General features: G+C 59.6%; 54 protein-coding genes, 1 pseudogene and 2 riboswitches (1 of these 57 cut by a window edge). Of the genes and pseudogenes, 37 read left to right on the forward strand and 18 right to left on the reverse strand.

The genetic code is table 11. The annotated features are described in order from the left end of the window. Positions 1-189 precede the first annotated feature (189 nt). Positions 190-456 (forward strand): DUF7218 family protein, encoded by a 267-nt coding sequence (locus tag HED64_RS13730; protein ID WP_168152610.1) that lies wholly within the window; start codon positions 190-192, stop codon positions 454-456. 549 nt (positions 457-1,005) lie between these two features. On the opposite strand, the gene HED64_RS13735 is transcribed toward HED64_RS13730, so the two are convergent. Continuing rightward, a complete protein-coding gene (locus HED64_RS13735; RefSeq protein ID WP_168152611.1) occupies positions 1,006-1,266 on the reverse strand; it encodes a GlsB/YeaQ/YmgE family stress response membrane protein in 261 nt (86 codons plus the stop codon). Positions 1,267-1,518: 252 nt separating this feature from the next. Between HED64_RS13735 and HED64_RS13740 the strand changes: the two genes are divergently transcribed. The 5 genes from HED64_RS13740 to HED64_RS13760 all read left to right on the forward strand — a co-directional run bounded on the left by HED64_RS13740 (position 1,519) and on the right by HED64_RS13760 (position 4,441). After that, positions 1,519-2,196 carry a DUF6766 family protein gene (locus HED64_RS13740; protein WP_168152612.1) on the forward strand — a complete coding sequence of 226 codons (678 nt, stop codon included), beginning with the start codon at positions 1,519-1,521 and terminating at the stop codon, positions 2,194-2,196. Between the two features lie 339 nt (positions 2,197-2,535). Continuing rightward, positions 2,536-2,718, forward strand: coding sequence for a hypothetical protein (locus HED64_RS13745; RefSeq protein ID WP_168152607.1), 183 nt, complete (start codon positions 2,536-2,538; stop codon positions 2,716-2,718). 87 nt (positions 2,719-2,805) lie between these two features. Further along, positions 2,806-3,732: an SDR family oxidoreductase gene (locus tag HED64_RS13750; protein ID WP_168152613.1), complete on the forward strand. Its 927-nt coding sequence runs from the start codon at positions 2,806-2,808 to the stop codon at positions 3,730-3,732. Between the two features lie 47 nt (positions 3,733-3,779). Then, on the forward strand, positions 3,780-4,037 hold the full coding sequence (locus HED64_RS13755; protein ID WP_168152614.1) for a DUF4235 domain-containing protein: 258 nt from the start codon (positions 3,780-3,782) through the stop codon (positions 4,035-4,037). 137 nt (positions 4,038-4,174) lie between these two features. After that, entirely contained in the window at positions 4,175-4,441 is a 267-nt protein-coding gene (locus HED64_RS13760; RefSeq protein ID WP_168152615.1) for a hypothetical protein, read from the forward strand. 146 nt (positions 4,442-4,587) lie between these two features. Here the strand turns inward: HED64_RS13760 and HED64_RS13765 are convergent, their stop codons facing one another. From HED64_RS13765 to HED64_RS13785, 5 genes are all read right to left on the reverse strand, one after another. Then, positions 4,588-4,890, reverse strand: coding sequence for a hypothetical protein (locus HED64_RS13765; protein WP_168152616.1), 303 nt, complete (start codon positions 4,888-4,890; stop codon positions 4,588-4,590). Between the two features lie 876 nt (positions 4,891-5,766). Then, on the reverse strand, positions 5,767-6,003 hold the full coding sequence (locus HED64_RS13770; RefSeq protein ID WP_168152617.1) for a hypothetical protein: 237 nt from the start codon (positions 6,001-6,003) through the stop codon (positions 5,767-5,769). Positions 6,004-6,291: 288 nt separating this feature from the next. Next, positions 6,292-6,723, reverse strand: coding sequence for a DUF2177 family protein (locus HED64_RS13775; protein ID WP_342590729.1), 432 nt, complete (start codon positions 6,721-6,723; stop codon positions 6,292-6,294). An 8-nt stretch (positions 6,724-6,731) separates the two neighbouring features. After that, positions 6,732-8,534: an AMP-dependent synthetase/ligase gene (locus HED64_RS13780; protein WP_245326004.1), complete on the reverse strand. Its 1,803-nt coding sequence runs from the start codon at positions 8,532-8,534 to the stop codon at positions 6,732-6,734. Between the two features lie 62 nt (positions 8,535-8,596). Continuing rightward, positions 8,597-9,058: a MarR family winged helix-turn-helix transcriptional regulator gene (locus tag HED64_RS13785; RefSeq protein WP_168152620.1), complete on the reverse strand. Its 462-nt coding sequence runs from the start codon at positions 9,056-9,058 to the stop codon at positions 8,597-8,599. Positions 9,059-9,200: 142 nt separating this feature from the next. Here HED64_RS13785 and HED64_RS13790 point away from each other — a divergent pair, with 142 nt between their 5' ends. The 3 genes from HED64_RS13790 to HED64_RS13800 all read left to right on the forward strand — a co-directional run bounded on the left by HED64_RS13790 (position 9,201) and on the right by HED64_RS13800 (position 12,636). Continuing rightward, positions 9,201-10,121, forward strand: coding sequence for a DUF1295 domain-containing protein (locus HED64_RS13790; protein WP_168152621.1), 921 nt, complete (start codon positions 9,201-9,203; stop codon positions 10,119-10,121). Further along, positions 10,118-11,749 (forward strand): NAD(P)/FAD-dependent oxidoreductase, encoded by a 1,632-nt coding sequence (locus tag HED64_RS13795; RefSeq protein ID WP_168152622.1) that lies wholly within the window; start codon positions 10,118-10,120, stop codon positions 11,747-11,749. Before HED64_RS13790 ends, HED64_RS13795 begins: the two co-directional genes overlap by 4 nt. A 347-nt stretch (positions 11,750-12,096) precedes the next feature. Next, positions 12,097-12,636 carry a VanZ family protein gene (locus HED64_RS13800; protein WP_168152623.1) on the forward strand — a complete coding sequence of 180 codons (540 nt, stop codon included), beginning with the start codon at positions 12,097-12,099 and terminating at the stop codon, positions 12,634-12,636. Between the two features lie 214 nt (positions 12,637-12,850). Here the strand turns inward: HED64_RS13800 and HED64_RS13805 are convergent, their stop codons facing one another. Further along, positions 12,851-13,207 carry a VOC family protein gene (locus tag HED64_RS13805; protein WP_168152624.1) on the reverse strand — a complete coding sequence of 119 codons (357 nt, stop codon included), beginning with the start codon at positions 13,205-13,207 and terminating at the stop codon, positions 12,851-12,853. A gap of 264 nt (positions 13,208-13,471) precedes the next feature. Between HED64_RS13805 and HED64_RS13810 the strand changes: the two genes are divergently transcribed. Both HED64_RS13810 and HED64_RS13815 read left to right on the forward strand, forming a co-directional pair. Next, positions 13,472-13,660 (forward strand): hypothetical protein, encoded by a 189-nt coding sequence (locus HED64_RS13810; RefSeq protein ID WP_168152625.1) that lies wholly within the window; start codon positions 13,472-13,474, stop codon positions 13,658-13,660. A 427-nt stretch (positions 13,661-14,087) separates the two neighbouring features. Then, positions 14,088-14,702 (forward strand): CPBP family intramembrane glutamic endopeptidase, encoded by a 615-nt coding sequence (locus tag HED64_RS13815; protein ID WP_210149730.1) that lies wholly within the window; start codon positions 14,088-14,090, stop codon positions 14,700-14,702. 1,382 nt (positions 14,703-16,084) lie between these two features. Here HED64_RS13815 and HED64_RS20280 read toward each other — a convergent pair. Next, positions 16,085-16,336: pseudogene (locus tag HED64_RS20280) on the reverse strand (type II toxin-antitoxin system HipA family toxin); the annotation flags it as partial. A 206-nt stretch (positions 16,337-16,542) separates the two neighbouring features. On the opposite strand from HED64_RS20280, the gene HED64_RS13820 reads away from it, so the two are divergent. Then, entirely contained in the window at positions 16,543-16,728 is a 186-nt protein-coding gene (locus tag HED64_RS13820; protein ID WP_168152626.1) for a CsbD family protein, read from the forward strand. A gap of 82 nt (positions 16,729-16,810) precedes the next feature. Next, positions 16,811-17,071 (forward strand): GlsB/YeaQ/YmgE family stress response membrane protein, encoded by a 261-nt coding sequence (locus HED64_RS13825; protein WP_168152627.1) that lies wholly within the window; start codon positions 16,811-16,813, stop codon positions 17,069-17,071. 177 nt (positions 17,072-17,248) lie between these two features. Here HED64_RS13825 and HED64_RS13830 read toward each other — a convergent pair whose 3' ends face one another. Continuing rightward, positions 17,249-17,941 carry a sigma-70 family RNA polymerase sigma factor gene (locus HED64_RS13830; protein ID WP_168152628.1) on the reverse strand — a complete coding sequence of 231 codons (693 nt, stop codon included), beginning with the start codon at positions 17,939-17,941 and terminating at the stop codon, positions 17,249-17,251. Positions 17,942-18,147: 206 nt separating this feature from the next. Further along, complete coding sequence (locus HED64_RS13835; protein ID WP_168152629.1) at positions 18,148-18,447, reverse strand: hypothetical protein; 300 nt, start codon at positions 18,445-18,447, stop codon at positions 18,148-18,150. A 363-nt stretch (positions 18,448-18,810) separates the two neighbouring features. Here HED64_RS13835 and HED64_RS13840 point away from each other — a divergent pair, with 363 nt between their 5' ends. Beyond that, entirely contained in the window at positions 18,811-19,455 is a 645-nt protein-coding gene (locus tag HED64_RS13840; RefSeq protein WP_168152630.1) for a response regulator transcription factor, read from the forward strand. Positions 19,456-20,111: 656 nt separating this feature from the next. On the opposite strand, the gene HED64_RS13845 is transcribed toward HED64_RS13840, so the two are convergent. Then, on the reverse strand, positions 20,112-21,326 hold the full coding sequence (locus tag HED64_RS13845; RefSeq protein WP_168152631.1) for a glycosyltransferase: 1,215 nt from the start codon (positions 21,324-21,326) through the stop codon (positions 20,112-20,114). Positions 21,327-21,429: 103 nt separating this feature from the next. Between HED64_RS13845 and HED64_RS19910 the strand changes: the two genes are divergently transcribed. Further along, entirely contained in the window at positions 21,430-22,197 is a 768-nt protein-coding gene (locus HED64_RS19910) for a TetR/AcrR family transcriptional regulator (protein ID WP_168152632.1), read from the forward strand. Positions 22,198-22,362: 165 nt separating this feature from the next. On the opposite strand, the gene HED64_RS13855 is transcribed toward HED64_RS19910, so the two are convergent. After that, entirely contained in the window at positions 22,363-23,532 is a 1,170-nt protein-coding gene (locus HED64_RS13855) for an IS30 family transposase (protein WP_425351803.1), read from the reverse strand. 167 nt (positions 23,533-23,699) lie between these two features. Here HED64_RS13855 and HED64_RS13860 point away from each other — a divergent pair, with 167 nt between their 5' ends. The 14 genes from HED64_RS13860 (at position 23,700) to HED64_RS13925 (ending at position 42,378) form a co-directional block, all read left to right on the forward strand. After that, the gene (locus HED64_RS13860) at positions 23,700-24,272 is read left to right on the forward strand and encodes a recombinase family protein (RefSeq protein ID WP_168152633.1); all 573 of its coding nucleotides are present in this window, start codon (positions 23,700-23,702) and stop codon (positions 24,270-24,272) included. A 111-nt stretch (positions 24,273-24,383) separates the two neighbouring features. Then, positions 24,384-25,523 (forward strand): hypothetical protein, encoded by a 1,140-nt coding sequence (locus HED64_RS13865; RefSeq protein ID WP_168152634.1) that lies wholly within the window; start codon positions 24,384-24,386, stop codon positions 25,521-25,523. Between the two features lie 327 nt (positions 25,524-25,850). After that, the gene (locus HED64_RS13870; RefSeq protein ID WP_168152635.1) at positions 25,851-28,280 is read left to right on the forward strand and encodes a DUF4143 domain-containing protein; all 2,430 of its coding nucleotides are present in this window, start codon (positions 25,851-25,853) and stop codon (positions 28,278-28,280) included. A gap of 312 nt (positions 28,281-28,592) precedes the next feature. Further along, positions 28,593-29,525, forward strand: coding sequence for a 5'-nucleotidase (locus tag HED64_RS13875; RefSeq protein ID WP_342590730.1), 933 nt, complete (start codon positions 28,593-28,595; stop codon positions 29,523-29,525). Between the two features lie 1,100 nt (positions 29,526-30,625). Beyond that, a riboswitch (cyclic di-AMP (ydaO/yuaA leader) is annotated at positions 30,626-30,800 on the forward strand. Between the two features lie 3 nt (positions 30,801-30,803). Continuing rightward, positions 30,804-31,811 carry a M23 family metallopeptidase gene (locus tag HED64_RS13880; RefSeq protein WP_245326007.1) on the forward strand — a complete coding sequence of 336 codons (1,008 nt, stop codon included), beginning with the start codon at positions 30,804-30,806 and terminating at the stop codon, positions 31,809-31,811. Between the two features lie 115 nt (positions 31,812-31,926). Then, positions 31,927-32,091, forward strand: a riboswitch (cyclic di-AMP (ydaO/yuaA leader). Positions 32,092-32,096: 5 nt separating this feature from the next. Then, positions 32,097-33,005 (forward strand): NlpC/P60 family protein, encoded by a 909-nt coding sequence (locus tag HED64_RS13885; RefSeq protein WP_168152636.1) that lies wholly within the window; start codon positions 32,097-32,099, stop codon positions 33,003-33,005. Between the two features lie 439 nt (positions 33,006-33,444). Then, complete coding sequence (locus HED64_RS13890) at positions 33,445-33,891, forward strand: DUF6153 family protein (protein WP_168152637.1); 447 nt, start codon at positions 33,445-33,447, stop codon at positions 33,889-33,891. A gap of 357 nt (positions 33,892-34,248) precedes the next feature. Continuing rightward, positions 34,249-35,121: a F510_1955 family glycosylhydrolase gene (locus tag HED64_RS13895; RefSeq protein WP_132365155.1), complete on the forward strand. Its 873-nt coding sequence runs from the start codon at positions 34,249-34,251 to the stop codon at positions 35,119-35,121. Continuing rightward, positions 35,118-35,801: a GNAT family N-acetyltransferase gene (locus HED64_RS13900; protein WP_132365156.1), complete on the forward strand. Its 684-nt coding sequence runs from the start codon at positions 35,118-35,120 to the stop codon at positions 35,799-35,801. The genes HED64_RS13895 and HED64_RS13900 overlap by 4 nt, the downstream gene beginning before the upstream one ends. A 155-nt stretch (positions 35,802-35,956) precedes the next feature. Beyond that, the gene (locus HED64_RS13905) at positions 35,957-38,053 is read left to right on the forward strand and encodes a copper-translocating P-type ATPase (protein ID WP_132365157.1); all 2,097 of its coding nucleotides are present in this window, start codon (positions 35,957-35,959) and stop codon (positions 38,051-38,053) included. A gap of 86 nt (positions 38,054-38,139) precedes the next feature. Further along, entirely contained in the window at positions 38,140-38,625 is a 486-nt protein-coding gene (locus HED64_RS13910) for a DUF6153 family protein (RefSeq protein ID WP_132365158.1), read from the forward strand. A gap of 94 nt (positions 38,626-38,719) precedes the next feature. Beyond that, positions 38,720-39,328 carry a DUF305 domain-containing protein gene (locus tag HED64_RS13915; protein WP_168152638.1) on the forward strand — a complete coding sequence of 203 codons (609 nt, stop codon included), beginning with the start codon at positions 38,720-38,722 and terminating at the stop codon, positions 39,326-39,328. A 157-nt stretch (positions 39,329-39,485) separates the two neighbouring features. After that, positions 39,486-41,012 carry a multicopper oxidase family protein gene (locus tag HED64_RS13920; RefSeq protein ID WP_168152639.1) on the forward strand — a complete coding sequence of 509 codons (1,527 nt, stop codon included), beginning with the start codon at positions 39,486-39,488 and terminating at the stop codon, positions 41,010-41,012. A gap of 85 nt (positions 41,013-41,097) precedes the next feature. Then, positions 41,098-42,378 (forward strand): YibE/F family protein, encoded by a 1,281-nt coding sequence (locus HED64_RS13925; RefSeq protein ID WP_168152640.1) that lies wholly within the window; start codon positions 41,098-41,100, stop codon positions 42,376-42,378. A 58-nt stretch (positions 42,379-42,436) separates the two neighbouring features. Here HED64_RS13925 and HED64_RS13930 read toward each other — a convergent pair whose 3' ends face one another. The 4 genes from HED64_RS13930 to HED64_RS13945 all read right to left on the reverse strand — a co-directional run bounded on the left by HED64_RS13930 (position 42,437) and on the right by HED64_RS13945 (position 44,872). Then, on the reverse strand, positions 42,437-42,841 hold the full coding sequence (locus HED64_RS13930; protein WP_168152641.1) for a hypothetical protein: 405 nt from the start codon (positions 42,839-42,841) through the stop codon (positions 42,437-42,439). A 56-nt stretch (positions 42,842-42,897) separates the two neighbouring features. Further along, positions 42,898-43,269: a hypothetical protein gene (locus HED64_RS13935; protein WP_168152642.1), complete on the reverse strand. Its 372-nt coding sequence runs from the start codon at positions 43,267-43,269 to the stop codon at positions 42,898-42,900. Between the two features lie 90 nt (positions 43,270-43,359). After that, positions 43,360-44,241 carry a DUF4192 family protein gene (locus HED64_RS13940; RefSeq protein WP_168152643.1) on the reverse strand — a complete coding sequence of 294 codons (882 nt, stop codon included), beginning with the start codon at positions 44,239-44,241 and terminating at the stop codon, positions 43,360-43,362. Between the two features lie 19 nt (positions 44,242-44,260). After that, complete coding sequence (locus tag HED64_RS13945) at positions 44,261-44,872, reverse strand: recombinase family protein (protein WP_168152644.1); 612 nt, start codon at positions 44,870-44,872, stop codon at positions 44,261-44,263. Between the two features lie 282 nt (positions 44,873-45,154). On the opposite strand from HED64_RS13945, the gene HED64_RS13950 reads away from it, so the two are divergent. The 5 genes from HED64_RS13950 to HED64_RS13970 all read left to right on the forward strand — a co-directional run bounded on the left by HED64_RS13950 (position 45,155) and on the right by HED64_RS13970 (position 49,579). Then, positions 45,155-45,541: an ArsR/SmtB family transcription factor gene (locus tag HED64_RS13950; protein WP_086996191.1), complete on the forward strand. Its 387-nt coding sequence runs from the start codon at positions 45,155-45,157 to the stop codon at positions 45,539-45,541. Next, the gene (locus HED64_RS13955) at positions 45,538-47,484 is read left to right on the forward strand and encodes a heavy metal translocating P-type ATPase (RefSeq protein ID WP_086996194.1); all 1,947 of its coding nucleotides are present in this window, start codon (positions 45,538-45,540) and stop codon (positions 47,482-47,484) included. The genes HED64_RS13950 and HED64_RS13955 overlap by 4 nt, the downstream gene beginning before the upstream one ends. A gap of 47 nt (positions 47,485-47,531) precedes the next feature. Next, complete coding sequence (gene lspA / locus HED64_RS13960) at positions 47,532-47,990, forward strand: signal peptidase II (protein WP_241895392.1); 459 nt, start codon at positions 47,532-47,534, stop codon at positions 47,988-47,990. Between the two features lie 231 nt (positions 47,991-48,221). Continuing rightward, positions 48,222-48,908: a DsbA family protein gene (locus tag HED64_RS13965; protein WP_168152645.1), complete on the forward strand. Its 687-nt coding sequence runs from the start codon at positions 48,222-48,224 to the stop codon at positions 48,906-48,908. Positions 48,909-48,937: 29 nt separating this feature from the next. Further along, complete coding sequence (locus tag HED64_RS13970) at positions 48,938-49,579, forward strand: vitamin K epoxide reductase family protein (protein ID WP_086996203.1); 642 nt, start codon at positions 48,938-48,940, stop codon at positions 49,577-49,579. Positions 49,580-49,924: 345 nt separating this feature from the next. Here HED64_RS13970 and merB read toward each other — a convergent pair whose 3' ends face one another. Further along, entirely contained in the window at positions 49,925-50,386 is a 462-nt protein-coding gene (merB, locus tag HED64_RS13975; RefSeq protein ID WP_245326008.1) for an organomercurial lyase, read from the reverse strand. A gap of 96 nt (positions 50,387-50,482) precedes the next feature. On the opposite strand from merB, the gene HED64_RS13980 reads away from it, so the two are divergent. Then, positions 50,483-53,620, forward strand: a complete 3,138-nt coding sequence (locus HED64_RS13980) for a Tn3 family transposase (RefSeq protein ID WP_168152646.1) — start codon at positions 50,483-50,485, stop codon at positions 53,618-53,620. A gap of 358 nt (positions 53,621-53,978) precedes the next feature. Here the strand turns inward: HED64_RS13980 and HED64_RS13985 are convergent, their stop codons facing one another. Beyond that, on the reverse strand, positions 53,979-54,236 hold the full coding sequence (locus tag HED64_RS13985; protein ID WP_007273064.1) for a metal-sensitive transcriptional regulator: 258 nt from the start codon (positions 54,234-54,236) through the stop codon (positions 53,979-53,981). Between the two features lie 547 nt (positions 54,237-54,783). Between HED64_RS13985 and HED64_RS13990 the strand changes: the two genes are divergently transcribed. Next, positions 54,784-56,181 (forward strand): MBL fold metallo-hydrolase, encoded by a 1,398-nt coding sequence (locus tag HED64_RS13990; RefSeq protein ID WP_149619624.1) that lies wholly within the window; start codon positions 54,784-54,786, stop codon positions 56,179-56,181. A gap of 106 nt (positions 56,182-56,287) precedes the next feature. After that, positions 56,288-56,563, forward strand: partial view of a rhodanese-like domain-containing protein gene (locus tag HED64_RS13995; RefSeq protein ID WP_007273061.1) — the beginning only. The gene runs 324 nt beyond the window's last position; 276 of the gene's 600 nt are visible here — the first part of the coding sequence; it begins with the start codon at positions 56,288-56,290; its stop codon lies off the right edge, out of view.

Here is a 56,563-nt window from a genome sequence, read left to right on the forward strand (position 1 = left end):
CCCGTAGAAACGGCCTTGGATATGCGCTTTACTGGTCCCATCTAGGCGTCAACGCAACTGGAGACCAAGATCCCGGATCCCAGCTTTCTTTCCGATGGAACGATGGGGTTGTAGGTACTAGGCCGCGTCTTCGTTGACACCACGCGATGGATTTGCGGTCGAAGGTAGCGTCAAAATTGGAGGTCATGAATGCCCAAGCAAGATAATCAGCAGATCAAGGATGAAGAGCTTTACGAGAAATTGCGGGAGGAAGGAAACTCCAAGCAGAAATCGGCCCGTATCGCCAACGCGGCGGCGCGTGACGGGCGCAAAAAAGTGGCACAGCGAGGGGGAGAATCAGGAGATTACGAGGATTGGACCGTCCCTCAGCTCAGGACTAGGGCACGGGAGATTGGACTAAGGGGATATTCAAAACAGCGTAAGAGCCAATTGATTAATTCACTTCGAAATTCGTAGTGTGGTGCCGACGCTAGGAGGCCTTGCTAGCAACGCACCTGCCTGTGGTTGAATCTGAACCCGACGATGAACCCATTGATGAGCCCCTTGACGGACGGGATAGTCAAACGGTAGCCGAGGGAGCGTCCGATGGTCCGCGCACGATGGAATATCTGAATCCGTTTCAGGATGCTGAGCTGTTGGCGGGTGATCCCGTGGGTCATGAAGCCAGAGCGGAAGCGGATAAACTCCTGCACACACCACTGAAGGACCCGAACACTATCAAAACATCGAACGGTTCCCCAGCGACGCTGATTGAAATCTCCGGACGAATCGATCACCTATCCAAGCGGCCCGCGTGAAGGGGGATCTCTATGCTCGCTGCTCGACGATGACGGACACGCCGAGAGGAAATCAAGCAGTGATTGCGAGCTTCCTTCACCATGGCTGTAGTGCACGACGGGCGAGTCCTCCTGAAGACCACTGGATACAACGGGGGGACCGTGTGATGTCACTCGTAAGTGCAATGCCGGCTCCTACCTGAAGGGCCGGAGCCGGCACCTGCGCAATCTAGGCCCTTTTGCGCGTCACCAATCCCCAAATAACGAGGACGATCAACGAACCACCGATAGCTAGCAGCCACGTCGACAGTGACCAGAATTCGCTGATATTAACGTGGAACAGTGCGGAGCCAATCCAGCCACCAACCACTGCACCAACAACACCGAGTAATAGGGTAGCCAACCATCCGCCACCTTGTTCCCCTGGCTTGATTGCTTTCGCAATCGCACCGGCAATCAGGCCCAAAACAATCCAACCAATGAATCCCATGACTTTTCTCCGTTCGGATGAAGTGACGTCGTTCAGCATCTGGATGCGGATGCACGCAAAATATCATACAGCTCCGTGTCAGTTTTGAATCGTTTCCCGCCGGTCAACCTGACCTGCCCCAGGTGCCTTTACGCAGAGGGCGTCGGCCTTTATGCTCGCCCTATGAAGACTCAATTTGTCCTGTGGCTAGGAATAATTATCTTCGGTCTGACGTACATGACGATCGTGAGTTTCTCTGGGAGGTAATCGGCGATGAGGAAAGTGTTGCGCGAGCAAGGACTTAGCATCGTTTTTGCCCTGTTATTCGTATTCGCACTCCTTGGCCAATCATTTGCTGGGTTGGGTGTTCACAACGAGAATCAGCGTGCTCACGGCGCTTCCCCCATCGGCTACTGGGAGTTCGTGACCTCAAGCAATTTCGTGGTCGATGTGGCAGAAAACTGGCAGTCCGAATTTCTGCAGTTTTTCGTCTTTATTTTGGCAACCATATGGCTGATTCAGCGGGGTTCACCAGAATCAAAAAAGCCAGGGGACCAGGGTCCCGGTTCGGACCAGGACCAACTTGTCGGCAGATTTGCCCGCAGTCGCTCACCCGCCTGGGCGAAAGTCTCCGGTTGGCGCCGGGTCCTCTATTCCAATTCCCTGCTTTTAGTGATGGGAGGCGTTTTCGTGGTGTCTTGGTGGTTGCAATCTGTGTCCGGGGTTGTCGTCTACAACGCCGACCAGCTCGCACATGGTCAGAAAAGTGTCACGTGGCTGGGGTACGTAACCTCAGCGGACTTCTGGGATCGCACTCTGCAGAATTGGCAATCTGAATTCTTGGCAGTGGGCAGCATGGTCACGCTCTCCATTTTTTTGAGACAACGTGGATCAGCCGAATCCAAGCCCGTGGGAACGCCTCATGCCGAGACTTCCACCGAAGGCGAATAAAGAGTTCGGAGGGCAGAAGGCAACCGCTGTCGGAGGCGAAGCAAAATGATAGAGAGAAGCATCAAGGCCTTGCACACTGGCGCAGGGAACATTCTTTTGGTGTCTGAAGCAGGAATGCAGAATACCTGTTGCTTTAAGTCAATAACTCCGGGAACACCAGAATCTTGACCTGAGGCGCATTTCGCGACATGGTGGATATCAGGTGGTTTTGCTTCAAGATAATCGAAGCAACGCGAAATTCCGGACCTCGAGGTGGAAACCTCGCAGGGTTTCTTACCTCTCCCACCGCTCTTGTCCGACCTGTAAATCCGGATTTCCGGACGATGAAAGGAAGACATCATGACTGAATCAACGCATGAGGAAATCTCTGCTGAGAAGACTGCTGAAAAGCAGAAAGCCCAAGAAACAGACAAAATTTCTGATCCCGCCCTGAGTACCCAGAAGGGTCATGATTGGAGCGATGAAGGTGGAGCCACCGAGGATGGCCCCGCCATGGGAAACGAAGCTGCACCGGGTCGGTAGTTCCGGCGTTTCGGGAGCCTTCGGACTCCCTGTCAGCAAAAATCGCTGATCTGAGATTCACTGTTTCGCCTAGTAAAGGAGCCGCAGATGAGTACTGACAGTTCATTCGACAAAACCCCTTCCGAGGGGAACCAGGGGCCAGCTGACCCGACCACCCGGTATCCCAGAATTAGCCCACCGCAACAGCACCAGGCGCAACCTGGACTCGATTCGAAGCTCGAACCGTTAGCCGACCTAGGTGAGGACTCCTATGCAGGTTCCGGGAAACTTGCTGGTCGACGAGCCCTCATCACAGGAGCCGACTCGGGCATCGGCGCGGCCGTCGCCATTGCTTTTGCCCGCGAAGGAGCCGATATTGCCATGGCCTATCTTCCGAGTGAGGAATCCGATGCGCAGCGAGTTGCCGGGATCCTCAGGGCAGCGGGAAGAACTGTGCACCTCCTCCCGGGAGACTTGCTTGAGGTGAACTACCGCAATGGCCTAGTTCGTGACGCCGCCAAGGCCTTAGGCGGGCTGGACATCCTGGTCAACAATGCTGGCAAGCAAGTGAGTGTCGAGAGCCTCGAAGAGCTGAGCGACGAACAACTCCTAACTACCTATCAGGTGAACATCTTGTCGATGTTTACGCTGAGCAGGGAAGCTCTGAGCTACCTCCAACCAGGGTCGAGCATCATCAACACAACCTCGATTCAGGCCTATGATCCCTCACCCCACCTGCTTGACTATGCGTCCACGAAGGCTGCAATCAACAACTTCACTAAGGGGCTCGCTGCCCAAGTAGCCCCGCGTGGCATTCGGGTCAATGCTGTGGCACCGGGCCCGATTTGGACTCCTCTTCAGCCCAGCAGTGGTCAACCTATCGAAGCATTGCCGGAGTTTGGGCATGACACGCCCTTGGGTCGTGCCGGCCAACCAGCCGAACTCGCTCCCGCCTATGTATTCCTGGCCTCAGCCGAGTCAAGTTACGTTGTCGGGGAAACGCTCAATGTCAATGGTGGAAAGGCCAGCCCCTAGACGGGTTTATCAACGCACATGCCGCAAAAGACCAGGAGTTGAGAAACATGAACTTGATTGCGAAAGCAGTAGGAACCCTCGCTTCATTACTCGCGGGACTCCTGGGAGCCAAGATCGTTGGCTCCCTGTGGAAAAGAACCACGGGCGAAGAACCCCCCACGCTGGCAAACCCCGAAGTGCAACAGCGGGCCAACATCGGCAAAGTTTTAGCCTTTGCCGTGATCTCCGGTGCCAGCGCGTCGGTCATCCAGGCAGTCACCAAGCGATGGACCAAGAGAATCGGCCAATCTTCCACAGGTTCCTGAAACCTTCCAGAACAGAACCGGTTCTGGAGTCACGAGGGAAGACCTGCCGAAGGCAAGAAGCGCGCCGGAGGTAGCCTGGCCCAGCCTCAATCTCTGGATTCGGCCCGAGACGGAAATTTCCTATTGAGGAGCAACGAATGGATGACAAAGAAACACCCAGAAGTGGCAAACGTTTCCTGGCCCGCCGAGGAGTCGGCCTCGCCATCTCCGGAGCGCTGATCGCTGCCCTGTTCGGGATTTTTATGAGCATTGACCAAATGACCGGTGAAGGATGGAAGAGCCCCATGCTGGTCGGAGTTCTTCTCGGACTGATCATGCTGGTATTCGGGATCTATCGTCTGGTCAAGGGCAACAGCAGCCTGGACTATCCCCAGGGAGGAACCAACAACGAACCAGAGACCTAGCATCTCGTGGTGTCCTATGTGCTCGATGTCCCTTGGCGCCCTTTTGGTCGGGGAGTAGAGGTTCTTGAAGTTCGCGTACCGAACTGCAAAACGTCCTAGATCTCGATTGGGAAGCGAAAGTGCGCCCGACTGCCAACGCCGTGTGGTCACGATGGCCGAGCGTGCTGGGATGGTTCTATTGACCATTCAGCATGTTGAAGCTTTTTGGCAGTCGCCCGCGCTTTGAGTAAATGGAGATCGTCCATGGTGGCGGCGCCGGCCGCAAGCCGCCGATCAACGAAGTCAGCCGCCGAGGTTTCTAGGTTCGTCTCAAAATCGAACAACGTAGCTCTAAATCCATGAAGAAGAGCGATGTCGTCGGAAACCGTTGAGCAGCTCACGAGGTTCGAATGTTGTTGTGCCTGATCAAGTTGGACCTTGTCTTCACCCATGATCTTTTCATCAAACACGACGATTCCGCGTGCGGGTTTTTCGATGCATCATCTTGCACCTTGAAATATCAGATTGCACTACCTTTCCGACGGGTGGCGCTTCGAGCTGAACGCTCTGCGGAACGCCTTAGTTAATCAATCACCGTGCCGTCGTCTGGTGGAACAGCGGCACTCAGGGTGTCGTGGATATCCAAGACGAGAGAACCGATTAGAAGATGGCCGAGGTTCCGGCCGAAGGGCCGCCGAGTATGTTGGACATAAGCGCTAGCGACAGGAGCAGCCCAGCGAACCCATATTGGACCGGGATGAAGCCACTTGCCCACCGCGCCGACTGCATTAGTGTCCACGGAACAAAAGTGGAGCAGATCGCCACGACGAACGTGTCGATCTGCCTGGGGGTCCTTCAAAACCGGAGTACGAATTGAACACTGTGTCCAGGATCGCGATTAGAAGAACGGTCATGGCACGGGCTGCGAGGACCACCAACAACTGAACTAAAGAATAAGATCTCGTGGCGGCCCACTTGAGTTCGGGGAGACATAAAATTGATCCAGCAAGTAGCCCTCTCACCGAACCGCCGAGTTCCGTGGATGCGGTTTCGCCCAGAGATTCAGCCCAACCCATCGCGTTCCCTTGGAACGCAGATCCAAAGACGTATGTGGATTCCTCTTGTGGCTACTTTCTACCGTTGGAATGTTCGTCATGGTCACGATATTTGCCACTGAGGTAAATACCAGATTGAAAGTTCTTGGGACTGTCGATCAGTTGGTGAAAACAATACCGGTATCGTTTTAGTCAATCTTCTGCACCGACAGGGTTCGTTCATTGCTGGGAGGCACTGTGGGCGATACATTTTCATGAAGCCAGGCTGCGAGCGGTCCCGATACCGTTTAGCTAGTCGTCCCCAGAGCCCTCACCGTTCGCAGCTTCCTCTATCCAATCAACGGCCTGATCCGAGAGCATAAATTCCTCAGCAATATTGCCCGCGACCCATGATGCTTCTGACGTGAGGGGCCCCGCCACAGCCGCGATCTGATCGAGAATGTTTGGCGGCACAAGGTCTCCGTTATTGTCAATTAACCACTGCCGAGTCGAAGAGTTCAGAAGTGGCCACCAGCTCTCAATATTCATGCCTTCATTCTGACAGCTGAGGGGTCGGTCGGAGTTCCAGAACAGGTGTTTTTCTGCTTCAAGAAGCTGCAGCCCCGAAAGGAGGTACTCGGAAGACGTCCTTTGCTGTGTTTCGATTGGCTGTGGACCGCAGAGGTAGCCTAGCCGTGCCCGGGACTCACTCCAAGAACTCTGGCCGGACGCTTGGTGTCAACCACTCATCTCGGGGTTAAAAACCGGGATGCAGGTGAACGACAAACCAATGACAAGACCGGGCCGAAGCGAGAATTTGTCCTGTCGTTCGGATCACTAGTTTGTCATTTGTGAACGGTGTCTTTTCTTGTTTAGGTGCCCGGACAGCACAAGCGCAAGCCAAGTGACGAAGCCGGAAATAGAAGTACCCCAAAGAATATCCGTGATGGCAATTATCGTGGGAAAGTCTCTGAATATCGTGAGCGCGGTTAGCGCCCATGTCGCATAGGTGAATAGGCCGAACAGCGCTGCGCTAGCCACCTTCTTGCGCAGCGATAGCTCTGGGTTATTGGGCCGGATGCCGTAGTGAACGATTCCGGCGATATAGATGAAATAGAAAGCTATGGCTCCCGAAAAGTTGGGTTCAGGTGCGAGTAAGTGCCCCAGGTGGTTTTCGTATTGGTGCCTCGCCACGGAAATAATCCAAAGTCCGTCGAATAGCGCGAAAATTAATCCGGCGAATGCGTAGTACAGCAGCCATTTCTTCACCCTTATACTCACATTTGCTTCCCAGTATCGGCGTATATCTTTTCCACAAAGAACCGGGATCGTTCGATGAATTTGTCGCGCTTGAGTTTCATGGTCGGTGTGACGATTTCGTTCGATTCGCTCAGGTCGCTAAGCAGTACGACAAATTTTCGAACTTGCTCGCTACGTGCAATCTTTGCGTTGGCAGCGCCGACTGTCTTGAGGATGACTTTAATCAGTCGTTCATCATCGATCTCAACGGCTCCACCGTCCTCCGGAATTCGCAATCGGGCTATGTCGGTGATGCCTTCGCGCGTCGCCCACTCTTGAACAGATTCTGGGTCGAGTAGTACTAAGCCACCAAGGAACGGCTTTCCTTCGCCGACCATGACTGCATGTGCAATGAGCGGATCGCTTTCGACGTAGCCTTCCCAAATGGTGGGGGAGACCGTCTTGCCGCCTGCAGTGACGATGACGTCCTTGATTCTTCCCTTGAGGGTAAGACGGCCAACTTCATCGAACTCGCCGAGGTCGCCAGTGCGAAAAAATCCATCGATGAAGGCATTCGCGTTGTCCGTGGTGTTGGAGTATCCGGCAAATACACCAACGCCACGAGCAAGAACTTCTCCCTCGTCCGACAATCGGACGGTAGTTCCGGGCATCGGGACTCCAACGGATCCTGATCTAATTGACCCGGGCATATTTCCGGTCAGCGGAGCTGTTGTTTCCGTGAGTCCGTATCCCTCTATCACGGGCAGGCCGATGCCGCGGAAGAAGAGAGAAAGTTCGGCATCCAATGCCGCAGCCCCGGATAGTAGGTAGTCCAGGCTCCCGCCGACTAATTTTCTCAGTCTCGTATAGAAAAGGCGGTCAAAAATGGCATAGCGTATCCGAAGACCGAGTGTGGCCTTGGCCTCGGGATTGGTCTCGAGGGTCTCGGCCAGCCTTCCCCACTCGATTGCGGTGTCCTGTGCCAAATGCCAGATCGGCCCGAGATGTTTCTGGGCAGCAGCTGCCGCTGCTGAAGCCTGGATTTTCTGCAAGACACGGGGAACTACCACCAAGAAAGTGGGCTTTAGGGCCGCTAAGGATGGCACTACTTCCCGAGTGTCGGCTAGATGCGCGATCCGCATACCGTTCGCCAGACAGGTCAGCTGAAGGCCGCGTGCCAGGACGTGCGCCATCGGGAGGAAGATTATGGTGTTCCCCGATTCCTTGACCACCTCCTTGTAAGCGGCAGCGACGTTCAGAACCTGACCTACAAAGTTGCCGTGCGTGATGAGCGCTCCCTTGGGTGCTGCTGTTGTCCCGGATGTGTAGACAATGGTTGCCGTCGATTCGAGGGTTGCCATGAGCCGTCGTTCCTCCACGACGCTGTCGGCTACGCTTTTGCCGTCGTCAACGAGATCTTCCAGATCCGGTTCGGCCCGGGCGTCCATAGTCCAGATCTTTGAGACGGTGATTCCGGCCTGCTCAAATCCCCGTTTCAATGTCGAGGCTTGTTCACGGGTGCCTGCAATCGCGCTACTCACTGACGCATCGAGTAGGATCGCCGCCACTTGCTCGACTGCCGAAGTTTCGTAAATTGGAACAACAACGGCGCCGGCGAACCACGCAGCCATGTCCGCCAAGGCCCATTCATACCGAGTGGGCGACATGATGGCCAACGATTCTCCGGGCTGAAGACCTGAGGCAATGAACCCCTTGGCCAAGGCCCGTACCTCTTTGACGAACTCACTAGTGCTCACCTGGCGCCATGGGTCAGTGACGGCACCGTCGGGGGAGCGGATCTCGAAGGCTATATGTTCGGGCGAAGTCTTCAGGCGCTGCATGAGCAAATCCGTCGCGTTCTGGTGAATGGACGGTACAACCAAGAGCGGCGTAGTGAACTCTCTCATAGGGCTTCCTTCTGTGAAAGGGTCTGCAGGTGGTCACGCATCAGTTCTTGGGTAACGCCTAGAAAGCTGGTTATGCCTACCCTCTGGTCTGGGGCTAACTCCTGCAGGTACCCATCAATTGCGGTTGCAAGTGGGAAAATTAGGTCCAGAATCTTTTGAGACGACGCCGGTACCGCGCTGACAAGGACCTGACGACGGTTCACTACGTTCCGCTCTCGTATTGCGTGGCCGTGCAACTCGAGTCGGTTGGTTATAGCAGTGGTGGTGGCAGCGGTGGAACCCAGCTCCTCCGCGAGTTTCCCTGCTGTCATCGGCCCGAACTGCGCTAGTACCGAAAAAGCGCGGTAATCGGTGAGAGTCAGGCCCAAACTCGCGGCGATTTCTCGTTCGCTCTCACGGACGAGGGCGTACAGGCCCTGCAGGGTCTCAATAACAGAAGGCGAAGGCGCAGCGCACATATGGTTTCCTAAAATTCGCTAACTAGGTTTATAGTCAATACTAATTGATCATCAAACACAATTGAACAAGCTGGCCTGCAGGAAAGAACCGTCGCGGAAGCCCGTGCCGGTATCTGGACTGCATGCCTGAAGGGAACGCCAGATGAAGGACAAAAAGCTTAGGACGCTCATCGCCCTACCCGTGGTGGTGCTTGTCGGCGCCCTGCTTGCACTTGCCGGCAGTGACGGTGGTGCATTAATGGGACCAATTCCCGTCTTCACTCTTGCCGTTGCCGCGGCCTTTCTGATCCAATGGATCGCCTTCATTCCGTCGTTCCTGAATCAAACGGAAAAATACTACGACCTAACCGGCACCCTGACCTATACGGCAATCACTTTGCTGGTTCTCTTTGCCGTTCCCGAGATTCATGGCAGGTCTCTGCTGCTCGCATTCATGGTCCTGGCGTGGACTCTAAGGCTGGGAAGCTTTTTGTTCCGGCGCATCAGCAGAGCAGGCAAGGATGATCGTTTCGACGAGATTAAGCCGTCCTTTGTCAGGTTCTTAGGTGTCTGGACCATTCAGGGACTCTGGGTTACCTTCACGGCTGCCGCCGCCTGGGTCGCGATGACGTCAAATAACCCTGGTGCTCTGGATGGTTTCGCACTCGTCGGATTCATCATTTGGGGCGTGGGTTTCAGTTTGGAAATAGTAGCCGATCAGCAGAAGGCACGTTTCAACCGCGAGCCCTCCAACAAGGGACAATTTATCGCCACAGGCCTATGGTCCAAGTCGCGCCACCCAAACTACTTCGGTGAGATTCTGCTGTGGGTCGGCGTCGCCATCGTTGCCTTGCCCGCATTGCAAGGATGGCAGTGGGTCGTGGTGATTTCACCGGTGTTCGTTGCCCTGTTGCTCATCAAGATTAGTGGTATTCCACTCTTGGAAAAGAAGGCCGATTCGAAATGGGGCGGCCAGGTTGATTACGAGGCTTACAAAGAAAACACCCCCGTGTTGATCCCCAAAATTCTAGTTGGGACACGAAATTCGAGGATGGTTCCCAACCGAAAAAGGAACATGCCGTGAAAGTCATTGTTATTGGCGCTGGAATAGCTGGACTCCGCGCCGCAGGATTGGCCTCCGAACAAGGGCACGATGTCACGGTCCTGGAAACTTCACAGAGAGTCGGTGGCCGCGTCGATACCGAACTGGTTGACGGATTCCGGTGCGACAGGGGGTTTCAACTTATAAATCCCGGCTACCCGGATGCCCGGCGAGCCCTTAACCTTCAGGACTTGGACCTCCATGCGTCAGGACGCGGTGTCGCGGTTCGGCATGAGTCTGGTGTTCAGATCTTAGCGGACCCTTTCAGGCACCCTTCGTACCTCAAAGGGCTGTTCAGCGGCACGTTGAAACTAGCCGACCTTCCTGCAGTACTTCGGTGGAACCGCATTGCACGCGTCGAATCGATGACACTGCACCAAGCCATCGAAGACGCTGGTTTCTCTGCGCCCTTACGCAAGGTCATCGAGAGATTCTTATCGGGCGTGGTGGCAGATTCGGATCTTAAAACCGCGGCCCCCTCCGCTCGAACATTGGCCTGGTATTTCGCCAAGGGGATCCCGTCATTGCCGGCGCAAGGGATGTCGGCCGTGGCACATCAGCTGGCCGAACCTCTGATGGAAAACATCCGATTCTCCATGACTGCGCAATCTCTCACGATCCACAACGGCCAAGTGACAGTGGTCTGTACCTCGGGCGAAGAGCTGAAAGCGGATCGGGTGGTGGTGGCCACAGGTCCCCGGGCCAGCGCCCGGCTCACTGAGCAGCCTGAGCCGACCATGAATTCCTTGACCACGTGGTGGTTCGATGCACCTCGTCGACCCAGTAAGTTGCCATTTCTCTACCTTGATGTCCGAGAGGGTTCCAAGCTGAGTCATACTTCAGTGATCTCCAATGTGTGCCCGTCGTACGCACCTGCCGGACGTCATCTCGTACAAGCCACTGTTGTCGGTGCGCATGACTTAACTGACAGCGAAGCCATGGCCCAATCGGCCAGCATCATGGGGGTTCAGGATCCCGACTGGAAATTGCTCGTGCGCCACGAAGTTCTCGATGCATTGCCCTCTATAGAGCCCGGGCATCGTCCGCTGACTAGCAGGATCCCTGGCGTGATCATAGCTGGCGACACTTCAGAAGCATCCATTCAAGGCGCATTGGCCAGCGGAGTTACCGCCGCACACGCACTTCCCAATACCCGAGTATCCATCAATGCGCGTGATTCCTTCAACGATACGTTCACCCTTCAGATTCGCTGTAAAGGCGACGCCAAGGAGGTATGGGATAAGGTCACCGACTTGGATAGTCATACGAGAGCCATTCCCCTCACCACGGTGACACCAGCACAAGGGCGGATGACCGATGGCCTGCAATTCGTCGCACTCACGTCCTTCGGGCCAGTAAAAATGGCAGACCGCATGTTGGTGCGCCGGGCCGAGGCACCTGCTGGGGAAAACCCGGGACGTCTAAACGTGTCAAAATTCGGTCCAATTGCAGGTGAAGTCGAGGCCAGTTTCGAGCAGCAAGGTTCAGAAGTCGTCATCGTTTGGCGACAGAGCCTCCGGCCTGCATGGCTGCCACGCTGGCTCAGACCCTTTGGCACCGTTGTTGCACGAGTAGGTTATGGCGTTGGACTGCGTAAACTACTGACTTGAGAACTTCTTCGCCGAAGATTGACTGCACGTTAGCCACGGTCCATGTTGCTGACCTTGGCACCGTTCGTCATAGTATTTTTTTGATACCGGGTTTGCAGACGATGAGCCATCGGCGGCACCAGAGGATTGTCCCTGGGCAGCTTCGGGCGTTTAGGCCAGACGTTGCCAGGAACGAATGGAGCCAGCCGAATGAAGGGCCAAAAAAGTCCTCTTCAGCCAAACGCAGCGTCAGCGCCCCACACTAGGTTGCTGAACGCCGTCGGCCCCCGGCAAGGCGAGACATCAGCCAGACGTCGGTGGGTCAACTCAAAGTATCTCCATAGTTTATGCAAAGGCCCAGAACCACCATGTACCGCAGCTTTGGCTATCTCATCCCCCTGTTCCTGGTCGGGGTTGTGCTATTGACGGCAGTCATGCTGGTGGTGAATTGGAAGAAGGTCCGGACACGGAAGATCGACTGGCCGCGGCTATTCCTCGCGTGGTGCATCCTTGCCTGGCTCCTGGGCCTCGGTCTCATCACCCTCATGCCGACTTCCGGGGTGATAGGGGAACGTGCTATATCGCTGGTGCCCCTGCAAGAACTCATCCTTCATGGAACGGGGGTCGGCTACTCGGTCCTCAAGGAGGGGGCGGCAAACATCTTCTTGTTCGCGAGCGGTTCGGTCGCCTTGTCCCTGTATGGGCGGGCATCCGCACTCCAGACCGCGCTCGTGGCCACGGGAATCGCACTGGTGATCGAAGTGCTGCAATACGCATTGGCTCTCGGACGCATCAGCAGCATAGACGACGTTTTGTGGGCCTTCACCGGCGGCCTGCTTGGAAGTGCCGTTGGCGTCCTCCTTCGGAAACGCGCCACGGCGAAGACTAGGTCAGAGGCCCGCCTCTAGGAATCAGCGGCGGGCCTCTGACATTGTGCGCTTAACCCGGCGTCCGCGGCTCAATTCGTGGTCCGTTTGCCGAACGCTCTGCGGGACGGTTCGCCGAGCCCGGCGGGGGATCTTCAACGGGTCTGGATGCAGTCGGCTGAGCCCGTCGTTGAGTCCGAGGAGCCAGTGAGGCCGTGGACGGGAAAGCTGGTGTCGCCCGCGGTACTGCGCGATGTTAGTGGTCGCGGTGCTGGGCGATGTTTAGCACTGACCCGTCGGGTGCGCGGACGAAGAATCGGCGAATTCCCCACGGCTCCGTGGTCAGGGGATGAACAACCTCGTAGCCGCGTCGACGGGCCTCAGCGTAGGCATCGTCGACATCATCGACTTTGACGGTAAGCAGGGGGTTCTCGGACGCCGTCGCATCACGGGATACGAGCTGGATGTGCTCCCCGGAGTTGGGCACGATAAAGCGGGTGACCCATTCGAGGCCCAAGTCCTCTGCATCGAGCCCGAGGTAGTCCGCGTAAAAGGCCCTCGCTTCCATTATGTCGGGCACCGTGAGGTCTATCGTCACGCGGATGACGTGCATGGGCTTCTCCAGTCGTCGATGTTCCTCAAGCGTCCCGCTCGAACCGATGGATGTCCACCGCCGAGGACTCAACGACAGTCGGGCCAGCCTGTGGCAGGTGTTTGTGCACGACAAATCCGACAATCGCGGTTATTGCGCGATCCTCTTAAGAGGAGCCTTAACCGGGCAGATATTAGGATCAGGCGTACCTAGGGCCAGCGAAGTCTGGAAAATAGCACGTAGACTCACGGAGAAGCTCAGTTCTGCTTCGATGGAGGTCACGTAATGCCGAAGATTTACCGCAGTGCTCCGATAATCGTCATGGTAGTTGTCTTGATTGTCTTCGCTTTCACTCAGTGGCTTCCACTGCTGTTATTGCTTCCCGCGGGTGCCGCGATGATGCTCGCCGGTAAAGACGAATTCACGAATAATCTCCACCAGAAATCTCGCGAAAGCGAGCCTCCGTATGAGTAACCCGGCGATTAGGCGACGTGGCAACGTTTCCCTCAACGCCCGGAGCTCGCGCTGCGGCTGCATCGCCGTTTGAGGAACCTTTACCGGGACGGTCCGGCCTAGATCAAAGTCACCTCCTCGCTGGCGTTTCCACACTCGCGTGTTGAGGAAAGGGGCTTCTGCCTTTTTTCACTAGGAGAATCTTGGGCGTCAGTAGTATTTTTGCTGTAAGCGGCAACGAGCAGCAGGTTCGGGCCACGCCACCTAGATCCCTCAAGGAGCCACCATGGCATCCTAAGTACTCCCACAGTCTAAGAAACGATTCGGACGCCTCATCGAACGCAATGACGGTCGAGATTTTCCCTTCTACGATGGCGCCCCCATCGACGTTGCAGGTTGGAAGTGGGCTCTCATTATTCTTGCCTGTGTGGCTGGAATCGGGACACTCATGTTCTACCCATCACACAATGACCTCCAAGCGCTGGTCCCGCGGATTCTGTTCCTCGCAATTCCCCTGACGGTGTTCATCGGCTTTACCGGCAAGTACTGGAAAACGCTCTTCAAGAAGCCAAGCGCCATGGACTACCTGAGCATGCTCGGCTTCTGGATTTTGAACTTCGCTGTTTCGGCAGCAGTCGGCGTCATCGTTATGACTGTCTTCGGAGCGAATGCAAATCCCTCAACCAACGGTCTTCTCGAGGGCGGTCCTGTCCAAATCATTGCGTTCTACGTAGGAACAGGCATCCAGCTCCTTGGCGAGGAAATGTTCACGATCCTGCCGTTCCTGGGGATCATGTACCTGCTGTACACCAAGGCCAAGCTCTCCAGAAACACGTCCGTTATTCTGGCGTGGCTGATTACCGCGGTAGCATTCGGCGCCGTCCATTTGCCCACCTATGGTTGGAACTTCGCTCAAGCGTTCCTAGTGATCGGTGTTGCTCGGCTGATACTGACGCTGGCATTCATGAGGAGCAAAAACATCCTCGTTTCGTATGGGGCTCACGTCTTGAACGATTGGGTGATTTTCACGTTTGCATTGGTTGGGGCTGCCGCGGCAGCCTAGCTGTGAATCTGAGGGTTCCTGCGTGGGCAGCTGATCGTGAACTTTTGCTGCCAGTCTGAACTCATTCTTCATGGCGCTTGGCCATGGTGTCCTTGCCGGGCGCCTTGCATGGTCGCCAATTGAGAGTTGAGGCGAGAAATTCGAGCCCTCGATACCTGCAAATCGCCGGAACCTAGCAGGACCACTACGACTATCGAGTTCATCTAAAGGAAGTAGTGAGCTTGGCCTGACCGCAATCATTCTCCGAATCAGTCGGGCGGGCCACCACAAAACCGTAGCAATGAAGGCCTTGAGTACACCTACTCTTCATATATTCGCGCTACTGATTTTTCATCCCTTAAGTCGGTGATCTAACGGCACTCGCCCGTCTACGACAATTAATTAATGGACTTTCTGGATTCATAGGAAAGTCGACCGTCCCGGAGACATTATGCGGAGGAATGTGCGCTGACGGAGCATCAAACAGAACGCTATGTGGGCAGCAGACCGTAATCGGGCCGTGCGCAGAACTGCCCCGGGTCAAAGAGGGTTTCTGCGTCGGACCGAAAGATTGACTTTCGCCGTCCCGGGCCCGTCAACGTGGAGGGTCGAGTTCCGTGGCGCTTTCCTGCGCTTGCGTCCTGGCACGGTTCAGGCGGATTTCATTGTTGAATGGACGGGGGCGACGTCCAGCAGGGAAGCGCTGGTCAACCAATGCTCCGCCCACGAAGCACTTCCGCGATAAAGCCCGAGGTCAAATGTCCACGGTATGTGTCCAAGAGCGAGGTCTAGCGGCGGGAGCTTTTCGTGCGGAGAGGTCGCAGAGACCTTGTATGCAAAGCACAACGGGGTCGGGGAATAACGTGGTCTGGACTCAGGTTTGGGACTAAACGTTGCTTGCTCCTGCCTGCGAGGTTGTGGCGGGCCGTTCTACGATATTGGCGCCTGCGGGTGCTAGGTTCAGTTTTCGCGACGAGTTTTCGCTCTCGAACCCCTTGGACAAAGCCCCTAGGGCATCCGAGTTCACGGCCGATGAAAGCGCGTCTTTCCACTAGTGCGACACGGCACGCACGAGGGACTGGATCCGCAGCATGGCTTCATTCTGCCTCAGGCGGAAACTGTCGGCTTCTTTAACCAGCGACCTGACATCCCTGTCCTCGGGGTCATCCTCCGGTGTCAGCGGAGTGTTCGAATTTCTGTGAAGGTATGGGTTCACAACACATGAGGGGGAGTGGCGCCAACTGGTGCCGTCATGCAGCATGCCGTAATGACGCATGTGCTCATCCATGTTGTTGACCAGGACGGCGAGGGCAGCGCGGCAGAACATTTCATTGGCGTGCTGTCGGGGGGCTATTCGAAATGCTGGTGAGGCGTCTGGCCGGGGTGGCGTAGTCCGGTTGTTTTTAGTCGGCGCTCAGGAAGGCGTGCTTAGAGCTCATATACGAGCCGCGACGCTTTCCTTCCCTATCGAATCGGTGGGTCAGAAAGATGGATTCGTCCTCTCGGAGAGGGAAGGTCCATGAGTCCTGGACTCGGAACTCGGCCCATCGCAGCAGCTTGATCATGGCGAGTTCCCATGCTGAGACATCCCGATTCTCGGAAGTCTTTGGGAACTTGGCCAAAAGCAGGTATTGGTCGTTGCCTCGCACTCGCGCCTTGGGCTGCGCCCTTGGCGCCGCGCTCGGCTTCTGTTATCCCATTAGCGGTGAAAAGCAGGTTTTTGAGGCGTAGATGTTTGAAGATCCCATTTCGGGGAATTGTAGTAGTTGAGGCTCGCGGCGCCCCTGCCGCGTAGCCCGTGAACAGAACCAGGTGAGGGTCTTTGGGCCCTATCCACTTTAGTTCCTTGAAGGAGACAACCATGAGTGCCGCAGATAAGTTTGAGAACAAGGCCGAAGAACTCAAGGGCAAGGCCAAGGAGCACATCGGTGCAGCGACAAACGATCGCGATCTTGAAGCAGACGGCCAGGCCGACCAGGCCAAGGCCGGCATCAAGCAGGCCGGCGAGCACGCTAAAGATGCTGCCAAAGACATCACCGGTCACTGATCCCCGCGGGGACACTTGGGCGGGCCAGAATTCGGCTCGCCCCCACTCGCCCTGAGAAGGCGAACAATAAAGGAGTTAGTTCATGAGTTTTATCGCGTTCCTGATACTGGGACTCATCGTCGGTGCAATTGCAAAAGCCATTTTGCCCGGCCACCAACGTGGTGGCATCCTGATCACCATGCTTCTGGGAGTCGTAGGCGCCCTGCTTGGCGGATGGATCGGTGGGGCGATCTTCGGCGTCGGGCTTGAGAACTTCTGGAGCTTGCAGACATGGCTCGTTGCCATCGTAGGGTCCCTCGTTGTCCTCGGCATTTACGGCGCCGTCGTTCGCCGCCGCGCCTAAAAAAGCCGATGGGCAGGGGACTGCAGCCAGCACTGCAGTAAACGAAGAAAGTCACAATGAACTCTCTTGACCTGCATCTGCGCCCCCACCCAGGCAATAGTGAAACACGTTCCCCGGCCCATGTCCTCTGCAAAGGACGCGGGCCGGGGAACAACAATTTGTACCCAGCGTGGTCACTTACATTATCGCTGGCTCGGTTAACCGCCGCCCGAGCCGTCCAAGCAACTGCCGGAGGTGGCGGGATATCTGCATTTGGCTGACACCGATCTCTTGGGCAATCTGTCCCTGTGACAGCTCAAGGACGAAGCGCAGATAGAGCAGCCGGCGGTCTTCCATACTCGCGTCCCTAAGAGCAGCTTCCACGATCATTTCTTGCTCGATGCGTTCATAAGCGGGGTCATCCACCCCCAGAACGACGTCGTGCACTCGGGGCTTAGAGCTTGTTGAAGAATCGTTGTGTTCGAGCTGTTGGGCAACCATGGCCATCTCCGCCAGCAAGGCGAGGGTTGTTTCCTTCTCTGATAGGCCGGAGGCCGTGCTCAGATCGGAGGTAGAAGGCTCCCGGCCAAGGCGCTGCGTCAGTTCTGGACGTAAGTGCTTGATCTTCAGCGTGGCCTCCTGAATTGCCCTCGGAGGTCGCACCGCCCAGGAATGGTCCCTGAGATGTCGCTTCAGCTCGCCGTTGATAGTTGGCACGGCAAAGGCCACAAACCCATAATTCCCTGCCTCGTGGTACCTCCTGGCAGCCTTTACGAGACCAAGCCTGGCCACCTGTTGGAGGTCTTCGGCCTCACACCCCGGGGCGCGATATCGGCGTGAGAGGGCGTCGGCGAGGCTCATGAACTGAAGCACCAACTGATCGGTGTTCATTCCGCCTTCTAATTCTCCAGAAACTGGTGGGCGAGACATGCGGCTGGACGTTGTCCCTGGTGCAGACTCCTGCAAAGCAGCTCCGGGATTAGAGTCACGCAAACGTGGAGAAGTTCGGGTGCTTTCATTGGTTGAAGTCTGATTCGTTTCCCGAATTTCCGGGTCTTGAGGTCGGGCATACTTGAGAACGCGCCCGTTCGCCGCGTTCAGCGGGCTGCCTGACGAATCGCGGCAAGCTGATCATCGTGGATAGGGTATCCGTCCCAGCTGCCAGGGTTATCAGGTTGGAAAACAGTCTTGTCAGAAAATGTTCTGTGGCGGTGCCGTCCGGAAGCAACAGCCCACAGCACCCGAACGCGGTTCCCCTTGCGGGCCACTTCGTATCCGTGGATCTCTATGCCGGCATCGATGACCACCACCTTCGTGCCCTCTGACAGTAAATCAGTAGGTGACTGAGTGAGGGCGGGATCAGCTTGACACCGAGCGGTCGGTTGGCTGGTTGTCATCGGCATTCTTTGGCTACCGCTTCATTGGCGGAGCAAACGGCGGTAGCCGGCTCCGACACATGTGCAATATGTGGGCTATTGAGTGCGCGTCCGTCCCTGTGCAGCGCCACCACGATTCTTTCCTCACGTCGGAATACGGTGGCGATCTCTCCGGGGTACGTAGCCATGCGGCGCTGGTTTTCGACCAGCGCCAGCTGCACGATCCGTTCCCGAACACTCGCGTGTGTGAGACCTCCGTCCTCCGTTATGGCCTTTTTCATGGTTTGTGTTGATTCCATCCCCGAAGCGTATTGCTCAAGAGGGGTTAACTTCTTCACCCCTAGGGGTGGACTTGCATGCCCACAATTGCCCTACAGTGGAGGCATGGAAAGCCTTCGCGTAGCACTAATAGATGACTATGAAATCGTGCTTCGAGGGCTGGAGATGATGCTTCGTTCTTACGGTGACACCCTTGAAGTCGTGGAACTCGACCTTAATAAGAATGTGGACACACCTGTCCACCTCACGCTTTACGATACGTTTGCCGCAACCCCCGGAGACGGTGCCGATGTCCATGAACTGGCAAGCAATCCCTTGGCAGGTAAAGTCGTTGTCTATTCTTGGGACCTCGATGAAACGCGGATCAAGGCCGCATTGGCCAACGGCGCCAGCGGGTACCTGTCCAAAGGCTTGCCCGCGGCACATCTAGTCAGCGCGCTCCACGAAATCCACAGGGGCGAAGGCAAGGTCTTCCATGGATCCAGCGGCCAAGGGAAGTCGAGCCTGGGTGACTGGCCCGGCCGTGAAGAAGGCCTCACTCAACGGGAGGCTGAGGTGCTCGCACTGATCACTCAAGGTTTGACCAATGCCGAGATCGCCGACAGGGCCCGGTTATCCATCAACACCGTCAAGACATTTATCCGCAGCTGCTACCGCCGCATAGGGGTCACCGATCGGTCCAATGCGATGCTCTGGGGTCTTGAACACGGATTCTTTCCCGACCACAAACGGGTCCAACCGCGCCGATGAGACCTGTGATTTTCTGACGCAGACGGTCCGAAGTCCAGAAATTGAACCCTTTGTGAATCGCGGAGCACTTTTGCAGTACCGTCGTTTTTTCACCGACGTCTATGGGCGGCCGCAGACTCGGGCGCGCAGTTGATGAGATACGGCGTCTGTTCAGGACGATGCTTTGGTCGATGCTGGTTGCCGGGCCAGAAGCCGGCGGGGGTTCATCTCACTGTCCTTGAGTGTCCCGCCAACGTCCAGCCGGATGCGCATTGGGCACTCCAGCGTGTAGTCGCATCGCTCGGCGGTCGCCATGATCCTTTGTTTCGGAGACTACCCGAAGCCGCTGCTGCCCTGCGCTCCGCGCCGAAACGTTGGGCCAGGGTGGCAGCGGCGGTGGTCTTCCTTGACCGGATATTGAGTTCCTGCGCCAGTACTTTCCCAAGGCACGGATTTATCCGTGCCTTAACGGAAGCGGCTGCTGGAATTCACCGCCGAGCTCAACCCCGGCTCCGCAAGATCCTGAATGGAATCAGCGCCGCACAAGCCATGGAACGGCTACTACCGGTGCCATGGAAAACCCCTAGTGCGAAAACCGGCTGAATTCGCCGATAGGTTCATGCGACATGGGTATGGAAGGTGCCCTACGAACGATCGATTCCGGTGCCTCAGTACAATTACTGTCCAGCGACTCGCAGCGCTGCCGCAACGGGTGCGGTTCCGTCTTCCGCTGCCAGTACTGCAGCCAACATACGTGATTTTGTGGCATATTCCGGATTCGCAGTAGCGCGCTTGATGGTGTCGCTTAGGCGTTCGGTACTCAACTCCTTGTAGGGGACCGGTTCTGGGCCTGCGCCGAGAGCCGTGATTCGGCCGGCCCAGAACGGCTGATCCGTGAATATCGGCACACTGACCGTCGGAACTCCGGCGCGCAGCCCTGCCGCGGTGGTCCCTGCCCCGGCGTGGTGCACCACGGCAGCCATCTGTGGGAAGAGCCATTCGTGAGGAACCGCTCCGATGCTGAGCGCGTCGGGCTCGGAGACTTCCTCCACACCCTGTAAGACCGCACGGATCCCCGTGCGGCGAATTGTCTCAAGCATGAAATCAGCGTCCATCGCTTCGCTGCTACCGAAGCCGATGAAGACCGGTGGGGGTCCGTCCGCAAGGAATTCACGCAGCTCAGGGGATGGCCGCCAATCCGGATCGACTTTCGGCCACCAATAGCCGGTGGTGACAAGTCCGGACCGCCAGTCTGACGGGCGCGGGAAAACACTGGAGCTGAAGCCGTGGAGGACGGGGTGATTTGCCTTTCTGCGTTGCCGTTCGGCTGCAGGCCGTGATTTCTTATCCAACCCAAGGGCGAGGCGGATGCGGGCGCTCGGCGCGTCGTAGGGTGCTTTGCCGGCGACGATCAGTGAACCGAGGAGCTTGTTGCCGATCGGGCCCAAACTTCTGGCGATGCCCAGAAGCACGGGAGGGTAGGCCGAGCTCGGTTCGGTCGGTTGCAGGTGGGCTCCAATGACTGGAATGTCGAGAGCCTCGGCCATGTCGTAGGCGTAAGGCGCTATCGAATTGGCCAGAATCACGTCGGCACCGCGCTCTGCTGCAGCAAGTGAACCAGTGGCGGCCAGCTCCATGTAGTCGCCAAGTTCGCTCATGTACCTTCTCAGATCCGAGCTTGTCGCCTTCTGGCCTGGGGGAGCAGGGTTTACCAGGTGACTCATGTCTCCAGGGAGTTCGCGGTACTCGCACCCGGCCGTGGTGATCAATGGGGCATGGGCGGCATTGGCGGCGATGGCGACATCGAAGCCCAACGCTTGAAGCCTGCTGCCAAGCCCCGCCATCGGGGCCACGTCACCTCGGGTCCCGGGTGTAATCATGAGTACTCGCATGCTGGTTCTCATTTCACTTGATTGCGATCACTGTTCGCAGTTAAAGTTATAGTGAAATGTACGGAGTAGCAAATCCAAGCGAACGAAAGAAGGTTGATCAGGAGTGCCTCCCCATGACCCTATTAATGTCTGGCGGCGTCCGGAGCGTTCCGCCGTCGGACCGAAACCGGAACACTCGCGCGCGCGGATCGTTGCGGCGGCAATCGGCATCGCGGACCAAGAAGGTATGGCAGCGGTGTCCATTCGTCGAGTGGCAGCCAGCATCGGTTCCGGAGCGGCATCGCTTTATAGGTATGTGAGATCCCATGACGAACTAGTTGAATTGATGATCGACACTGTTAGTGGCGAATTCGACCTAACACCTTCGGCTGAACCTGCGCGAAGCCAGCTGCTAGACCTAGCGCGTCAGGGGCGGATCATCATGCACAGACACCCGTGGCTTGCTCCGCTGCTCCTGGCCCGCCCCTCCATGGGGCCCAACTCTTTGGAGTATCTGGAACGTGCTTTATCAGCCTTGGAAACGGCAACAATGTCCGGTCCTTCAAAGGTCCAGACTGTCGCCATGATGACGGCCATTGCCTCTGCCTTCGTGCAAAATGAGCTGGCATCAGCGGCCGGCTCCGGTTCCGGGGGTATCACTTTAGACGCAAAAGATCGCGCGCAGTATATGTCCGAGGTGGTTCAGTCCACGAAGTACCCGCTACTGGCCGAGGCGCTCAGCGAACAACATGAGCCCGCGGGTCCTGACGCAATGTTCACTCATGTGATGACCACCTATCTAGTCGGCGCAGGTGTTCCCGCTGGGGCAGGTCTCATCCAAGGCCACAACGACCGGCGACCCGGACCGAGCAAAACCACCAACTCGAACTAAAAGTCACGGCCCTTAGGCAGGCTCTGGCACGAATTTCGTGAAACGAGGAGCAGTGGCCGCGATCTGTTCTAGTGCGGGAACACCACTCGCAGCGACCGCAGTGAATGCTCGAAGTCGTCTGTACCGTCTATTTTCGTCCACATGGGGAACGGCGGATTCTGGCGGTCATTGCAACAGGAGGCTTCCGATCATCTCGATCGGCTTCCTGAACTCTAGCCGCTTGCGTGGCCGGTCGTTGAGTTCGGCGGCAACCCAGTCGAGGTCTTCGGCGCTGTGGATGCCCAGGTCCGTGCCCTTGGGGAAGTACTGTCGCAACAGCCCGTTGGTGTTCTCGTTGATGCCTCGCTGCCAAGGCGAATGCGGGTCGCAGAAGTAGATCTCCATGCCGGTGTCCATCTTGACGCTCTTCCAGGACTGCATTTCGATGCCCTGGTCCCAGGTCAGGGAATGGCGCAGCGATTCGGGCAGGGTCTTGATCTTTGCGGTCAGCGCCTGACGCATCTGTTCGGCCTTGTATCCCTGGGGCAGGTGGACGAGCATCGTGTAGTTGGTGTTGCGCTCCACCAGGGTCCCGATGGCGCTCTGGTTGCCCTTGCCGATGATGAGGTCGCCCTCCCAGTGCCCCGGGACGGCGCGGTCTTCCACTTCTGCGGGGCGTTCGGAAATGTTGATCATTCCCGGGATCCGGTTCTTGCGCTGGCCGGCCTTGCGGCACGGCTTGCGCACGGCCCTGCCGGTACGTAAACACGCGGCCAGATCGCGGTTCACGGCGCCGCGCGACTGGACGTAGAGGGACTGGTAGATCGTCTCCGGGGACACCCGCATCTCCTGTTGGTCGGGGAACCGCAGGCGCAACCGCCCCGCTATTTGTTCCGGTGAATACTTCTTGGCAAGGTCCTCCTCGACTATTCCACGCAACACCAGATTCGTGTGAAGCTTGGCGGGTTTGGGACGGGAGGCCCGCTCGTAGGCCAGCACGTGGGCCGAGGTCGCCCGATACTCATTCCCCGCTTTAGTGTTGCGGCGCAGCTCCCGGGACACCGTCGAGGCGGAGCATCCGATCGCTGCTCCGATCTTCCGCAGGGACTGGCCTTGGGCACGCAGGATGGCGATCTCCTCACGCTTTTCAAAGGTCAGGCAGCGGCCCTTGAGGTTCCTGCCTCGGCGGGGACGGACACCGCCGGCGGCGGCCAGGACGGTGCGCCCGGTGCGTCTGCTGGTGTTCAGGGGAATGACGGCGTCGGTGATGAAATCACCTGCCTGCATTCCTGCCCAAAAGACCTGCAGAAGATCTGGTCGGTAAAGGATTGAATATTTTCCCATGTCAACACTCATTCACTAAGTGTTGCAATCACCGCGCGAACCCAAGGATCCTCCACCGCGACACCCGACTGGCAAAAATCCGCCGGTCAAATACGTCGAAAATTCAAGGAACCCTGATTCGCGTATGCCCGGCCCGATAAACTGTCTCGCCAAGGTGACATAAACGCTACACTCGAGACATGTCACCACACTTGGTCGGGTACGCCCGCGTCTCCACCAACCAACAGGACCTCTCCTCCCAGCAGGCCGGCCTCAAGGCGCTCGGCGTCCCGGATGATTTGGTCTACGTCGACCATGGACTCACCGGGCGAAACCGCGAACGCCCCGGACTCCAGCAGGCTCTCGCCGCCTGCCGGGCCGGCGACACCCTGGTGGTCACCAAGCTCGACCGACTCGCCCGCTCCCTGCCCGACGCGCGCGACATCGTCGAGGACCTCACCAAGCGCAACATCAAGCTAAGCCTCGGCGGATCCATCCACGACCCCACCGACCCCGTCGGCAAACTCCTCTTTAACGTTCTGGCCATGGTCGCCGAATTCGAATCCGACCTCATCCGCGCCCGCACCCGCGAAGGCATGCAAATCGCCAAGGCCAAGGGAAAACTCCGCGGCAAGCAGCCCAAGCTCTCCAAAGCCCAGGAAAAACACCTCGTCGCTCTCCACCACGGTGGCAAACACACCAGCGCCGAGATCGCCGAACTCTTCGGCGTCGCCCGCAGCACGGTATACCGGATTGTCCAGCGAACGATGTAGTGCGGTGCCCTACCCAACTGGCATGGAATCGAGCCATGGGCCAGAGCAGCACCAACACTTGGTGATCGAGACCGTCGCACTCGTAGACCGCGCACTACGGAGAGTCGGCCATTGAACCACACTGACTTCAAGGACAATCATTTTGTGTTCAATCCTCCACAAGGGCCAAACCTCACGACCACCCAAGCAACCGAATTGGATGACAGCTATTTTCAGTCTCGTCCCTTCGGCTATTTTTCATCACGCATCGCGACCTTGAGTGCGAGTGGCCAAACAGAGAAAAACGTCGTGGCAACCGACTTAGGGCCAAAACTTGCTGCTGCCCTGGGGCAAACCTCAATCTCCGATCTACTTGACTTCAACGACTCGGACCGTGAATTACAGATAGCGACAGACTCTTTCGCTCTACGCCATCATGCTGCAGAGTCTCTTGTACGTCTTTATCACGGCCTAACCCTAGGCATCGCGGCTCAGGGTTCCGCGCCTTGCGCATGGGCTGCAGTCGCAGAGGGGCCAATTCGGACCATAGACCTGGTAGACCAGGCCAAAACTCATTTGATGAGCCCAGAAGGACATCAAAATTTTTGGAAAATGGTCTTTCCTGAGGCTGTCGCATCCCAGCACGACAACGAACAGCAGGCCAACCAGGCGCTAAATGTCATCGGCGACTGGCTCCATCACGCCATGACCCTGTTAGTGCGCGACGATATCAACATCAACGCAGCGCACAACAAGGTAAAGCATGGCCTATCCGTCAGGGCCCGAGGCGATCTTCGCCTGACTTTCACCACTCAGGCACCAAATGCGGACGGGACTGTTCCCTTAAGCGCTCTCACGGGGGCCAAAGCATTCGATATTTTCGATACGCCTACGATCGACTATTTAGCCCGGCCTCCTCGCAAGGGAAACCGGAAACAAGGGCTGGAAGTCTCTTCTCTAAAGCTGGTTCCATCCACCCTGCTGGCCGAAACCTGGATGATGTCCGTAGCTCACGCTGCCATGTTCCATGTGGCAGCCGACCGACACTTCACGGGCCGCGATATCCCATTCCAGCCCCTCCCGAAGCTGCCCCTTGGCCCAACCCCGACGCAACTCCTGGGGGAATCCGTAGTCGGCATGCGGCAACCCGTGACTACACCCCCCGATGGAGGGCCCGTAGAGAGACCTACTGGAATTGCTTTTCAGTCGAATTTTGTCCCGCTTGAGGTAAATTTCAACAGCATGATGTCCGGCAAGGTTGTGGAAGGATGACGCTTCCGTTAACGCTCACCCTGTAACGCTAAGCTCACTTCTCGCTTATTCCCCATCATTCAGGAATATGGGACATTGCTCGCGGTCGCGGATTCGGGATCTTCGTCTGATGTGGTTAGTGCGACGCCAAGTTATAAACATTGTGATCATTACAGTTGGGGGTACCCCCTTGGAAGACGCCAGACTCATCGTATGGGATGTGTAACTGGCCTCAAAGCTTCGCGGTGGTAGGCAGCCGTTCTCATTTTCTTACGACTCGCACAACTTTTGATTCACTTTGATCGTCTTATGTTGGATCTTATACTCATCCAATGTAGGATCTAAATCATGCAGGTTCAACGATTCATTCAGCCCACCTTGATTGAGTACATGGCGACTACACCCGTGGTCATAGTCGAAGGCGCACGCGCCGTTGGTAAGACATGGCTTCTGAGGGAACTCCAAAAGGCAAACCTTATCGCTGCCAGTTTTACTCTCACGGAGCCCACCCAATTGGCTGCTGCCACCGATAATCCGTTAGCTTGGCTTCGGAGCTTGCCTACCCCCTTTGCCATCGACGAAGCCCAACTGTTGCCGGAGCTTCCCCTCGCGCTCAAGGCACTTCTCGACGAAACGGATGAGTCCGTGCGATGTGTATTGACGGGTTCGGCGGCGATTGGTCAGACAGGGCTTGGTGGGACAGACCCACTGGCCCGTCGATCAGCGAGGCTGACGTTGGAACCACTGACTGAAGCTGAACTTGCTGCTACAGAACTTCGTCCTTGGTCCGTCATTGACCTTCTATTTGACGGAAGCCCCACAATCGGGAAAACGGTGCCTCTGCCCCTCGATTGGGCTGAGCGAATGATTCGTGGGGGGCTGCCCCGTTATCGAATCATGAATGCGGGCCGCTCCCTTCGCGCCCTACATCGTCAGATAGAACAAGACATCAAGGCCGTCCTCACCGATGACGTGCTGCCCGGCGAGAGGAATGATTCCCGCATCGCCCATGACGTTCTAACCCATCTCCTGATGCATCCTGGCGGCGAGTTGAACACCACTGCCATTTCCAAATCCATCGGAATCGACACCCGAACGGTCAATCGGTACATCGACATTCTGGAACGACGCTTCCTGCTCGACGAAATTCCCAACTTCCACCGGCCTTCGAAGAAGTCGTCACGTACCACCGCCAAATGTTACCCGGCCGATTCCGCGCTCTCCGGCTCAGTGCTACTCGCTACTGGCCGGACCATGACTGATGCAATGACGCGTGGCGGAATGATGGAAACCCACATTGTGCAGCAAATCAAAGCTCATCTTGGCTGGGCCGAAATCGATGTGAATCTCACCCATTGGAGAGAGAACAAAAACGGCCGGACAAGTGAAGTTGACCTCGTCCTAGAGGACAACCAAGGACGTCTCGTGGCCATCGAGATTAAGGCCGCTGGCGCGATCTCTTCGAGCCATTTCAAGGGTATCCGTGCTTTCAAGAACTACTACGGAGAAAGATTCCACCGAGGATTCGTCATAGGAACCGGCGAGCAAGCCGTTGCTTTCGATAAAGATCTGTGGGCTTTGCCCTTGACCTCGCTGTCCAATCTCGAACTATGGAACGCGCCTGAAGTCCCTGAACGCATATCAACAAACGACCCAAAATCAGCCTCTGAGCTTGAGAAAGAAGATGTCTTGCCCGCCCTAGAAGAAGCACAGATATTCATCAGCTACACCCACCAAGATCAGGACTCGAGCACAGGCGGGGACATCCGCCAATTCGCCGCCGACGTAGTCGACGCCCTCGATGGTCTTCACGGTCGAACCGTCAAGCTTTTCCTTGATGTCAAAGACGTTGGATGGGGCGAGGACCTCTGGTCAAGACTCGACCAAGAGCTTCAAGCCTCGACCTTCTTGATGCCCTTCATCTCACCGCGTTACCTCAAAAGTGACGGGTGCAGGCGGGAATTTACGTCATTCTCAGAAGCGGCGCAACGCAATGCTTCGGAGCAACTTCTGTTGCCACTGATTTGGATTACACCACCGGCACTTCGCTCCGAAACGTTGACGGATCCAGTGGTCGAAAGGTTGAAGTCAACTCTGTACCTCGACGTGACCGCAGCCCGGCGTGCTGACCGTGGATCCGCGGATTACGGAAATCTAGTGGAGTTGGTAGCCGACCGTCTCGAACAGGTCATCACGGACCGAGAAGCCTTGACCAATTCCCCGGCCGATTCCGTTAGCACCAAATTGCCAGATGGTGAGCCAGAACCAGGATTTGATGAATATTTGGCAAATGCCGAAGCTCTGCTTCCGCAAACCGAAGAAGCGCTCGAGACCTTCGTTCAAGACTTCACCGATTTGGGAGAGGCGTTAAAGGAGTCATTTGCGGGTCTTCAAACGAAGAATCCCACCCAACTGCGGGCTTCGATGGTTCGTGTGGGCAGCGCCCTAAAGCAACCGAATGAGAAGCTCACGATTAGTGCCCACGAAGCAACGCGAGTATGGGATCAACTTTTGACGAATCTCAACCGTGGATTCAGTCTTTATTCCGAGATGGACGCAAGCGAAATGCCTCCGGATTTTGTGGAGACCCTCCAGTCTTGGGCAGACCAACTCGAGGCCATTGACTCCGCAGAAGTCGAAGGCATTGCGCAACAAATGCCCAAGATGTCCAGCAAGCTTGCGCCTACTTCGAAGGCGCTGCTGTCTGCGGTTGGGACTCTAAGATCCATGGAAACATCCATTAGGTCGTGGCTGACTGCTGTAGGACAACCCAAGTAATTTGGCACCGTCATAATCCTCGAAAGTTAGCCGGGGCCATTCTTGCTGCACCTGTTCGGGATAGCGACTCGTAAACTCCGTGCCTCAGAACCCAGGGATTTTGAGACAGCTCTGGAAGCCGCAGACGGGGCACTATGGGGGAATGTTTTTGAAAGGCCGGATAAATACGCATCGAGCCTTGCAAGGAGCGGACTCGAACAATACGCATCGTACGGTGGGGCCGGCATGCTGGCGACGGCAACCAGTCCCCAGTCGGCCGGCTGCTGTCGGATAGCATGAGCGGAGAGCGTTCCGTTGAGACTGAGGAGCAATGTGGCATACGATCTGGAAAATATGCTCGTCGTAGGGGTTGCTTCGAGCGCGCTCTTCGATTTGTCGGACGCTGACACCGTCTTTCGCGATCACGGGGAAGCTCAATATCGCGAGTATCAGGAAGCGCATATCGCGGATGCGCTGGAGCCGGGAGTGGCTTTTCCGTTCATTAAGCGCCTCCTTTCGCTTAACGACCTTTCGCCGGATAGCAAGCCGCTCGTCGAGGTCATCGTGCTGTCGCGCAACGACCCGGAGACCGGTCTTCGGGTGATGCGTTCGGTTGCACATCATGACCTTCCCATTTCGCGTGCGATCTTCATGCAGGGTCGGTCACCCTATGAATACATGGGTGCTCTCAATATGTCCCTGTTCCTGTCGCAGAATGAGCAGGACGTTCGCGTCGCACTGGGGATGGGGTTTGCCGCTGGCCAAGTGTTGGGGTTACCTGCAGCTGATCCAAATGGTAGAGACCTACGAATCGCATTCGACTTTGACGGCGTCTTGGCCGACGACTCATCGGAGCGTGTCATGCAGGCCGATGGCTTGCCAGCCTTTCATGCTCACGAGACCGAGCATCTTGAAGAGCCATTGCCCGAGGGGACGTTGTCGGAGTTCCTCCGCGGCATTAACCGCATCCAGGACATTGAGGAAGCGCTTGCAGAGGCCGAGCCTAGCTACAACCGACGTGTCCACGTCGCTATCGTCACTGCCCGAAATGCCCCGTCGCATGAGCGGGTCGTAAAGACACTCAAGTCCTGGGGCGTGCGCGTAAATGACGCGTTCTTCCTTGGCGGCATCGAGAAGGCGAGAGTATTGCGCGTGCTCAAGCCTCACATCTTTTTCGACGACCAACTCGGACACCTCCAAGGTGCCGCCGACGAGATCCCTAGCGTGCACGTTCCGTTCGGCGTGATCAACGAGGCAAAGGTCTAGCACAGCGGATCCCGAACCTACGATAAGGGCTACATTTCCTATCAGAGGTTTCAAATATCCAGCCATGCGATAAAGGGCCTGAGACACATTGCTGAGAGTGACCCCGGCGGCACTGATAGGACACTGCTTCTACCGACTGGACCAGAGTTACCCTTCTCAGTAAACGATCCTTAGTTGCGACAGCTGTCTTGGCCAATGCTTCCAAGAAACGTCGGAAATGGGCATCCGCAAAGGTCCGCACCGGGACAGCTAGAGCCGGGATAGACTCCTTGGAGTCGGCTCGGGCGGCAAGTGTGTGAGCGATAACCCCTATGCAATCCAGCAGGATAAAGTGTGTGATCCTTGCCTCTATGATCGTCCGCATACTGGTAGCCGTCACCGCCGGAGAGCGCCTCCACCGTTCGGTTCCCGAGATCGTCAAGGTTGGCAGGATGTGCTGGGGTTAAACGGTTAAACGCATGCATGAACCGACTAATATCGCGTCCCACAGGGTGCACCGGCCAGAGGATTCATGTCTCACCGGTACAGCGACTGCAAGCTCCGTTCAAAAAACCTGCAGTCGCCTAGAAAGAGCTTATCAGGACGTTGTTTGCAATCGAAGCGTCCGTCCTGGCCGATCTTTGTACCTTCATGTAGCTTCTTCTTTGGGCGGATATCAGGGTCCGCACGAAACGGAAACCTAGGCAAGCATCAACAATTCAAGCGGCAAGCACGGTCGTCTGCGTAGTTAAAGTCTTCTTCCAACGGCTGCCCTGAAACGGATGACCCTCACAACCGCGATGTCGGCATTTCCCTGCTCTTCACCCATCACTTCGGCGATTCGTTGATGCCATACACGTAGGACCAACGCGGGATTGGACGTGTTCTGACACAAGTGCACGGAGGATGGGGGCAGAACGGAACCCGTCGTAGGCGAGTGCTCCGGGCGTATTCGAGAATGAAACCCATGACCTCACTTTAGCCCGAACCCGAAGGGCCGAGACCACGTGTTTGTCCGCCGCATGGATGATAACGGAACTATAACTTTGGCATAAATTCCGATAGATTACCCATTGGGTTTCACTTACGCAAATCCGTCCCGATCCGATTCGCACAACCCTACCGGCGGATCGCGGAGTCAGAATTCCCGGTAGGGGCGGAGGACCCATTCAACCGATCCTGGTCTTGGACCATGGATCTCGGGGTGAAGTCGAGTCCACTTTGGTGGGCGCGGCCGAGTTGATCTCATGACTCGAATCCGACAGCTAACTTCGCAGGCGACACATGAGAGGTTGACATTTGAATCAGCAGCACCCTGCCGGGCGCCGTCGCGCGTCCGGCCCCGTTGATGTTTCTCCTGCTGAAGGTTCACCAGAGCAGATCACGGACACCGCACTGAGCGGTAAAGCCGCTTCCCGACGTCCCGGTCGACGCGCCCTGAGCGTGGACCCGGAAAACGTCGATACCGTTGAATATGCCCACTACGGTGGACGCCGCTTCGACGCGGGCCTGCGCTATGCAGCTTCCCCGGAAACAACAACCCTTGCCGTCACCGAAATCTCTGAATTTGTAGCCCCTCCCGTCGCCCCCATTGCCACTCTGGCAAAGGACGATGAGCTGGACAATGCCCTGAAATTCGCACCCCGTACGCAGCGTCCCAGAGTTGGTTTGGTGCACAAGTTTGCCGCAGTCGCTGCCGTTTCCGGCCTAGCGTTCGCCGCTGCCTACCCCGGACAAGATACCGAGGAAGATACCTCGGAGACTCCACGCGTCGCTCAGACTGCTGTCGCAGATGTTAAGGCCCCGGCCGATGACGAGGTTAAGATCGAACGTGCCTCGCTGACCAGTAAATTCACTAAGGAAGACAAGCTGGCAACGGTCATGACAGCCGCCGGAGGCGATGTCACCCAGATAGCCTCGAGCGGGGTCCTGGCCCAGCCGTTGGACATCGTGCGACTGACATCGCGCTTCGGGTATCGAAAGAATCCGACCGGACCGGGTTTCATGAACCACAACGGTCTGGACTACGGCGCAGCGTGCGGGACCCCGGTCAAGGCCAGTGCCGCCGGCACGGTTGTGCAGTCCGAATTCGCTGGCCACTCCGGCAACCGCGTGCAGATCGACCACGGCAACGGGCTGGAGACCAGCTACAACCACAACTCGGCCCTGAAAGTGACGGTGGGGCAAAAGGTTGAGCGTGGCGAAGTTGTCGCATTTGCCGGCACCACGGGCAACTCGACCGGCTGCCACGTCCACCTCGAAGTCATTGTCAACGGCAAATGGGTGAACCCTGAGGGCTGGTTATAACGACGATTGTCACCAATTCGTGACCAAAACGTGACTTTTGGATTCGCTTCCTATATTCTAAGCGAGCGACCCGGGAACAACCCTGCTCGCCGCCGCGGAAGTGCCGAGCACTGCCAGCCCACGGTGTCCGTTTACAACTCGTTTGGCAGTGGCGGGGGACCCACTTTCGGTTTCCGCACCAGGAAGCCTTGGGGTTAAGTGATTCGGTCCACGGGCCGGATTGCCGAGTGACTCCCACTCGAACCCGACAGCTCACCTCGTAGGCATCAGGAGAGGTATTACTTCGTGACTACACGTCAAACATTGGGCCGTCACCGCGCGACCGCAGTTCGAACCAACCCGCTAGAGTCCATCTCGAAGGCAGTCGCCTCGAACGCTGGATCGGTTGGCCGCCAGGCAGCAGTTATTGCAGCCGCGTCAGGTCTCGTACTGACCCTCGGTGTTCCGGCAGCTCAGGGAAATGTTTCCCGAGAAGCAACTGCCGTTCCCGTTGAGGGCCTCTCTGCAGAGCGCGTCGCAGTCAAGGCCGTTTCGGTCCCTGCACAGCAGAGCAAAGACCTGACGATCGAGCGCGCAGCGTTCACCTCCAAGCCGGCACCGGCTCCCGTAGTGATTGCCGTGGCCAAGAAAGTTGCGCCAAGCAGCACCGCAACGAAAACGCACTCCCACGAAACTGCCCCGGTGACACGCTCCAACGGCACCGCAACGAAAACGCCCTCCAACGACACCGCCCCGGTGACACGCTCCAGCAACGATTCAGATGCTTACGCGCCGGTCACCCGCTCGAACCGAGACAGCGCACCGGAAGCCACGGCTCCGAAGCCCAAGAGCGACTCGATGAATACCTCGAATCTCTCGGGCATTGCTGCTACCGCGGCCAAATACGGGGGCGTTCCCTACGTTTGGGGCGGCAACACTCCGGCGGGCTGGGACTGCTCGGGCTTCGTCAAGTACGTTTACGCGAAGCACGGCATCGACATCGCCCGAGGCACCTCGGCCATCCGTGCCTCCGGCCAGTTCGTGCGCACCAGCTCCCCGAAGCCCGGAGACTTGGTCTTCCAGAACGGTGGTGGCCACGTCGGCATCTACCTCGGTGGTGGCAAGATGATCGGTGCGCAGAATCCGACAACGGACACTCTTCTCCACGATGTTACGCGCAACCCTCTCTACGGGTACTACACCCTCAAGGGCTAAAACATAAGCTTTCCGGGGTCTCCGGTCGATCCGCAGGGATCAACCGGAGACCCCGGTTCCTCCTTTTAATCTACGTTCTCTTTAGTGGCCGCTTCTTGACCTGTGGGAAGCTTTGGCTAGGGCCAAGGGTGCTCACACTGCCGAAGTTGGCGGCCTGATGTGAGGGCACTGCTTGATTGTTCTTTCGTGTACACACTGCCGTAAAATCAAGCAGAGCCCTCCGGGTCAACCGGGCCATGGCCATGGTTTCGACCGCCCTTTGTTTTGGTATTCACCACTGGTGCCATGGAACCGGCAACGGACTCGGTTCTCATCTGAGTCCCGAGGGCCGCAGGGTGGTTCAAGACACCAGATTTGCAACAAGCTGACCTATATCCCGGCCTGCTTGCCGGAACACCGTACGAATTAGGTCCGAAACCACTTGGAAAGGAAGCCCGCCGTGAACAAACGCCGAGCAATCTTGTCCTCGGTGTTTCGCCCAGCATTTTTGATGGTGGCGCTGGTCCTTGGTCTGCTCGCGATGCACATCCTCGGCGTGGATCACCAAGTTCCGCACGGAACCCATGGTTCCCACAGTTCGGTTACCGACCAGTCGATTCCTGATTCCTCACCGGGCCTGGCCCAGCAGTCGGCACTGGGGCAGCACACCCCGATAGACGAGTCCCCCGCATCTCTTGCGGTCGATTCCCTGAACAGCATGGAATCTACTGCTCTCGGTCTGTGTGTCATTGCACTGTCTCTCGGTGGAATCTTTTTCCACCTGATTTCCCGGGCCTTCCGGCCGGTCCCCGGACGTGGGCTAACTGCCCCACCGGTGAAGTGGATTCGGCAAAGTCGCGCCCGCACAACACCTTCACTGGTTCAGCTTTCAATCAGTCGTACGTAAGAGCAGTGCCTCACCCCGGGCCAACCATCTCCGTTATCGTGCCCCTTTTCGGCAAAGTAGCCCCCATGTTAGCGCCGTCCTTGGCTCCCCCGAGATACCCGCGCGCAGGGCCACCTGTCTTGTCTTCACCGACACCACGTCCGTAGTTGCTGTGGTGACTCCGGATCTTGAACGACACCACGAATCGGCGATGAGCGCCTTGGGAAAACCACTTCTGCCCAACGAGTAACATTTGCCGACCCGATCGACGCGTTCGGTTAGCGGTCCGCTACCACCATCCACTTATTAAGTGCATGTGGGGCACCCAAAAAACTCGCTCCGGCAGGCTCACCTTTGCTCTTTTTTCCTTGGAGAACCATGTCTTCCACCCTGCCCATACCTCGACGTACCCGAAGGTGGTCTGCGACGGCCATCGCCGCGCTCGCCACTCTGGGACTTGCCGCGTGCGGTGAACCCACGAGTTCGGGCGCCGACGCACCGCCCCCGGCTAACCCCTATGGCCACATCCATGCCATTAGCATCGAGGCTTCAACCCAACGCGTCCTGCTCGCCACCCACAATGGTCTCTTTGACGCCACCGATACCGTTCCCCAAAAGATCGGCCCAACGATCGACCTCATGGGGTTCACCGCCGCATCGGACGGGACCTTCTACGCTTCCGGGCATCCCGGGCCGGGCACCGATCTGCCAAATCCTCTGGGACTGACGAAATCCGCCGACGGCGGAGAATCATGGACACCACTCTCGTTGCAGGGCGCCTCCGACTTTCATGCGTTGACAGTGACCCGCGACCTGATCATTGGGTACGACGGGAATCTCCGCTCAACCGTTGATGGCCGGAAATGGTCGGATATCGGTCCCATGTCACCAACTCCCTATGCGTTGGTGGGAAACCCCGAGAGTACCGTGGTCCTGGCCACCACCGAGGAGGGAGTGTGGCGCTCCCTGGACAGCGGAAAAACCTGGTCTGCCCCCAACGGCGGGCCACGGCTCCTCACGGCCGCGTTCGCGGATCCGATGACCATCGTGGGTGTCACGCCTGAAGGCAGCGTGCACCTGAGTCTCGACGCAGGGCTTTCCTGGAAAGCAACCGGAGCCGAGGTGGATCAACCGGCGACCATGGGCGCCACCCGGACAGACGAGGGGGGACTTTCCATTTGGATGGCCATGGAACGCGGCCTAGTCAAGTTCACCTACGACGGCACCACGCTCACTGAGGAAAGCCGATGAGCCAGATTGAACCAAAACTTCCCAGCACCCGATCTCCCGTTCTCATCAGGCAGGCCACGGAAGAAGACCTGCAATCGATGGCTTCGGACATGATCCGGTATCTACCCGAGGGGCTTTTCCCCCATTTAGGCAAACGCTTCGTGCTGCGTTGGATGCAGACCTTTCTGACCGAACAGTATGGGGTCGCCCTCGTCGCGGTAACGATCGATGCCCCGCGGCAGCAAGTGGGTTTCCTGATCGGTTCGACCAACCAAATCCACCACGTCGCCGACGTCCTGCACCAACATAAGTGGAGCCTACTGCGCGCGGGGCTGGTGGCACTCTGCCTTCGTCCGCGGGTGCTATTTCATTTTCTGCGTACCCGTGCCCGACCCTACGTGCGCCGCATCATGGGGCACAACAACGGACCGGATGAAGGGTCCGTCCCCAGACCGGCAACGGCCGTGATCACCTCACTCGTGGTACTGCCCACAGTACGGGGCGAGGGAATCGGACGATTCCTAGTGGAGGGCTTCTTGGAACGCGCGGCGGCGGATCAGGCGTCTCTGGCCGAGCTCGTGACCACGGCTGGAGCCGAGGGGGCGGGAACGTTCTACGCGAAGATTGGCTGGAAACGCGGGGAAGAACGATATTCAAAGGACGGGACGCCCATCCACACCTATCACCACTCCTTGCAATAGTCGTTCACCGGCGGCAACTGCATCGAGCGAGTGTCGAGCCCGACGCCGCCATCAAGAAATTGCCACTTGAAAAACATACCCCCCGGGGGTATGTTTGGGGTGTTGTTGGCGAACCGTCCAGTCATCTGCGGGGTCCGCACTGAGCAAGGAGAATCATGGAAGAGCACAGCAAGGGGCATCTTCACCAGGAGACGATGCCGAGTATGGATCATTCGACCATGGGGCACGGGGGCATGGACCATGACGACCACGCGGTCCACACCCAGGGCCAGCATGCCGGGCACAGTACCGCCATGTTCAAAAACCGCTTCTGGCTGACCCTGACCCTGTCCATTCCCGTGGTGTACTTCAGTCCCATGGTCGGACATCTTCTGGGGTACGTTGCGCCAGAATTCCCGGGATCAAGATGGATTGCACCCATATTGGGCACTGTCATCTTCTTCTATGGCGGGCAACCGTTCCTAAGGGGCGGCTGGCAAGAAATCAAGGCCCGGCAGCCGGGCATGATGCTGCTGATTTCCATGGCCATCACCGTAGCGTTCATCGCCTCCTGGGTGACGAGCCTGAGCCTTGGTAGTTTCGATCTGGATTTCTGGTGGGAACTGGCTCTGCTGGTAGCCATCATGCTGTTGGGGCACTGGATCGAAATGCGGGCGCTGGGCTCGGCCCGCGGCGCCCTAGACGCGCTGGCGGCGCTGCTCCCCGATGAGGCCGAGCGAGTCATCAATGGCGGCACCGAAACCATCGGTATCGCCGAGCTGGTTTCCGGGGACATCGTCTTGGTGCGCTCGGGGGCGCGGATGCCGGCAGATGGGCTGATCACCGAGGGCTCCGCCGAGGTGGATGAGTCGATGATCACCGGTGAGTCAAAAACTGTCCCCCGCACCGTGGGAGATCCCGTGGTGGCCGGGACAGTGGCCACGGACAGCTCCCTGCGTCTGAGGGTCACCGCTGTTGGAGACGACACCGCACTGGCAGGGATTCAGCGACTGGTGGCCGAAGCCCAATCATCCACTTCCCGGGCTCAGGCGCTGGCCGACCGGGCCGCTGCGTTCCTGTTTTACTTTGCCGCCGGATCCGGCGTCATCACCTTCATCGTCTGGTCGCTGCTGGGCAGCATCCCGGATGCGGTGACCCGCACCGTGACGGTGCTCGTCATTGCGTGCCCGCATGCCTTGGGGCTGGCCATCCCTCTGGTGATTGCCATCTCCACGGAGCGGGCCGCCCGGGCAGGGGTCCTGATCAAAAACAGGATGGCCCTGGAACGGATGCGCACCATTGACGTGGTCTTGTTCGACAAGACTGGCACCCTGACCAAGGGAGAACCTGCCCTCACCGATGTAGAAGCGATCCAGGGCCTGTCTACCAATGGCCTGTTGGTCCTCGCCGCTGCCGTCGAATCTGACAGCGAACACCCCGTGGCCCGCGCCATCGTCAATGCTGCCCAGCTCACGGGTGTACCTTTGCCGACGGCCACGGATTTCCGCTCCATGACCGGCATCGGGGTCCAGGCAACCATCAACGGCTCGAGCCTCGCCGTGGGCGGGCCCGCCCTGTTGGCGGAACTGAATCAGACCGAGCCCGATGACATCGCCACGGCAACCAGAGGTTGGAAGGAACGGGGAGCCTCGGTGCTGCACGTGATTCGCGACGGAGCCGTAATCGGCGCTGTCGCCCTGGAAGATAAGGTCAGGGACGAGTCCCGTCAGGCTGTCCAGGCGTTGCAGAACCGGGGCATCAAGGTCGCCATGATCACCGGGGACGCACGCCAGGTGGCCCAGTCCGTCGCCGCCGAACTTCACATCGATGAAGTGTTCGCCGAGGTCCTGCCGCAGGACAAGGACCAGAAGGTCGCTGAACTGCAGGGTCGCGGGCTGAAGGTGGCCATGGTCGGTGACGGCGTCAACGACGCCCCGGCCCTCGCCCGTGCCGAGGTAGGCATTGCCATCGGTGCCGGCACTGACGTGGCGATGGAATCGGCGGGGGTAGTGTTGGCCGGTAACGACCCGAGGGCCGTGCTGTCCATGGTGGATCTCTCTCATGCCAGCTACCGGAAAATGTGGCAGAACCTGGTGTGGGCCACCGGCTACAACATCATTTCCGTGCCTCTGGCTGCCGGGGTGTTCGCGTTTGCCGGGATCGTGCTCTCCCCTGCCGCCGGCGCGGTCCTGATGTCTCTGTCGACCATTGTGGTCGCCCTGAACGCTCAATTGTTGCGCCGGCTCAAGCTCAACCCGGCCGACGTCCGCTGACCCTGGCGCCGAGGCGCAACCCAGCCAGTATGCGTAGAATCCGCAACAACCCGATCATGATGACTATCCAAAGGAAGGACCTCGCCGTGAGCAACCCCCATGCACTGCCCCCCACGAGGTCTGTTCTGTCAAAGATCGGTTGGCTGGCCGTTGTGCTGGCCATCATCGGGGGCCTTCTTGGCATGCATGTGATTGGCGGAGTCCACGCACTGGAACCGTCGTCAGTGTCCAGCACAGCAACAGCAACCACGCATACCGCGACGCCGAACCACCATGGGTTCTCGAGCGCCCTCCCCTCGGCTTCTCCGGCGGCAACCGCAACCATGGCTGCACCCGCCCACCAAGGTGACCCATTTTCCTGCGGCGGGTCATCCCCAGACGGTCAGGCCTCCATGGGCGGCCACGACACCTGTATTCCCTCTTTTGGCCCGGATTTACTTGTCGTTCCCCTCCCGGGGATGCTCACCTGGGCCCACCCGAGAACCGCATTCACCAGCATCCCTGGCCCCAAGTCAAAGGGCCGGATTCCTGATCCTCCCTCGTTGACCCAGCTCTCGATCATTCGAACGTAAACCGACGAATTCCCCTGCCCCCATCGGTCACAGTGCCTCAGTCATACGCCCCCAGGGGGCGCCGTTTACCTCTCGAAACCCTTTTATCGAAGGAATGATCCTTGTGAAGAAATTCTTAGTCTTTTCAACCACCGCACTGGCCGCCGTCATCGTCTTGGCCGGATGCTCCACCGGAGCCGACGAAAACATGCCGGGCATGGACCACAGCACCTCGGCAACCTCCAGCTCCCCAGCGGCCACCACCGTCGTGGAGCACAATTCCGCCGACACCATGTTCGCCCAGATGATGATTCCCCACCACGAGCAAGCAGTGGAGATGAGCGACATTATGCTGGCCAAAAGCGGTATGGACCCCAAGATCGAGACATTGGCCCAGGACATCAAAGCCGCGCAGGGTCCTGAAATTCAAAAGATGACCGATTGGCTCACCGGATGGTCCGAGCCGGCCACAATGACCGGAAACCACGGCATGGACGGCATGATGTCCGACGCCGACTTGGACAAACTCACCGCGGCTCAGGGCACAGAGGCCAGCAAACTGTTCCTGACCCAAATGATCGCCCATCACGAAGGTGCCGTGAAGATGGCCCAGACCGAGGTCACAGATGGCAAGAACGCCGACGCCGTGGCTCTGGCTCAGACCATCGTCTCCTCCCAAGAATCCGAAATAAAAGACATGCAGGACCTACTCGCGGACCTTTAACAGCACAACAGAGTTGACCCTGCCGGTGGTGGATCCGAGATTCCTTGGATCCACCACCGGCAGGTCCATGTGCTGGCGCCTCGCAGCTGCGCATGGACCCGGGTACTCCACCATTTTCTTATCTGCCTATGCAGTCATCTTTTCAAAGGATTCATCCATGACCCAACAACTAAAGCGTCGTTCTTTCCTCGGGCTCTCCATCGCAACGACCGCAGTGGCAGCCTTGGCCGCCTGCACACCCTCACCCCCTACCAAGGCAGGGGCCGCTCGTATTCTGCCCACCGACCCGATCATCGCCACTTACGAAGCTCGGCGAGCAAGTACTGGCAAGACCGTCAGTCAGACCCTCACAGCGGGGCCTTTGTCCACCACACGGGCAGGGAGGTCCATCACCACGTGGGGATACAACGATTCCCTCGTCGCCCCGACTCTGCGCGGCACTGTAGGCGACCAAATGAACGTCACCGTCGCCAACGAACTCACCGAGTCCACCAGCATCCATTGGCATGGACTCGCAATGCGTAATGATGCCGACGGAGTACCGGGCCTCACCCAAAAGGAAATCGGTGCCGGAACGAATTTTCCTTATGATTTCAAGTTGCCGCACCCGGGCACTTACTGGTATCACTCGCACGTGGAGATGCAACGAGAACGTGCCCTCTATGGGGCCCTGATCATCGATGACCCCCAGGAACCGTTGACGTACGACAAGGAGTGGGTGATCGTCTTGGATGACTGGATGGATGGTGTCACCGGGACTCCGGATGACGTCCTGGAGGAACTCTCTGGCGGCATGGGAGACATGGGTGGCATGGACCACGGCGGCGGCGATGGTCCTATGGCCATGGGGCACATGCTCATGGGTGCCACCAGTGAGTTTCTGGGCGGTGACGCGGGCGATGCCGCATATCCGTTGCATCTCTTCAACGGCACCAGCGCCGAGAAGCCGGAGACCTTCACGGCCAAGCAGGGTGAGCGGATTCGATTGCGCGTCATCAACGCAGCCGGTGACACCGCCTACCGGTTCGGGGTCCCGAAACAGCAACTCACCGTGACCCACACCGATGGCTTCCCCGTCGAACACACCAACGTCGACGCCATTGTCCTGGGCATGGGCGAGCGTATCGACGCGCTTTTGACCGTCGGTGATGGCTACACCCCCGTGTTGGCGTTGGCTGAGGGGAAAGCCCAAATGGCCTACGGACTTCTCTCGACCGGGACCGGGGATGCCCCGGCGAGAGTAGACCTCCCGACGACTTTGACAGGCAAGGTGGTCCATGGAGGCCAGCTCACTGCCGATCCATCTGTGAGCTTGCCAGCAAAGAATCCGGATCGGGTCCACGAGCTGAGGTTGACTGGTGGGATGGAGAACTACGACTGGGGTATCAACGGCCACCGCTTCGATATGACCAAACCTTTCGAGAATGCCTTTGATCTCAAGGCCGGGGAACGGGTGGAGGTGAAGTTCGTCAACGACACGGAGATGTGGCATCCGATGCATATCCATGGCCACACTTTCCAAATCGGAGCCACCGGTGCGCGCAAGGACACTGTCATCGTCCGCCCGCAGGAAACGGTCACTGTCCAGTTTGACGCCGATAACCCGGGCCAATGGCTTACCCACTGCCACAATGCTTACCACGCTGAACGGGGCATGATGGGCGTCTTCTCCTACCTCAAATAGGTCCGGGCCACCATCCTTGTATCGCAGTATTTCCCCGGGAACCTCTGGGAAATAACCCTTCAACTATTCTGGAGCTGAACCGTTTATGGGTGGACACCACCATGGAGATGTACTTGTTGACCCGGTGCGGCGCCGCCGTGCCAACCTGATCCTTTGGATCCTGCTGGCCCCCATCGGCATATTGGCGTTCGTGGCCACCCTGATGCTGTGGCCCCAGGGCAATGTCGCGGCCGGGATTCTTGATAACCCCTATGGCACGGCCGAGGGGGTTGAACTGTCCATCGGGACGGTGACCCGCACCGTGAATGAACCATGTCTCTCCAGCGCGGGATTAGAAGACGTCGGAGGCACCGAGCTGCTCTGCGATATCTCCTACATTTCCCCGGATGCCGGCGGCGCATCGTTCCCCATGGAGGTGCCGCCGGAGACCACGCAGTCCCGTCCCCTGGAGCAGGGTGACCGGATCAAATACCTCGATCTGTCCCAGACCGCTTCCAATACCGGAGCCCCCTACGTCTTTGTTGACTTTGTGCGGTCCACGCCGTTAGCACTGCTGGGAATCCTCTACGCGGTGGTGGTGTGCTTGGTCGCACGCTGGCGCGGATTACGCGCTCTGGCGGGACTGATCGGTGGCTTGACCTTCATTGTCACCTTCATGGTTCCGGCCCTGTTGGAGGGCAAATCCCCCATGTTGGTGGGCCTCACTACCTCGACCGTCGTGATGTTTGCCGCCTTGTATTTTGCGCACGGTTTTTCGGCCAGAACCTCCACCGCGCTGTTGGGGACGCTCTTCGGATTGGGTGTCACCGCCGCGATTGCGGTGTGGGCAACGGATGCCGCGGCCCTCACCGGGGCCACCGACGAATCGGCCATGACGCTCAGTACCGTGGTGCCGAATCTCAGCCTCTCGGGGCTATTACTCTGTGGTCTGCTCATTGCCGGAATGGGTGTGCTTAACGATGTGACCATCACCCAGTCATCGGCCGTGTGGGAATTGGCGGAGATCGCTCCGCATTCCACGGCCAGGGAGCTTTTTGCCTCGGGCATGCGCATTGGCCGTGACCATATCGCCTCGACCGTTTACACCATCGCCTTCGCCTATGCGGGGGCCGCCCTACCGATTTTGGTCTTGGTTAGCCTGTACAACAGGCCGCTGATTGATACCCTCACCACCGGACAGATGGCCGAGGAGGTCATCCGCATTCTGGTCGGCTCCATCGGTTTGGTGCTGGCCATCCCCGTCACCACGGCGATCGCCGTGGCCGCGGTCAAGGCCACCGGAACCGGCGGAAGCAAGCCGACGGCGGAGCTTCCCAAGCCATCGGGGCGCCGTGCACTACAGGTTGAGAGCAGCGACCTGCATTAGTCTCGATGCGGGCATTGAGTAAGCTCCTGGTACTTGTCGGGGTCCAGCATTCCCATGGTTAGCCGCCGGTGTTTTCGCGGCGGAGTTCTTCCAGCTGGCGGCGTTCATCGGCGGTTCGGTATCCCTGCCCGCTGATGGCGTTCTGGGCCTTGGCCAGTTCCTCGCCCATCTGCTGGGCAAGTATGGTGACCCGGGCGAGGTGTTCCCCGGCCGTTGCGACGCTGGCGGCGGGGTCTTTGCCATCATCTTCGGTGACGTCGTATTCCTCGAGGGATTTCACCAGACCTTGGGCGAGCTGTTCGGAAATCTGGGGCAGGAAGCTGCCGAAATTTTTGAGGTTTCCCAAGATCCGATACACCTCCGGTGCCGGGTGGGTTGCCCGGGTCAAATGGGCGATGGCGCGCATGGATTCATATGCGGTGTCGGCTTCTTGTACTGCTTCGGGGCTCTGGTCCTCGTCCATCATCATGCTCCTGGGATTCGTGGTTCGTGTTCTGGTCTCACCATAACGGTGGGGCATCATGTTCCCACCAGTTCTCCGCTGTCATCGATCCAAGCGACGTGCACCAGGTGCGTGGTTTGGGCCGTGACTTCGACCGGAAGGATCACGCTGCCTCTGTGTGTGAGGATTTCTGCGGTGGCGCGGTGGTGGGGCAGAGCTTGGGCTGGCTCATCTCCTGGGTAAAAGCGCATGAGTTCGTATGTGGCGCCTTGGTGGGTGAAGCTGTCGTGGTTCCCCCGTGCCGGGGTGTCCGGGGCGCGCAGCGCCTTGGTGCGGCGGCCGGGGGAGCTTGCGGAGGAGGACGCCGCCGAAATCTGTAGTCGCGGCTCCCATACTGACCCCTCGTGTTGCTGCGTGGGGTGGTGGATAAAAGTTAGGTCGATGCTCATGTGTGGACTCCCTTTTGGGTGTGAGTGTAGCTAGGTGGGGCGACGTTTTAGTTTCGTCGCCCCACCTAGCTGGTGGTTGGGGTGGTGGGGTTAGTGCTTGGTGCTGGCCGACTTCGTAAGTTCGCCGCTGTTGATCATTGCGATCAACAGGGTGGTGAGGCGATGCTCGGGGTCAGTTTCCAGGGCGAGTCCGAGGAATTTCATAGCTTCACTTCCCTTCCCGTCAATCCAGCGTGTCCATCCGAGTCCGGCTAGGAGGTCGGTACGGCTGGCTTCGGGAATGAATTCCAGCGCGGTATAGACTGCATCGGCACCGGCTTGGAAGAATTCCCAATCTTCTGGTGCGGTTTCCCCCATCAGTACGGCGCTAATCGTTCCGGTGTCGTCGCTGGTGGTGGCTAGCGAGGCGAACAGTAGGTCGCGGACGTTTTTGTTGGTGCACATTCCGGCCAACCATGCGGCGTGCTGGGGGCTGACTTTTCCACTCTTGCGGTATCCGTCCACCATGTCGGTGAGTGTGCCGCGGACAATGGCGCGGGTTTCTTCGTCCTCGAAGCCCATGTTTTGTGCGTCGTTGATGAATTTCTGGAGGTCGTTGATGCTTGCCGGGGTGGTGCAGACTGGAATGTCTGCGGCCATCTTGGCGGCTTTGTTGGTGCTGAACATCAAGGCCAGTGCCGCGTTGGATTCTGCCACGGTGGAGAATTTCACGGCGTCGGTTGAATCTCCGTCGTAGTCCATGACCCATCCGTCGGTGACGAGCACCGAGTTCTTGATGGGGCATCCGGCGTGAGCCAACGTGTCACCCAAGGCGCGGAACTGCGCGGTGGTCATGGCCTTTTCGTTCTCGAAGCTCAAAAGGATGACTCCGTTTGCATCACCGGCGTTGGGAACCATCGGTACAGCGGTTGGCGCTAAGCGTGTGATTGTGGGCCCGGGCTGCGGTTCATTTGGTGCCAGAGTTGTCTGCATTCCGTTGGGATCTCATTGATCACTGGCTTTTGATGGATCCTGTGGCTTGGCCGAGGTGGCGGTAGAGCGTCGCGCGACTCCACCCGACCAGGCGTGCCGCGTCTTCGGCGGTGCGTCCCTTGGCGCGGGCATCCTTCGCGATCGCGAGCTTGTCCGCGATCACCGCCGGGTCGGAGTGAGGACGGCCGAATCGCGTCCCGCTTTGCCTAGCGGCAGCGATCCCGGCGTTGACTCGCTCCACGATCAGCTCGCGCTCATACTCGGCCAGGGAGGCCAGCAGGTTCAGCATCATGCGCCCGGTCGAGGTTGCCGGGTCGATCCCGTCCGAAATGGATCGGACGTTCACGCCGCGTTCGCGCAGTATGTTCACGGTATTCAACACATCGATGAGGGAACGGCCGAGCCGGTCGACCCGCCAGACCACCACGGTGTCCCCGGCCTCGGCGTACTCGAGGAGCTTCTTCATCCCGGGCCGCTCGATCGCGGTCCGGCTTCCGGAGGTGACATCGGCGAACACGTCCCGTTTTTGCACCCCGTCCTTGACCAGCGCGTCGAGCTGCAACTGCGCATCCTGGCTTGAGGTGCTCACCCGCGTGTATCCCAAATGTCTCACCCCGCCATTTTGACTCATAAATCCCTGGATGCCAACACGGTGAGACGCTTTACGGCGGGACGACTTTTCGAGACATTTGGTGCTCCCTCACCCCGGGTCGGCCGATTTAAAGATGGGGACCCGTTCCCATGTCTCAAAAAGCTTTAGATTTATGAGACAGACGTGCGGGGCGTGACCGAGATGCGAACGCCCCGGAACGCAACTCCCGGCAAGTTCGGGGCCAACCCGAGCAGCCGCCGGGGTGGACTCCAGCGACCAGCCTTCATGCCATTGATCAGCAATTTGGGATATCATCAGTAAATGCTGATCAATCAAGATGCTCCGGTGGACGCGTGCGGGCTGGACCCCGCGGCCGCCTTGTTCCGTTCCCTCGGCGACCCGGTCCGGCTGAAAATCGTCAAGCGGATGGCCAGCGGCGAGGTACGGGTCGGCGACCTCACCCGCGAGCTGGGCCTGGCCCAATCCACGGCCTCGATGCACGTGGCCTGCCTGCGCGACTGCGGCCTGGTCGAGGGACGCTCCCAGGGCCGCAGCGTGTACTACTCGCTGTCCCGCCCGGAGCTGATGGACATGCTCGCCCAGGCCGAGGTCCTGCTGGCCGCCACCGGCAACGCGGTCAGCCTGTGCCCGAACTACGGCCCGGACAGCACCACCGCCCCGATGATTGAAAAGGAGAACGCCCGATGAGCGACGCCTGCGGATGCAGCGACGAGACAACCGAACCCGGTGAAGCCGAAGAGGCCACGGGGTTCTGGCAAGTAACCGAGGTCCGTGCGGCCGCCGTGGCCGGTGTGCTGCTGCTGGCGGCGTGGATCACCTCGCTGGCAGCAGGCCCCCGGTTCGTGACGCTTCCGCTGGAACTCGGTGCGCTGTTGGTTGCTGCCTGGACGTTCGTTCCCTCCACGCTCCGGCGTCTTCTCAAGGGAAAGATCGGCGTCGGTACGCTGATGACGATCGCCGCCGTCGGTGCCGTGGCACTGGGCCAGTTCGAGGAAGCGGCCATGCTGGCCTTCCTCTATGCGATTTCCGAGGGATTGGAAGAATACTCCCTGGCAAAAACCCGGCGCGGCCTGCGGGCACTGCTGGACCTGGTTCCGGCCGAGGCCCGGATCCTGCGCAACGGCATCGAAACCACGGTATCCCCCTCCGTCTTGGTCCCCGGGGACCGCATGGTCGTCCGGCCCGGGGAACGCCTGGCCACCGACGGACGGATCCTCACCGGCCGCACCTCCCTGGACACCTCGGCGCTCACCGGCGAATCCGTCCCCGTCGAGGTCGGCCCCGGCTCCGAGGTCTACGCCGGTTCCATCAACGGCACCGGCCCGCTGGAGGTCGAAGTCACCAGCACCGCGGAGAACAACTCGCTGGCCAAGATCGTGCACATCGTGGAAGCCGAGCAATCCCGCAAGGGCCCGGGCCAACGGCTGGCCGACTCCATTGCCAAGAAACTGGTCCCCGGCATCCTGATCGCCGCCGCCCTGATCATCATCTTCGGCTTCATCGTCGGGGAACCGGCCTTGTGGTTCGAACGCGCCCTGGTCGTCCTGGTGGCGGCCTCGCCCTGCGCGCTGGCCATCTCCGTGCCCGTGACCGTCGTGGCCTCCGTCGGTGCCGCCAGCCGCATCGGGGTGCTCATCAAGGGTGGCGGCGCGTTGGAAACCCTGGGCAAGATCCGCACCATCGCCCTGGACAAGACCGGAACATTGACCCGGAACAAGCCTTCGGTGATCGAGGTCGTGGGTACCGGATCCGCGACCCGGGAACGAGTCCTTGCCCTCGCGGCGGGACTGGAATCCCGCAGCGAACACCCGCTGGCCCGCGCTATCCTCGCCTCGACCACCGGCCGGGCTTCGGTCACCGACGTTGACACGATTCCCGGGGCGGGCCTGGAGGGGCGGATCGAGGGCAGGCGTGTCCGGCTTGGTCGCCCGGGCTGGATCGATGCCGGTGCCTTGGCCCCGGACATCGAGCGTATGCAGCACGCGGGTGCCACCTCGGTGCTCATCGAGGAGGACGGGCAGGTCATCGGTGCCATCGGCGTCCGCGACGAGCTGCGCCCCGAGGCCCGCGAGGTCATCGCAAGGCTCACCGCGGCCGGATACACCACGGCCATGCTCACCGGGGACAACGTCATCACCGCAACGGCCCTGGGCAAGGCCGCGGGCATTACCGAAGTCCATGCCGATCTGCGCCCGGAGGACAAGGCGGAGATCATCCGCACCCTCCAATCCCGGCAGCCCACCGCGATGGTCGGGGACGGAGTCAACGACGCGCCCGCCCTGGCCACGGCCGATAGCGGAATCGCGATGGGTGCCATGGGCACCGACGTGGCCATCGAAACCGCGGACATCGCCCTGATGGGCGAGGACCTAAACCACCTGCCCCAGGTACTGGACCACGCGCGCAACACCCGGCGCATCATGCTCCAGAACGTGGGCCTGTCCCTGCTGCTGATTGCCGCGCTGATCCCCCTGGCCCTCTTCGGGGTCCTCGGGTTGGCCGCGGTGGTCCTCATCCACGAGCTGGCAGAAATCGTCGTGATCGCCAACGGAGTCCGGGCCGGCCGGATCAGCGGCAAGGCCGCACTGAAAAGCACGCAGCCGGTCCCGTCCCTGGAGCCTGCGGCATGATCCCCCAGGCCCCGGAGACAGCCGCCCCTCGGAAGCGGGGAACGCGTATGGTCAGGACCGCGATGCTTCTTGGCGCGGCCGCGCTGGCAGCCGTCGATCTGGCCCTCAAGGCATTGGCCGAAACCTTGCTTTCCAACGGTGCTACCACCGACCTGGGGCTGGTGAATATCCGCTTGCTCTATAACCCGGGCGTAGCGTTCAGCTTTGGCGCGGACCTCCCCTCCTGGGTCATCGTGGTGGTAACAGGGCTGATCATCGCCGCACTGACCTGGTATGCGGTTTCCTCCGCACCAGCCATGGGCCGGATGTCCCGAACGGGCGCGACCCTGCTGCTCGGTGGTGCCGTCGGCAACTTCATTGACCGGCTCGACGGGCGCGGCGTGGTGGACTACCTGCACACCGGGTGGTTCCCCACCTTCAACCTGGCAGATGTGTTTGTCACCGCGGGAGTTGTTCTGTATGCCCTCGGCACGCTTCGTGCCGCCCCTTCCCGGGACCACGACTGACCACTCGGGTCGCGCGAGGGCTTTCCATTTGCTGAACGAGGGCACCCGGAAACCCGAGTGGGATCACCCGTTGGTCCCGGCAAAGTCCAAGAAACTGTAAAAAGATCGTCCCAGCGCTTTGCCGGGACGGCTTGCCGCACGATTCATGAGCGTTCGCTCCCGGAGCAGCAAAACAATAACGACACCGGCTGGCATTCCTTTGCACCCGCCAGCCAAGGAACGGAACACCGCATGAACAGCACCACCCCGCCATCCACCCGCTCCCCGAAGAAATCCAAGATCATCGTCTGGACCCTGCTGGCCGCCATCGTTGTCGCTGCCATCGTCGGTTACGTTCTCGCCCAGGGAAACGCCAAAACCGCAGCCACCGGCGCCACCGCAACGGAAGGGCAGGTCGTTCGGGAGAACAGCCGGGTGCTCTCCCAGGCGCCGAACGAAAAGGCGGTCCTGGTGGAGTTCCTGGACTTCGAGTGCGAGTCCTGCGGCGCGTTCTACCCGGTCATCGAGGAGCTGCGCGGCGAATACGCGGAGAACATCACCTTCGTCCAGCGGTACTTCCCGCTGCCCGGGCACCTGAACTCCATGAACGCCGCCTTGGCCGTGGAGTCCGCGGCCCTGCAGGGTGCCTACGAACCGATGTACAAGAAGATGTTCGAGACCCAAGCCCAGTGGGGCGAGTCGGCGGACAACAAGAGCGCCCTGTTCCGCACCTACGCCGAGGACCTCGGCCTGGACTTGGCCGCGTACGATGCCTCCGTCGCCGACCCTGCCACCCAGGACCGCATCAAGCTGGACATCGCCGACGGCAAGGCCCTGGGCGTCAGCGGAACCCCGACGTTCTTCCTCGAGGGAAAGATGCTCACGGTCCAGAGCCTGGAACAGTTCGTGGCCGCCATCGAAGAAGCCGCCGCCAACTAGTCCGCCGTCCCGAGCCTGGAGAAGACGCCATGAGCACACCAGACACCGGCCCTGTCGTAGCCGGCCCCCAAGGACTCGAGCCCCGGGTTCCCCGCTTTGCCCGCCCACGGGCGTTCGGGTTCCTGCTATTGGCGACGGGGGTCGTGGGCTGGGTCGCCTCGGCCGTCCTCGTCCTGGAACGACTGGCCCTGTACAAGGACCCTGGCCACGTCACCAGCTGCGACGTGAACCCGTGGGTCTCCTGCGGGCGGGTCATGGGCACCTGGCAGTCGGAATTGTTCGGCTTCCCCAACCCGCTGATCGGCATCGTCGCGTTCGCCGTCGTCCTGGCCACCGCCATGGCGGTCCTCTCCGGGGCCGCCCCGGGGCGCTGGTACTGGGCCGGCTTGCAGGCCGGGGTGACCCTGGGGACGGTGTTCGTCATCTGGCTCTGGAGCCAGGCCCTCTTTGAGATCTACATTCTGTGCCTGTACTGCATGGTGGTGTGGGCGGCCATGATCCCCCTGTTCATCCTGCTCACGGTCCGCAACCTCGTCCACGGGGTCATCCCCGCGCCGCGGGCCGTGGTCCGGTTCGCTGCCGACTGGGCCGGCACGCTCGTGGCCATCGCCTATGTCGCGGTCGCCGGATCCGTGTTCCTTCGCTTCTTCCCGGCCTTCACCGGCGGATAACCGCCGCTCCCGGGGTACTCCCCGGGACCGGCGCGGCGGGCTTCGTTCCCTGCGGGTGCATTTTGCCGCGGTCGAAGGCAGCCCTGTTCAACAGCCGCCAGGCACCGTTGGAATCAGGCCATTTGGCGTTGATCTCCACGGTCCCGGTTGCCGTTCCGCTTGCGGACGCGAAACCGCAGTGCAGAGGACTTCTGACTGTGCAGGCGAAAATGACACCCGGAGTCCTCTGCACGAAGCGGCATCCGGCCTGATGCCGCCTGCACCTACCTGCCTTCTAGGCGCGCGCCCCGTTTGCCGAAACGATGGGCCAGGCACGTGCACCCCCCGGTTCCCGGCGTGTGGGCGTCACGGTGCGCAGCAGTCGTTTCGCGTGTCCGAACCCGGATCCGCGCAGGTTGCATCCGACAGCATCGAGGCCGCGATGGCGGCGCCGGCCCGGTGTGCCGCCTCGATGTCCAGGACTTCGCCGTCGGGGTGGGCGTCCAGCCACGGACCGGCGTCCTCGCGGGAGGCGAAGTAATGGATCTGGTTGCAGAACGAGGACCGCACCGGCCCCGTGCCCCGCGGGCTGATGAGGGACACGACGGCGGTGGCCGGCTGCACGGAGGTCACCGTGCCGTCCGCGCCGGTCGCCACCCGGATGAGGGTCCCGCTGCCCGGGGAGGTCGACTCAATGGTTGCGGCCTTCCCGATCAGGGCCGGGAAGAAGAGGGTGTCCAGGGCGCACCAGGTGTAGAGCTGTTCCCCGGCGACGGTAACGGCCTTGGGGACTACTGGTACAGCGGTTGGCGCTAGGCACTTGATCATGATTGTTTAGCTCAGGCGATCCAGGTTGCGCGGAGTTTCGTGCAGATTTTCGTCGGAAGACTTTCGATCACTAGTGGGGCGGCTATTGTCAGTCTCATGCCCGTGGAATTTCTGACTGATGAACAGGCCGAGGCCTATGGAAGGTTCGCCGAGGAACCGACGCGGCCCGAGTTGGAGCGCTTCTTCTTCCTCGACGACGAGGACCGGAGCCTGATCGCGAAGCGGCGAGGTGACCACAATCGCCTGGGCTTCGCCCTGCAGATGTGCACGGTCCGGTACATCGGGCTGTTCCTGGAGGACCCCTCGGCTGTGCCGTGGCCGGTCGTTGAGCATCTGGCGGCACAGCTGGAGATTGAGGATCCCTCCTGCCTCAAGGAGTACACCGAGCGGCCAAAGACGGCGTACGAGCACGCGTGGGAGATCCGCGATGCGTACGGCTACCACCATTATGAGGACCCCGCCCACGGACGGATGTTCAGGGCGTTCCTGCACGGGCGGGCATGGACGCATGCCGAGGGACCTGTCGCGTTGTTCAACCACGCGGCGGGTTGGCTGCGTCGGCACCGGGTGCTGCTACCCGGGGTGAACGTGCTGGCCCGGCAGGTTTCCGTGGTTCGCACCATCGCCGAGAAGCGGCTGCACGCCACGGTTGCCAAGTCTGCCCTGCGGGCGGATCCGGCGTTGCCCGGGGACTTGGTTGCCACGCTGAAAACACCGGAGGGCACCCGGTATTCGGAACTGGAGCGGATGCGTCGACCGCCAACGCGGAGCACCGGCACCGCGATGAAGGGTGCGTTGCAACGGGTTGAGGACATAGCAGCCTTCGGGCTGGGCCGGCTGAAGCTGGAACAGATACCGCCGAACCGGCTCTCCACGCTGGCCCGGTACGGGCTGGGCACCAAGGCCCCGAAGCTGGAGCGGACAGCGGAACCCAAGCGAACGGCGATACTCACCGCGGTGATGCTCCATTTGGAGGCCAAGGCGATCGATGATGCCCTGGACCTGTTCGAGATCCTGATGGCGACCAGGCTGATCAGCACCGCGAAGCGCTCCACGGACAAGCAGCGCCTGTCCACCCTTCCGCAGCTGGAGAAGGCTTCTCGGATCGTGGCCATGGCTGCGAAAGTGTTCTTCGAGAAGCTGGAGTCCATCGAGAAGGCCGGTGGCGAGGTGGACGTGGCCGCGCTGTGGCGGGCGTTGGAGGAGATCGCGCCCCGGTCGGTGATGTCGGGCGCGGCCGCCACCGTGGTGACGTTGGTGCCCCAGGACGGCGATTCGGCGCAAACCGCACTGCGTGGTGCGCTGGCACTGCGCTACAACACCGTCAAGCCGTTCCTGTCACTGTTGGGTGAGACCTCGGCGCTGGAAGCCGCGACCGGCGGGGTACGGATCTTGGCCGGGGTGAAGAAGCTGCCGGCACTCTCGCGTCGGAAGGTCGGCGAGAAGCCGCTGCTGCCCCGGGAGATCGACGACAAACTCGTGCCGCCGCACTGGCACCAGGCAGTGTATGCGAACGCCGAGCTGCCCCAGGGGACTGTGGATCGCGACGCGTACGTGGTGTGTGTCCTGGAACAGCTCTTCCGCGCCCTGAAGCGTCGGGACATCTTCGCCTCACCCTCGCACCGCTGGTCTGACCCACGCGCCCGCCTGCTCATAGGCGCGGGGTGGGAGGCGGTGCGCGAGGACATCCTGGCCGGCCTGAGCCTGGAGGAGGATGCCGAGCAGCACCTGCGGGAACTTCTCGAGGTACTGGATGCCACTTGGAGGCAGATGGCCGAGCGCCTCGAAGAAGCCGGTGACGACGCGAAGATCAGCATCGAGGTGCAGCCCAGCGGGAGGGCGAAACTGAATGTGGAGAAGCTTCACGCGCTCGGGGAGCCGAAGTCGCTGGCGTGGCTGCGCGGACGGGTGGAGAAGATGCTCCCGAAGATCGACCTGCCGGACCTGCTCTTCGAGGTGAACGCCTGGACCGGGTTCCTGGACGCCTTCGTGCACCTGGGCGATGGCAAGACCCGGATGAAGGACCTGAGCACCTCGATCGTCGCGCTGCTTGTCTCGGAAGCCTGCAACATCGGCATGACCCCGGTGATCAACCCGGGCCATGAGGCGCTCACCCGCTCCCGGCTGGTCCACGTTGACCAGTACTACCTGCGCACCACCACCATCGCCGCGGCGAACGCCGCTCTGATCGAAGCCCAAGCCAGGGTGCCCATCGTGCAGTTCTGGGGCAAGGGCCTGCTCGCCTCCGTCGACGGCCTGCGCTTCGTCGTTCCCGTGCGCACTATCAACGCCGCGCCCTCGCCGAAGTACTTCGCAAAGAAGAAGGGCGTCACCTGGCTGAACGCGATCAACGACCAGGTGGCCGGCATCGGGCAGATGGTGGTGCCCGGCACCCCACGTGACTCCCTGTTCATCCTGGACGCCCTGTTGAACCTGGACGGCGGGGTGAAGCCGGAGATGGTCGCCACCGACAATGCCTCCTACTCCGACACGGTCTTCGGGATTTTCAAGATGCTCGGCTACCGCTTCTCCCCGCGCTTCAGAGACCTCGAAGACCAACGGTTCTGGAAGGCCCAAATGCCCGGCGCCGAGCCGGCAGACGGATACGGAGCGTTGGAGGCACTGGCCCGCAACAACAAAGTGAACGTGAACAAGGTGCTCACGGCTTGGCCGGACATGCTGCGGGTGGCCGGCTCCTTGGTCACCAACCAGGTGCGCGCCTATGACCTGCTGCGGATGTTCGGGCACGAGGGCCGCCCCACACCGCTTGGCCAGGCGTTCGCCGAATACGGGCGGATCGCCAAGACCCTGCACCTGCTTGCCGTTGTGGACCCCGTGGATGACACCTACCGGCGGCAAATGCACAAGCAGCTCACCGTGCAGGAGTCCCGCCACAAGTTGGCCCGGGAGATCTGCCACGGCAAGAAGGGCACCATTCACCAGGCGTACCGCGACGGGATGGAGGACCAACTCGGCTCGCTCGGCCTGGTCCTGAATGCCGTCGTGCTCTGGACGACCCGCTACCTCGACGCCGCAGTCGCCCAGCTCCGCACCGAGGGCCACGAGATCCGTGACGAGGACGTGGCCCGGCTCTCCCCGCTCAAACACAAGAACCTCAACCTGCTCGGCCGCTACAGCTTCACCGCCACCCAGCCGGCGGGCGGCACCCTGCGCCCGCTCCGTGATCCGGACACACTCGGACTCGACGACGACGAGGACGGCGCGGAAGACTGAATGGTGTGCTCTCGCTAAGCGGTGATGGGCTTTCCTGCCACCACTTCAGTGCCGGCGTTTTCCTTGGCACCAAGCCTCGTAGCTGGCCATTCGCATAAATTGGCCCTCGGTGATTGGTTCTGCCACGTTCCGGGGCATGTGGTTCTCAACCTCAAATTGCTCGCAACCATTGCAGAACGAGCTGTCACCGCGAGAAATGCCGATGAAGGTGCTGGGTGCCCAGCGTTTCAACTCGTTTGGCGGCCGGCGCAACATGCCGCAAGTGACGGTTGGACCCACTATTTAAGCTGATTCATGAGTCGGTAGCCGCCCGTCTCGGGAGCTGAACGATTCGGCCAGGAATATGCCATGCGACGGGCTAGGCCAGCGAGAGAAAGAGCTTTTCCATGTCGGCACGGTCGGCCGTGGGGTCCTCGCTTTTGAGGCACTGCTCCAGTCCGGTGGCGATGATGGCAAACCCGGCGCGATCGATGGCCTTGGACGCGGCGGACAACTGGGTGACGACCGCGCGGCAGTCGCTGCCTTCCTCCAGCATGCGAATCACCGCGTTGAGCTGTCCTTGGGCGCGCTTGAGCCTGTTGATGACGGGCTTCATGGTGTCCACTTCAAGTTCCATGATGGGGTTCCTCCCGGTGTTGGTTTTTCTCAATTGTATACCCCGGGGGGTTTCCTGGGTATCGTTGACAGTGGATACTCGATACCCCTAGGGGTATGTGCCATAATCGAGTACCAGAGGAGGGAGGAGCCTCCATCGACAATCCCAAACCGAAGGAATCGCCACATGTGCCGAGCAACCAAATGCCGCAAATGCCAAAAAATCACCTGGTCCGGATGCGGCCAGCACGTCAAGCAGGTCATGGCCCACGTGCCACGCAATGAACGCTGCTCCTGCGACCCGAACGCCCCGAAGGGGACCGGCAAGGAGGGCGGGTTCTTCGCACGCCTCTTTGGCCGCTAAGCCCCGGCCATCCCATGCCGAACAGTGGGCGGCGCCAGCGCGGATGGTGCCGACCGCCGCTTTTTTGTGGGGCAAGCGACCCTGGGGTCTGGACGGCGGATGACTTGACGCATACCCCTAGGGGTATTATCGTTTGAAGTGAAGTTCATACCCCTGGGGGTATGGAGGGTAGGCGAACCAACCACGACCATCAACAAGGAGAGACATGCTTCTGGAACGTATTTACGACGAAGACCTCGCGCAGGCCAGCTACTTCATCGGCTGCCAGGCCAAGGGCGAGGCCCTCGTGGTGGACGCCCGCCGCGACATCCAGGTGTACCAGGACCTTGCAGCGAAAAACGGCATGAAGATCACCGCCGTCACCGAGACCCACATCCACGCCGACTACCTCTCCGGGACCCGCGAACTTGCCGCCGCCACCGGTGCGGCAATCTACGTTTCGGGCGAGGGCGGGCCGGACTGGCAATACGAATTCGAAGCCGAACGCCTCCTTGACCAGTCCACCATCACCCTGGGAAACATCACCGCCACCGCCCTGCACACGCCGGGACACACCCCCGAACACCTTTCCTTCCTGGTCACCGACGGCGCCTTCAGTGACAAACCGGGCTTCCTGCTCTCGGGCGACTTCGTCTTCTCCGGCGACCTGGGCCGCCCGGACCTGCTCGACGAGGCCGCTGGCGGGATCGACACCCGCTTCGCCGGGGCCCACGACCTGTTCGTTTCCCTCCAGGAAAAGTTCCTGACCCTGCCCGACTACGTGCAGGTCTACCCCGGGCACGGCGCCGGCAGCGCCTGCGGCAAGGCGCTGGGCGCGATCCCGTCCTCCACGGTCGGGTATGAGCGCAGCTTCGCATGGTGGGGTCCCTACCTGGAGGCCAACGACGAGGCGGGCTTCGTCGAGGCCCTGCTCGACGGGCAGCCCGACGCACATGCCTATTTCGGCCGCATGAAGCGCGAAAACCGCCAGGGCCCGGCCATCCTGGGCGAACGCGCACCGCTGGCAGAACTGGCCACCGCGGACGTCGCGACCGCCCTGGCCGCGGATGACATCGGCGTGGTCGACACCCGCCCCCACACCCAGGTCCATCAGGGCACCGTCTCCGGGGCGCTGAACATCCCCGCCGGCACCAAAGCCGCAAGCTACGGGGCCTGGGCCGTGGACCCGGAAACGGACCAGCGACCGCTGGTGCTCTTGGCTCCGGACAGCGAGAGCGCCATGGAGATGTGGGACCACCTCATCCGCGTGGGCATCGACAACGTCGCCGGATATGTGACCTCGTTCGAGGGTCTTCCGACCTACACCCCGCAGACCCTGGACCCGGCCGACCTGGCAGGGTTCGATGCGGCCATCGTCTTGGATGTGCGCAACAAGTCCGAGCACACCGCCGGACACATTCCCGGCTCCGAACAGCTCAACGCCGGACGGGTGCTCTGGCACACCGACCAACTGCCGGCCGACGGCGTGATCGTGAGCTACTGCCAGTCCGGGGTCCGCAACTCCGTGGCCGCCTCCGCCCTGCGCCGCGCCGGGTTCGACGTCATCGAGCTCGAGGGCAGCTACGCCGGATGGTCCTCCTGGAAGCAAACGCAGGACGCCTAAAGCCCCGTACACCCCCACCCATTCCACTCATTCTCGGTCCCGCATCCCCCTTTTCCGGATGCTGGACCGGCCAGGCGCCACGCCCGGCAGAAAGGGCCCGCAAGCCATGAACACCACCCCCCAATCCACCATCCCCCAGAGCACCAGTCCCGAAGAGCTCAAGAACTGGATCGCCAACGGCACCGACGTCGTGGTGCTGGACGTGCGATCCGCCGCCGAATTCGAAACCCTGCATATCAAGGGCTCCTACAACGTGCCCCTCCCGTTGCTGGCCGAACACACCGAAGAACTCGCGGCCAAGCTTGACACCAAGGTGGTGCTGGTCTGCCAATCCGGCGTGCGCGCCACCGAAGCCAAAACGAACCTCGCATCGGTCGGCTTC

It is taken from the genome of Paeniglutamicibacter terrestris (genome assembly GCF_012271785.1).
GTDB classification, from domain to species: domain Bacteria; phylum Actinomycetota; class Actinomycetes; order Actinomycetales; family Micrococcaceae; genus Paeniglutamicibacter; species Paeniglutamicibacter terrestris.

Excerpts from the sequence above, each read along its gene's own strand:
- HED64_RS13730 (WP_168152610.1), top strand. The coding sequence starts at position 190 with ATGCCCAAGCAAGATAATCAGCAGATCAAGGATGAAGAGCTTTACGAG.
- HED64_RS13735 (WP_168152611.1), bottom strand. The coding sequence starts at position 1,266 with ATGGGATTCATTGGTTGGATTGTTTTGGGCCTGATTGCCGGTGCGATT.
- HED64_RS13740 (WP_168152612.1), top strand. The coding sequence starts at position 1,519 with ATGAGGAAAGTGTTGCGCGAGCAAGGACTTAGCATCGTTTTTGCCCTG.
- HED64_RS13745 (WP_168152607.1), top strand. The coding sequence starts at position 2,536 with ATGACTGAATCAACGCATGAGGAAATCTCTGCTGAGAAGACTGCTGAA.
- HED64_RS13750 (WP_168152613.1), top strand. The coding sequence starts at position 2,806 with ATGAGTACTGACAGTTCATTCGACAAAACCCCTTCCGAGGGGAACCAG.
- HED64_RS13755 (WP_168152614.1), top strand. The coding sequence starts at position 3,780 with ATGAACTTGATTGCGAAAGCAGTAGGAACCCTCGCTTCATTACTCGCG.
- HED64_RS13760 (WP_168152615.1), top strand. The coding sequence starts at position 4,175 with ATGGATGACAAAGAAACACCCAGAAGTGGCAAACGTTTCCTGGCCCGC.
- HED64_RS13770 (WP_168152617.1), bottom strand. The coding sequence starts at position 6,003 with ATGAATATTGAGAGCTGGTGGCCACTTCTGAACTCTTCGACTCGGCAG.
- HED64_RS13780 (WP_245326004.1), bottom strand. The coding sequence starts at position 8,534 with ATGCAGCGCCTGAAGACTTCGCCCGAACATATAGCCTTCGAGATCCGC.
- HED64_RS13785 (WP_168152620.1), bottom strand. The coding sequence starts at position 9,058 with ATGTGCGCTGCGCCTTCGCCTTCTGTTATTGAGACCCTGCAGGGCCTG.
- HED64_RS13790 (WP_168152621.1), top strand. The coding sequence starts at position 9,201 with ATGAAGGACAAAAAGCTTAGGACGCTCATCGCCCTACCCGTGGTGGTG.
- HED64_RS13800 (WP_168152623.1), top strand. The coding sequence starts at position 12,097 with ATGTACCGCAGCTTTGGCTATCTCATCCCCCTGTTCCTGGTCGGGGTT.
- HED64_RS13805 (WP_168152624.1), bottom strand. The coding sequence starts at position 13,207 with ATGCACGTCATCCGCGTGACGATAGACCTCACGGTGCCCGACATAATG.
- HED64_RS13810 (WP_168152625.1), top strand. The coding sequence starts at position 13,472 with ATGCCGAAGATTTACCGCAGTGCTCCGATAATCGTCATGGTAGTTGTC.
- HED64_RS13815 (WP_210149730.1), top strand. The coding sequence starts at position 14,088 with ATGTTCTACCCATCACACAATGACCTCCAAGCGCTGGTCCCGCGGATT.
- HED64_RS13820 (WP_168152626.1), top strand. The coding sequence starts at position 16,543 with ATGAGTGCCGCAGATAAGTTTGAGAACAAGGCCGAAGAACTCAAGGGC.
- HED64_RS13825 (WP_168152627.1), top strand. The coding sequence starts at position 16,811 with ATGAGTTTTATCGCGTTCCTGATACTGGGACTCATCGTCGGTGCAATT.
- HED64_RS13830 (WP_168152628.1), bottom strand. The coding sequence starts at position 17,941 with ATGAACACCGATCAGTTGGTGCTTCAGTTCATGAGCCTCGCCGACGCC.
- HED64_RS13835 (WP_168152629.1), bottom strand. The coding sequence starts at position 18,447 with ATGACAACCAGCCAACCGACCGCTCGGTGTCAAGCTGATCCCGCCCTC.
- HED64_RS13840 (WP_168152630.1), top strand. The coding sequence starts at position 18,811 with ATGGAAAGCCTTCGCGTAGCACTAATAGATGACTATGAAATCGTGCTT.
- HED64_RS13845 (WP_168152631.1), bottom strand. The coding sequence starts at position 21,326 with ATGCGAGTACTCATGATTACACCCGGGACCCGAGGTGACGTGGCCCCG.
- HED64_RS13855 (WP_425351803.1), bottom strand. The coding sequence starts at position 23,532 with ATGAGTGTTGACATGGGAAAATATTCAATCCTTTACCGACCAGATCTT.
- HED64_RS13860 (WP_168152633.1), top strand. The coding sequence starts at position 23,700 with ATGTCACCACACTTGGTCGGGTACGCCCGCGTCTCCACCAACCAACAG.
- HED64_RS13870 (WP_168152635.1), top strand. The coding sequence starts at position 25,851 with ATGCAGGTTCAACGATTCATTCAGCCCACCTTGATTGAGTACATGGCG.
- HED64_RS13895 (WP_132365155.1), top strand. The coding sequence starts at position 34,249 with ATGTCTTCCACCCTGCCCATACCTCGACGTACCCGAAGGTGGTCTGCG.
- HED64_RS13900 (WP_132365156.1), top strand. The coding sequence starts at position 35,118 with ATGAGCCAGATTGAACCAAAACTTCCCAGCACCCGATCTCCCGTTCTC.
- HED64_RS13905 (WP_132365157.1), top strand. The coding sequence starts at position 35,957 with ATGGAAGAGCACAGCAAGGGGCATCTTCACCAGGAGACGATGCCGAGT.
- HED64_RS13915 (WP_168152638.1), top strand. The coding sequence starts at position 38,720 with ATGATCCTTGTGAAGAAATTCTTAGTCTTTTCAACCACCGCACTGGCC.
- HED64_RS13920 (WP_168152639.1), top strand. The coding sequence starts at position 39,486 with ATGACCCAACAACTAAAGCGTCGTTCTTTCCTCGGGCTCTCCATCGCA.
- HED64_RS13925 (WP_168152640.1), top strand. The coding sequence starts at position 41,098 with ATGGGTGGACACCACCATGGAGATGTACTTGTTGACCCGGTGCGGCGC.
- HED64_RS13930 (WP_168152641.1), bottom strand. The coding sequence starts at position 42,841 with ATGGACGAGGACCAGAGCCCCGAAGCAGTACAAGAAGCCGACACCGCA.
- HED64_RS13935 (WP_168152642.1), bottom strand. The coding sequence starts at position 43,269 with ATGAGCATCGACCTAACTTTTATCCACCACCCCACGCAGCAACACGAG.
- HED64_RS13940 (WP_168152643.1), bottom strand. The coding sequence starts at position 44,241 with ATGCAGACAACTCTGGCACCAAATGAACCGCAGCCCGGGCCCACAATC.
- HED64_RS13945 (WP_168152644.1), bottom strand. The coding sequence starts at position 44,872 with ATGAGTCAAAATGGCGGGGTGAGACATTTGGGATACACGCGGGTGAGC.
- HED64_RS13950 (WP_086996191.1), top strand. The coding sequence starts at position 45,155 with ATGCTGATCAATCAAGATGCTCCGGTGGACGCGTGCGGGCTGGACCCC.
- HED64_RS13955 (WP_086996194.1), top strand. The coding sequence starts at position 45,538 with ATGAGCGACGCCTGCGGATGCAGCGACGAGACAACCGAACCCGGTGAA.
- lspA (WP_241895392.1), top strand. The coding sequence starts at position 47,532 with ATGGTCAGGACCGCGATGCTTCTTGGCGCGGCCGCGCTGGCAGCCGTC.
- HED64_RS13965 (WP_168152645.1), top strand. The coding sequence starts at position 48,222 with ATGAACAGCACCACCCCGCCATCCACCCGCTCCCCGAAGAAATCCAAG.
- HED64_RS13970 (WP_086996203.1), top strand. The coding sequence starts at position 48,938 with ATGAGCACACCAGACACCGGCCCTGTCGTAGCCGGCCCCCAAGGACTC.
- merB (WP_245326008.1), bottom strand. The coding sequence starts at position 50,386 with ATGATCAAGTGCCTAGCGCCAACCGCTGTACCAGTAGTCCCCAAGGCC.
- HED64_RS13980 (WP_168152646.1), top strand. The coding sequence starts at position 50,483 with ATGCCCGTGGAATTTCTGACTGATGAACAGGCCGAGGCCTATGGAAGG.
- HED64_RS13985 (WP_007273064.1), bottom strand. The coding sequence starts at position 54,236 with ATGGAACTTGAAGTGGACACCATGAAGCCCGTCATCAACAGGCTCAAG.
- HED64_RS13990 (WP_149619624.1), top strand. The coding sequence starts at position 54,784 with ATGCTTCTGGAACGTATTTACGACGAAGACCTCGCGCAGGCCAGCTAC.